Origin of the sequence: Actinoplanes sp. NPDC051513, assembly GCF_044454685.1 — a bacterium.
Lineage (GTDB): Bacteria > Actinomycetota > Actinomycetes > Mycobacteriales > Micromonosporaceae > Actinoplanes.
In genome coordinates this window covers 113,553-169,869 of sequence record NZ_JBITDW010000012.1, presented here as the reverse complement: position 1 = coordinate 169,869, position 56,317 = coordinate 113,553, and the positions used below count along the sequence as shown (strand labels likewise).

General features: G+C 70.6%; 52 protein-coding genes and 1 pseudogene (2 of these 53 only partly in view). 27 read left to right on the top strand and 26 right to left on the bottom strand.

Going from position 1 to position 56,317, the window contains the following annotated elements:
* From pgl to tkt, 5 genes are all read right to left on the bottom strand, one after another.
* Positions 1–605, bottom strand: the 5' portion of a protein-coding gene (pgl, locus tag ACIA5D_RS32415) for a 6-phosphogluconolactonase (protein ID WP_396034156.1). The gene continues 109 nt to the left of window position 1, outside the view; only the first 605 of its 714 coding nucleotides appear in the window; its start codon is at positions 603–605; the stop codon falls past the left edge of the window.
* 64 nt (positions 606–669) lie between these two features.
* Positions 670–1,683, bottom strand: a complete 1,014-nt coding sequence (locus ACIA5D_RS32410; protein ID WP_396034155.1) for a glucose-6-phosphate dehydrogenase assembly protein OpcA — start codon at positions 1,681–1,683, stop codon at positions 670–672.
* Entirely contained in the window at positions 1,680–3,197 is a 1,518-nt protein-coding gene (zwf, locus tag ACIA5D_RS32405; RefSeq protein ID WP_396034154.1) for a glucose-6-phosphate dehydrogenase, read from the bottom strand. Before zwf ends, ACIA5D_RS32410 begins: the two co-directional genes overlap by 4 nt.
* A gap of 83 nt (positions 3,198–3,280) precedes the next feature.
* Entirely contained in the window at positions 3,281–4,393 is a 1,113-nt protein-coding gene (gene tal, locus ACIA5D_RS32400; RefSeq protein ID WP_396034153.1) for a transaldolase, read from the bottom strand.
* A gap of 14 nt (positions 4,394–4,407) precedes the next feature.
* Positions 4,408–6,537: a transketolase gene (gene tkt, locus ACIA5D_RS32395; RefSeq protein ID WP_396034152.1), complete on the bottom strand. Its 2,130-nt coding sequence runs from the start codon at positions 6,535–6,537 to the stop codon at positions 4,408–4,410.
* A gap of 259 nt (positions 6,538–6,796) precedes the next feature.
* Between tkt and ACIA5D_RS32390 the strand changes: the two genes are divergently transcribed.
* From ACIA5D_RS32390 to ACIA5D_RS32380, 3 genes are all read left to right on the top strand, one after another.
* Positions 6,797–7,768 (top strand): heme o synthase, encoded by a 972-nt coding sequence (locus tag ACIA5D_RS32390; RefSeq protein WP_396034198.1) that lies wholly within the window; start codon positions 6,797–6,799, stop codon positions 7,766–7,768.
* Positions 7,769–7,950: 182 nt separating this feature from the next.
* Positions 7,951–8,244 (top strand): hypothetical protein, encoded by a 294-nt coding sequence (locus ACIA5D_RS32385; protein ID WP_396034151.1) that lies wholly within the window; start codon positions 7,951–7,953, stop codon positions 8,242–8,244.
* A complete protein-coding gene (locus ACIA5D_RS32380; protein ID WP_396034150.1) occupies positions 8,208–9,155 on the top strand; it encodes a RimK family alpha-L-glutamate ligase in 948 nt (315 codons plus the stop codon). The genes ACIA5D_RS32385 and ACIA5D_RS32380 overlap by 37 nt, the downstream gene beginning before the upstream one ends.
* A gap of 1,531 nt (positions 9,156–10,686) precedes the next feature.
* Here the strand turns inward: ACIA5D_RS32380 and ACIA5D_RS32375 are convergent.
* Positions 10,687–11,607 (bottom strand): annotated as a pseudogene (locus ACIA5D_RS32375) (heme A synthase); the annotation flags it as partial.
* Between the two features lie 107 nt (positions 11,608–11,714).
* Here ACIA5D_RS32375 and ACIA5D_RS32370 point away from each other — a divergent pair.
* From ACIA5D_RS32370 to ACIA5D_RS32330, 9 genes are all read left to right on the top strand, one after another.
* On the top strand, positions 11,715–12,470 hold the full coding sequence (locus ACIA5D_RS32370; RefSeq protein WP_396034149.1) for a helix-turn-helix transcriptional regulator: 756 nt from the start codon (positions 11,715–11,717) through the stop codon (positions 12,468–12,470).
* Entirely contained in the window at positions 12,467–13,888 is a 1,422-nt protein-coding gene (gene sufB / locus ACIA5D_RS32365; protein ID WP_396034148.1) for a Fe-S cluster assembly protein SufB, read from the top strand. The genes ACIA5D_RS32370 and sufB overlap by 4 nt, the downstream gene beginning before the upstream one ends.
* A gap of 3 nt (positions 13,889–13,891) precedes the next feature.
* Positions 13,892–15,034: a Fe-S cluster assembly protein SufD gene (gene sufD / locus ACIA5D_RS32360; protein ID WP_396034147.1), complete on the top strand. Its 1,143-nt coding sequence runs from the start codon at positions 13,892–13,894 to the stop codon at positions 15,032–15,034.
* Positions 15,031–15,363: a non-heme iron oxygenase ferredoxin subunit gene (locus tag ACIA5D_RS32355; RefSeq protein WP_396034146.1), complete on the top strand. Its 333-nt coding sequence runs from the start codon at positions 15,031–15,033 to the stop codon at positions 15,361–15,363. Before sufD ends, ACIA5D_RS32355 begins: the two co-directional genes overlap by 4 nt.
* Positions 15,360–16,121, top strand: coding sequence for a Fe-S cluster assembly ATPase SufC (gene sufC, locus ACIA5D_RS32350; RefSeq protein WP_396034145.1), 762 nt, complete (start codon positions 15,360–15,362; stop codon positions 16,119–16,121). The genes ACIA5D_RS32355 and sufC overlap by 4 nt, the downstream gene beginning before the upstream one ends.
* A 16-nt stretch (positions 16,122–16,137) precedes the next feature.
* On the top strand, positions 16,138–17,367 hold the full coding sequence (locus ACIA5D_RS32345; protein WP_396034144.1) for a cysteine desulfurase: 1,230 nt from the start codon (positions 16,138–16,140) through the stop codon (positions 17,365–17,367).
* Positions 17,367–17,822 carry a Fe-S cluster assembly sulfur transfer protein SufU gene (sufU, locus tag ACIA5D_RS32340; protein WP_396034143.1) on the top strand — a complete coding sequence of 152 codons (456 nt, stop codon included), beginning with the start codon at positions 17,367–17,369 and terminating at the stop codon, positions 17,820–17,822. Before ACIA5D_RS32345 ends, sufU begins: the two co-directional genes overlap by 1 nt.
* Before the next feature lie 65 nt (positions 17,823–17,887).
* On the top strand, positions 17,888–18,379 hold the full coding sequence (locus tag ACIA5D_RS32335) for a metal-sulfur cluster assembly factor (RefSeq protein ID WP_396034197.1): 492 nt from the start codon (positions 17,888–17,890) through the stop codon (positions 18,377–18,379).
* A gap of 36 nt (positions 18,380–18,415) precedes the next feature.
* A complete protein-coding gene (locus tag ACIA5D_RS32330; protein WP_396034142.1) occupies positions 18,416–19,171 on the top strand; it encodes a maleylpyruvate isomerase family mycothiol-dependent enzyme in 756 nt (251 codons plus the stop codon).
* Positions 19,172–19,311: 140 nt separating this feature from the next.
* Here ACIA5D_RS32330 and ACIA5D_RS32325 read toward each other — a convergent pair whose 3' ends face one another.
* Together ACIA5D_RS32325 and ACIA5D_RS32320 are read right to left on the bottom strand one after the other, a co-directional pair.
* The gene (locus ACIA5D_RS32325; RefSeq protein ID WP_396034141.1) at positions 19,312–20,007 is read right to left on the bottom strand and encodes a histidine phosphatase family protein; all 696 of its coding nucleotides are present in this window, start codon (positions 20,005–20,007) and stop codon (positions 19,312–19,314) included.
* 230 nt (positions 20,008–20,237) lie between these two features.
* Complete coding sequence (locus tag ACIA5D_RS32320; protein ID WP_396034140.1) at positions 20,238–20,441, bottom strand: hypothetical protein; 204 nt, start codon at positions 20,439–20,441, stop codon at positions 20,238–20,240.
* A gap of 86 nt (positions 20,442–20,527) precedes the next feature.
* Between ACIA5D_RS32320 and ACIA5D_RS32315 the strand changes: the two genes are divergently transcribed.
* Positions 20,528–23,968: an NACHT domain-containing protein gene (locus ACIA5D_RS32315; RefSeq protein WP_396034139.1), complete on the top strand. Its 3,441-nt coding sequence runs from the start codon at positions 20,528–20,530 to the stop codon at positions 23,966–23,968.
* A gap of 260 nt (positions 23,969–24,228) precedes the next feature.
* The gene (locus ACIA5D_RS32310; RefSeq protein WP_396034196.1) at positions 24,229–24,771 is read left to right on the top strand and encodes a LysE family transporter; all 543 of its coding nucleotides are present in this window, start codon (positions 24,229–24,231) and stop codon (positions 24,769–24,771) included.
* On the opposite strand, the gene ACIA5D_RS32305 is transcribed toward ACIA5D_RS32310, so the two are convergent.
* Positions 24,768–25,454, bottom strand: coding sequence for a DNA alkylation repair protein (locus ACIA5D_RS32305; RefSeq protein ID WP_396034138.1), 687 nt, complete (start codon positions 25,452–25,454; stop codon positions 24,768–24,770). The genes ACIA5D_RS32310 and ACIA5D_RS32305 overlap by 4 nt on opposite strands.
* Before the next feature lie 23 nt (positions 25,455–25,477).
* Between ACIA5D_RS32305 and ACIA5D_RS32300 the strand changes: the two genes are divergently transcribed.
* Positions 25,478–26,110 (top strand): acVLRF1 family peptidyl-tRNA hydrolase, encoded by a 633-nt coding sequence (locus tag ACIA5D_RS32300; RefSeq protein WP_396034137.1) that lies wholly within the window; start codon positions 25,478–25,480, stop codon positions 26,108–26,110.
* Positions 26,111–26,161: 51 nt separating this feature from the next.
* Here ACIA5D_RS32300 and ACIA5D_RS32295 read toward each other — a convergent pair whose 3' ends face one another.
* Positions 26,162–27,097, bottom strand: a complete 936-nt coding sequence (locus ACIA5D_RS32295) for a neutral zinc metallopeptidase (protein WP_396034136.1) — start codon at positions 27,095–27,097, stop codon at positions 26,162–26,164.
* Between the two features lie 197 nt (positions 27,098–27,294).
* On the opposite strand from ACIA5D_RS32295, the gene ACIA5D_RS32290 reads away from it, so the two are divergent.
* The 4 genes from ACIA5D_RS32290 (at position 27,295) to ACIA5D_RS32275 (ending at position 32,432) form a co-directional block, all read left to right on the top strand.
* Positions 27,295–28,899 (top strand): ABC-F family ATP-binding cassette domain-containing protein, encoded by a 1,605-nt coding sequence (locus ACIA5D_RS32290; RefSeq protein WP_396034135.1) that lies wholly within the window; start codon positions 27,295–27,297, stop codon positions 28,897–28,899.
* Positions 28,900–29,364: 465 nt separating this feature from the next.
* Positions 29,365–29,592 carry a helix-turn-helix domain-containing protein gene (locus tag ACIA5D_RS32285; protein WP_014441759.1) on the top strand — a complete coding sequence of 76 codons (228 nt, stop codon included), beginning with the start codon at positions 29,365–29,367 and terminating at the stop codon, positions 29,590–29,592.
* Positions 29,589–30,389: an enoyl-CoA hydratase/isomerase family protein gene (locus ACIA5D_RS32280; RefSeq protein WP_396034134.1), complete on the top strand. Its 801-nt coding sequence runs from the start codon at positions 29,589–29,591 to the stop codon at positions 30,387–30,389. The genes ACIA5D_RS32285 and ACIA5D_RS32280 overlap by 4 nt, the downstream gene beginning before the upstream one ends.
* A 90-nt stretch (positions 30,390–30,479) precedes the next feature.
* Positions 30,480–32,432, top strand: coding sequence for an ABC transporter ATP-binding protein (locus ACIA5D_RS32275; protein ID WP_396034133.1), 1,953 nt, complete (start codon positions 30,480–30,482; stop codon positions 32,430–32,432).
* A gap of 6 nt (positions 32,433–32,438) precedes the next feature.
* On the opposite strand, the gene ACIA5D_RS32270 is transcribed toward ACIA5D_RS32275, so the two are convergent.
* From ACIA5D_RS32270 to ACIA5D_RS32255, 4 genes are all read right to left on the bottom strand, one after another.
* Entirely contained in the window at positions 32,439–32,996 is a 558-nt protein-coding gene (locus ACIA5D_RS32270) for a TIGR03086 family metal-binding protein (protein WP_396034132.1), read from the bottom strand.
* A gap of 6 nt (positions 32,997–33,002) precedes the next feature.
* Positions 33,003–33,608 (bottom strand): G/U mismatch-specific DNA glycosylase, encoded by a 606-nt coding sequence (gene mug, locus ACIA5D_RS32265; RefSeq protein ID WP_396034131.1) that lies wholly within the window; start codon positions 33,606–33,608, stop codon positions 33,003–33,005.
* Positions 33,598–34,353, bottom strand: coding sequence for an SDR family oxidoreductase (locus ACIA5D_RS32260; protein WP_396034130.1), 756 nt, complete (start codon positions 34,351–34,353; stop codon positions 33,598–33,600). The genes mug and ACIA5D_RS32260 overlap by 11 nt, the downstream gene beginning before the upstream one ends.
* Before the next feature lie 70 nt (positions 34,354–34,423).
* Entirely contained in the window at positions 34,424–35,170 is a 747-nt protein-coding gene (locus ACIA5D_RS32255; protein WP_396034129.1) for a helix-turn-helix domain-containing protein, read from the bottom strand.
* Between the two features lie 117 nt (positions 35,171–35,287).
* Between ACIA5D_RS32255 and ACIA5D_RS32250 the strand changes: the two genes are divergently transcribed.
* Positions 35,288–35,653 carry a nuclear transport factor 2 family protein gene (locus ACIA5D_RS32250; protein ID WP_396034128.1) on the top strand — a complete coding sequence of 122 codons (366 nt, stop codon included), beginning with the start codon at positions 35,288–35,290 and terminating at the stop codon, positions 35,651–35,653.
* Here ACIA5D_RS32250 and ACIA5D_RS32245 read toward each other — a convergent pair whose 3' ends face one another.
* From ACIA5D_RS32245 to ACIA5D_RS32230, 4 genes are read right to left on the bottom strand one after another with little or no spacing between them, the layout of a single operon-like run.
* Entirely contained in the window at positions 35,654–36,145 is a 492-nt protein-coding gene (locus ACIA5D_RS32245) for a hypothetical protein (RefSeq protein ID WP_396034127.1), read from the bottom strand.
* Positions 36,142–36,978 carry a DUF692 domain-containing protein gene (locus tag ACIA5D_RS32240; protein ID WP_396034126.1) on the bottom strand — a complete coding sequence of 279 codons (837 nt, stop codon included), beginning with the start codon at positions 36,976–36,978 and terminating at the stop codon, positions 36,142–36,144. The genes ACIA5D_RS32245 and ACIA5D_RS32240 overlap by 4 nt, the downstream gene beginning before the upstream one ends.
* The gene (locus ACIA5D_RS32235) at positions 36,971–37,879 is read right to left on the bottom strand and encodes a TIGR04222 domain-containing membrane protein (RefSeq protein ID WP_396034125.1); all 909 of its coding nucleotides are present in this window, start codon (positions 37,877–37,879) and stop codon (positions 36,971–36,973) included. The genes ACIA5D_RS32240 and ACIA5D_RS32235 overlap by 8 nt, the downstream gene beginning before the upstream one ends.
* Before the next feature lie 22 nt (positions 37,880–37,901).
* Positions 37,902–38,480: a TetR/AcrR family transcriptional regulator gene (locus tag ACIA5D_RS32230; RefSeq protein ID WP_396034124.1), complete on the bottom strand. Its 579-nt coding sequence runs from the start codon at positions 38,478–38,480 to the stop codon at positions 37,902–37,904.
* A gap of 165 nt (positions 38,481–38,645) precedes the next feature.
* Between ACIA5D_RS32230 and ACIA5D_RS32225 the strand changes: the two genes are divergently transcribed.
* Both ACIA5D_RS32225 and ACIA5D_RS32220 read left to right on the top strand, forming a co-directional pair.
* A complete protein-coding gene (locus ACIA5D_RS32225; protein ID WP_396034123.1) occupies positions 38,646–39,293 on the top strand; it encodes an HAD family hydrolase in 648 nt (215 codons plus the stop codon).
* 139 nt (positions 39,294–39,432) lie between these two features.
* Positions 39,433–40,350 carry a serine protein kinase RIO gene (locus ACIA5D_RS32220; protein ID WP_396034122.1) on the top strand — a complete coding sequence of 306 codons (918 nt, stop codon included), beginning with the start codon at positions 39,433–39,435 and terminating at the stop codon, positions 40,348–40,350.
* Positions 40,351–40,413: 63 nt separating this feature from the next.
* Here the strand turns inward: ACIA5D_RS32220 and ACIA5D_RS32215 are convergent, their stop codons facing one another.
* Entirely contained in the window at positions 40,414–40,659 is a 246-nt protein-coding gene (locus ACIA5D_RS32215; RefSeq protein WP_396034121.1) for a DUF2630 family protein, read from the bottom strand.
* A 207-nt stretch (positions 40,660–40,866) separates the two neighbouring features.
* Between ACIA5D_RS32215 and ACIA5D_RS32210 the strand changes: the two genes are divergently transcribed.
* Positions 40,867–41,274: a phosphotransferase gene (locus tag ACIA5D_RS32210; protein WP_396034120.1), complete on the top strand. Its 408-nt coding sequence runs from the start codon at positions 40,867–40,869 to the stop codon at positions 41,272–41,274.
* Here the strand turns inward: ACIA5D_RS32210 and ACIA5D_RS32205 are convergent.
* The 4 genes from ACIA5D_RS32205 to ACIA5D_RS32190 form a co-directional block, all read right to left on the bottom strand.
* Positions 41,256–42,593 carry a DHA2 family efflux MFS transporter permease subunit gene (locus tag ACIA5D_RS32205; protein WP_396034119.1) on the bottom strand — a complete coding sequence of 446 codons (1,338 nt, stop codon included), beginning with the start codon at positions 42,591–42,593 and terminating at the stop codon, positions 41,256–41,258. The two genes, ACIA5D_RS32210 and ACIA5D_RS32205, sit on opposite strands and share 19 nt — an antisense overlap.
* Before the next feature lie 7 nt (positions 42,594–42,600).
* Positions 42,601–43,134 carry a PadR family transcriptional regulator gene (locus ACIA5D_RS32200; RefSeq protein WP_396034118.1) on the bottom strand — a complete coding sequence of 178 codons (534 nt, stop codon included), beginning with the start codon at positions 43,132–43,134 and terminating at the stop codon, positions 42,601–42,603.
* Positions 43,135–43,210: 76 nt separating this feature from the next.
* Complete coding sequence (gene acnA, locus ACIA5D_RS32195) at positions 43,211–45,982, bottom strand: aconitate hydratase AcnA (RefSeq protein ID WP_396034117.1); 2,772 nt, start codon at positions 45,980–45,982, stop codon at positions 43,211–43,213.
* A gap of 144 nt (positions 45,983–46,126) precedes the next feature.
* Positions 46,127–47,914 carry a glycosyltransferase family 4 protein gene (locus ACIA5D_RS32190; protein ID WP_396034115.1) on the bottom strand — a complete coding sequence of 596 codons (1,788 nt, stop codon included), beginning with the start codon at positions 47,912–47,914 and terminating at the stop codon, positions 46,127–46,129.
* A gap of 37 nt (positions 47,915–47,951) precedes the next feature.
* Between ACIA5D_RS32190 and ACIA5D_RS32185 the strand changes: the two genes are divergently transcribed.
* The 3 genes from ACIA5D_RS32185 to ACIA5D_RS32175 all read left to right on the top strand — a co-directional run bounded on the left by ACIA5D_RS32185 (position 47,952) and on the right by ACIA5D_RS32175 (position 52,252).
* Positions 47,952–48,341 carry a hypothetical protein gene (locus tag ACIA5D_RS32185; RefSeq protein ID WP_396034114.1) on the top strand — a complete coding sequence of 130 codons (390 nt, stop codon included), beginning with the start codon at positions 47,952–47,954 and terminating at the stop codon, positions 48,339–48,341.
* Between the two features lie 31 nt (positions 48,342–48,372).
* Positions 48,373–51,627, top strand: coding sequence for a pullulanase-type alpha-1,6-glucosidase (gene pulA / locus ACIA5D_RS32180; RefSeq protein ID WP_396034113.1), 3,255 nt, complete (start codon positions 48,373–48,375; stop codon positions 51,625–51,627).
* A gap of 97 nt (positions 51,628–51,724) precedes the next feature.
* On the top strand, positions 51,725–52,252 hold the full coding sequence (locus tag ACIA5D_RS32175; protein WP_396034112.1) for a DUF6174 domain-containing protein: 528 nt from the start codon (positions 51,725–51,727) through the stop codon (positions 52,250–52,252).
* A gap of 10 nt (positions 52,253–52,262) precedes the next feature.
* Here the strand turns inward: ACIA5D_RS32175 and ACIA5D_RS32170 are convergent, their stop codons facing one another.
* Positions 52,263–53,732, bottom strand: coding sequence for an aminopeptidase P family protein (locus ACIA5D_RS32170; protein ID WP_396034111.1), 1,470 nt, complete (start codon positions 53,730–53,732; stop codon positions 52,263–52,265).
* A 752-nt stretch (positions 53,733–54,484) separates the two neighbouring features.
* Entirely contained in the window at positions 54,485–55,141 is a 657-nt protein-coding gene (locus tag ACIA5D_RS32165) for a superoxide dismutase (RefSeq protein WP_396034110.1), read from the bottom strand.
* 74 nt (positions 55,142–55,215) lie between these two features.
* Here ACIA5D_RS32165 and ACIA5D_RS32160 point away from each other — a divergent pair, with 74 nt between their 5' ends.
* Positions 55,216–56,154 carry a carbohydrate kinase gene (locus ACIA5D_RS32160; protein WP_396034109.1) on the top strand — a complete coding sequence of 313 codons (939 nt, stop codon included), beginning with the start codon at positions 55,216–55,218 and terminating at the stop codon, positions 56,152–56,154.
* On the opposite strand, the gene ACIA5D_RS32155 is transcribed toward ACIA5D_RS32160, so the two are convergent.
* Positions 56,151–56,317: the final stretch of a thioesterase family protein gene (locus tag ACIA5D_RS32155; protein WP_396034108.1), read on the bottom strand. The gene runs 238 nt beyond the window's last position; the window shows 167 of its 405 coding nt (coding positions 239–405); its start codon lies beyond the right edge, outside the window; it ends in the stop codon at positions 56,151–56,153. The genes ACIA5D_RS32160 and ACIA5D_RS32155 overlap by 4 nt on opposite strands.

The window sequence follows — 56,317 nt, the reverse complement described above, 5'->3', positions numbered from 1 at the left end:
GCGTCCGTCTTGTCCGGGCCGGCGGCGATCAGCCACACCTCGTCGGCCTCCTGGATGGTCGGCATGGTCAGCGTGATGCGGGTGGGCGGCGGCTTCGGGCTGTTGTGCACCGCGGCCGCCGTGCCCGTCTCGTTCAGTGCCGGGTGCTCGGGGAAGAGCGAGGCCACGTGCCCGTCCTCGCCGACGCCCAGCATGAGCACGTCGAAGGGCAGCCGCACCTCGGCGGCGTAGCGGGCGGCGGCCGCCTCGGCGTTGTCGCCGTCGGGGCCGTCCGAGGCGGGCATGGGGTGCACCCGCGCCGGATCGAGCGGCAGCGCGTCCAGCAGGGCCTCGCGCGCCTGGGTCTCGTTGCGGTCCGGGTCGCCGGTCGGCAGGAACCGCTCGTCGCCCCACCACAGGTCCACACGCGACCAGTCGATCGCCTTCGCGGCCGGCAGGTCCTGGACCGTGCGCAGGACCTTGGCGGCGATCCGGCCGCCGGTCAGCACGACGCTCGCCGTGCCGCGCTCGGCCTGCGCGTCCACAATCTTGGCGACCAGGCGGGACGCGACGGTGGCGGCGAGGATCTCCGCGTCGGGGACCACCACGACCAGGGTCTTGCTCACTTGCGCCTCCTAAGGCGGAAGGGCCGCCCACCGTGCGGCGGGCGGCCCTGCTGATTTGTCGGAGCTAGGCGGCGGAACCACCGGGGCCGGCCATGGCGCCGGCCTCGTCGGCGCGGGCGGCCAGGGCCGGGTCCTTCCAGACGTGCACCCGCATCGGGGCACGGTGGTCGAGGCCGGTGACGCCTGCCATCGCGCCCAGGGCCTCGGAGTAGATCTGGTCGGCGTCGAGCCGGCGCAGTTCCTCGGCGAGCTCGTCGCCGACCGGCCGTTTCGGCAGCGGCATGTAGCGGTCCTCCTGGCCGGTGCGGCTGAACAGCGCCGTGTTCTCCTCGCGGGTGACCCGGACGCAGTCGCCGTTGGCGCACTGCAGCTCGACCGAGTGCATCCGCGGGGAGCGGTCGGTGGCCTCCATGACCGGGACGATGCCCAGGCGGGACTGGAGCCAGCCCTTCATCAGCGCGGCGGTCGGGTCTTTCTCGGGCGCCACGATCGTGGCGCCGACGACCCGCTCGTCGGTGGTGTCGAAGGCTCCGGCGACCAGGGTGCGCCAGAGCGTGATTCTGGTCCAGGTGAGGTCGGTGTCGCCGGGGGCGTAGTCGACCGCCCGCTGCTTCAGCGCCGCCACCGGGTCGGGGGCCTGCGCGCTGTCGGTGATCCGCCGGTCGGCGACGACGCCCAGGAAGTCGTTGGCGATCGAGGTCGGCGGCTCTTCGTGCCACCAGGTGACCACCGGTACGTCCGGGGCGAGCAGCGGCATGACGACCGACTCGGCGTGCAGGGCGAGACGCCCGTACATGCGCATGACGACCGCCTCGGCCGGGCCCAGGCGCCCGCCCACGACGATCTCGGCGTCCAGCCGGCTGCGACCCTCCATGTCGGAGCGGACCACGATGAGCAGACGGCACGGGTGCGCCGCCGCCGCGATCGTGGCGGCCGCCTCGGCCTCGCGGACCTTCTTCTCCTCCACGACGGCGACCAGGGTCAGGGCGAGGCCGGAAGCCACGCCGCCGGCGCTGCGCCGTTCGGCGGCGAGGGCCTTGACGACCTCGTTGCCGGTGGTGTCCCACAGACCGATCATGCTCGCCTCCAAGCACGGCCCTCGCGGGCCAGCATCTCGTCCGAGGCGCGCGGGCCCCACTCGCCGGAGCGGTACGGCTCGGGTTTGACACCCTTCCAGGCCGCCTCGAGCGGGTCGATGACCCGCCAGGACTGCTCGACCTCGGCCGCGTCCGGGAACAGGGTGCGGTCGCCGACCAGCACGTCGAGCACGAGCCGCTCGTACGCCTCGGGGCTGGACTCGGTGAACGCCTCGCCGTACTGGAAGTCCATCGCGATGTCGCGGACCTCCATCGTGGTGCCCGGCACCTTGGAGCCGAACTTCAGCACCACGCCCTCGTCGGGCTGCACCCGGATGACCAGCTGGTTGTTGCCGAGCATCTCGACGTCGGCCGGGTCGAACGGCAGGTGCGGCGCGCGCTTGAACAGGATCGCGATCTCGGTGACCCGGCGCGGCATCCGCTTGCCGACGCGTACGAAGAACGGCACCTCGGCCCAGCGCCGGTTCTGGATGCCCAGGCGGACCGCGACGTATGTCTCCGTCGTGGAGTCGGAGGGGATGTCTTTCTCCTCGAGGTAGCCCACGGCGCGCTCGCCGGCGACCCAGCCGGGCAGATACTGCCCGCGGACCGAGCCCCTGGAGATGTCGTTGGGCAGGCTGATCGCCTTGAGGACCTTGAGCTTCTCGGCCCGCACCTCCTGCGGGTCGAAGCTCGTGGGCTCTTCCATGCCGACCAGCGCGAGCAGCTGGAGCAGGTGGTTCTGCAGCACGTCGCGGGCGGCGCCGGAGGCGTCGTAGAACGCGGCGCGGGTGCCGATGCCGACGTCCTCGGCCATGGTGATCTGCACGCTGTCGACGTACTTCGAGTTCCACACCGGCTCGAACAGGCTGTTCGCGAAGCGGAGGGCCAGGATGTTCTGGACCGTCTCCTTGCCGAGGTAGTGGTCGATGCGGTAGACGTCCTGCGGCGTGAAGACCTCGTCGACCAGCTGGTTCAGCGCGATCGCGGTCTGCAGGTCGTTGCCGAACGGCTTCTCGACGACCACCCGCCGCCAGCCGCCGGACTTGGCGTTGTCGGCCATGCCGGTGCGGGCCAGCTGGTTGAGCACCAGCGGGAACGCGGCGGGCGGGATGGAGAAGTAGAACGCGGCGTTGCCGGGGATGCCGTTGCGCTCGCGCAGGTCGTCGAGCGTGGCGGCCAGGTGGTCGAACGCGGAGTCGTCGTCGAACGAGCCGGGCACGAACTGGAACTGGCTGGCCAGACGCTGCCAGACGTCCTCGCGCCACGGGGTCCGGGCGCCCTTCTTCGCCGCCTCGAGGGCCAGCGACTCGAAGTCGCCGTCGCCCCAGTCGCGGCGGGCGAAGCCCAGAACCACGAAACCGGGCGGCAGCAGACCGCGGTTGGCCAGGTCGTAGACGGCCGGGATGAGCTTCTTTCGGGACAGGTCACCGGTGACTCCGAAGATCACCAGAGCGCAGGGCTCCGGGATGCGCGGGAGCCTGCGGTCCTGTGCGGTACGCAGCGGATTGCCCACGTGGTCCATCCTGCCAGTTCTCGGTGTCGTGCAGGTGAGGTACGCAGGGGCCCGCTCTGATTGAGCGGGCCGCTGCGAGAGGGTCAGACGCCGGTGCCGGCCTGGAGCGACTTGTGGACGCTCTCGAGCAGTTCCTTCCAGCTGACCTCGAACTTGTCGACGCCCTCGTCCTCGAGGACCTTGACGACGTCGTCGAAGTCGATGCCGACGGCCTTGAGGTCGGCCATCACCTGGTGGGCCTGCGCGTACGAGCCGGTCACCGTGTCGCCACGGATCTCGCCGTGGTCGGCGAACGCGTGGATCACCGACTCGGGCATGGTGTTGACCACGCCGGGGGCGATGAGCTCCTCGACGTAGATCGTGTCCTTGTAGTCGGGGTTCTTCGTCGAGGTGGACGCCCACAGCGGCCGCTGCGGGTGCGCGCCGGCCGCGGCAAGGGCCTTCCACCGGTCGGTGCCGAAGACCTCCTCGTACGCCTCGTACGCCAGCTGCGCGTTGGCGATCGCGGCCTTGCCCATCAGGGTCTTGGCCTCGTCGCTGCCGATCTTCTCGAGGCGCTTGTCCACCTCGGTGTCGACGCGGGAGACGAAGAACGACGCCACCGAGCCGATCTTGGTGATGTCGTGGCCGTTCGCCTTGGCCTGCTCGACGCCGGCCAGGAACGCCTCCATGACCGCGCGGTAGCGCTCGAGCGAGAAGATCAGCGTCACGTTCACGCTGATGCCCTCGGCCAGGGTCGCGGTGATCGCCGGCAGGCCCTCCAGGGTCGCCGGGATCTTGATGTAGAGGTTCTCCCGGCCGACGAGCCACCAGAGCGTCTTCGCCTCGGCGACGCTGCTCTCGGTCTCGTGCGCCTTACGCGGGTCGACCTCGATGGACACCCGGCCGTCCACGCCGTTCGACGCGTCGTAGGCGGGGCGCTCGACGTCGCACGCGCCGCGGACGTCCTGGGCGGTCATCAGGCGTACTGCCTCTTCGACCGTGACCCGCATGACGGAGAGGTCTTTGACCTGGGCGTCGTACGCGTCGGCGTCGGAGAGCGCCTTCTGGAAGATGCTGGGGTTCGTGGTCACACCGACCACGTGCTGCTCGTTGAGCATCTTCTTCAGCGAGCCGCTGGTCAGGCGGACACGGGAGAGATCGTCGAGCCAGACCGCCACACCCTGGGCGGAGAGCTCGGCAAGCCGATCAGTCATTCTCCTACACTCCCTCAGTTACCGGTCTTGTGACCGGTGATCTCGCCGACCTTTGCGAGGGCGGCGTTGGCCTTTGCCACCACGTTGTCCGCGGTGAACCCGAACTGCTCGAAGAGGATCTTGGCAGGCGCGCTGGCGCCGTAGTGCTCGATGCTGACCGGCTCGCCCGCATCTCCAAGAATGCGATCCCAGCTCATCCGGATGCCAGCCTCGACGGTTACACGTGCCTTGACCCCCCGCGGGATCACTTCTTCCTGGTACGCGGTGCTCTGCTGGTAGAACCATTCCTGGCACGGCATCGATACCACCCGGGTCGGGGTGCCCGCCGCCTCGAGGCGCTCCTGCGCGGTGAGGCAGTACTGCACCTCGGAGCCGGTGCCGATGAGGATCACCTGCGGCTCGCCGTCGGAGGCGTCGGACAGCACGTAGCCACCCTTGAGGACACCCTCGGCCGACGCGTACTTCGACCGGTCGATCGTCGGCAGCGCCTGGCGGCTCAGCGCGAGCGCCGTGGGGGAGTCGGTGTGCTCGAGGGCGCCCCGCCAGGCCCACGCGGTCTCGTTGGCGTCCGCCGGGCGGACCACGTTGAGGCCGACGATGGCGCGCAGCGCGGAGAGGGTCTCGATCGGCTGGTGCGTCGGGCCGTCCTCGCCGAGGCCGATGGAGTCGTGCGTCCACACGTAGATCACCGGCAGCTTCATCAGCGCGGAGAGCCGGACGGCGCCGCGCATGTAGTCGCTGAAGATCAGGAACGTGCCGCCGTACGGGCGGGTGAGGCCGTCGGCCGTGATGCCGTTGAGGATCGAGCCCATGCCGTGCTCACGGATGCCGAAGTGCAGCGTGCGGCCGTACTCGTTGCCCGGGAACTCCTTGGTGGCGTACTCGGCCGGGATGAAGGACGGCTCGCCCTTCATCGTGGTGTTGTTGCTCTCGGCGAGGTCGGCCGAGCCGCCCCACAGTTCGGGCAGCACCGGCGCGAGCGCGTTGAGCACCTGCTGGGAGGCCGCGCGGGTGGCGATGCCCTTGGCGTCGGCCGGGAACTCGGGCAGCGACTTCTCCCACCCCTCGGGGAGCTTGCGCCCGGCGAGCCGGTCCCACAGCTCCTTGCGCTCGTCGTTGGCCTTCGCCCAGGCGCCGAACGACTTCTCCCACTCGGCGTGCGCGGCGCGGCCCCGCTCGGCGGCCTTCCTGGCGTGCTCGAGCACGGCCGGTTCGACGGCGAACGTCTCGTTCGGGTCGAAGCCGAGGATCTCCTTGGTGGCCTTGACCTCGGACTCGCCCAGGGCGGAACCGTGGATCTTGCCGGTGTTCTGCTTGTTCGGCGCGGGCCAGCCGATGATCGTCTTGAGCACGATGAACGACGGCTTGTCGGTGACCTTCTTGGCCTCCTGGATCGCCTTCCAGAGCGCCTCGACGTCTTCGTGGTAGTCGCCCTTGGCCGGGTCGCCCTTGCGCCACGAAACGGTCTGCACGTGCCAGCCGTACGCCTCGTACCGCTTGCCGGCGTCCTCCGACTTGGCGATGCGGGTGTCGTCCTCGATGGAGATCTCGTTGTCGTCGTAGATCAGCGTGAGGTTGCCGAGCTTCTGCACCGCGGCGATCGCGCTGGACTCGTGGCTGACGCCCTCCTCGATGTCTCCGTCGGAGCACATCGCATAAACGTTGTGGTCGAACGGAGAGTCACCGGGGGCGCCCTCGGGGTCGAACAGGCCGCGCTCGCGCCGGGCGGCCATCGCCATGCCCACCGCGTTGCCGATGCCCTGGCCGAGCGGGCCGGTCGTGACCTCGACGCCGGAGGTGTGTCCGAACTCGGGGTGGCCGGGGGTCAGCGAGTCCCACTGGCGCAGCGCCTTCAGGTCGTCCAGGGAGAGGCTGTAGCCGGAGAGGTAGAGCTGAATGTAGAGGGTGAGGCTGGAGTGCCCACAGGAGAGCACGAAGCGGTCGCGCCCGGCCCAGTGCGGATCGGTCGGGTCGTGCCGCATGATGCGGTTGAACAGCAGATAAGCGGCGGGCGCGAGGCTCATGGCCGTTCCGGGGTGGCCGTTGCCGGCCTTCTCGACGGCGTCCATGGCCAGCACCCGGACGGTGTCCACCGCTTTGCGGTCGAGGTCGGACCAATTGAGAGCAGGATCTGTGGCAGCCACGTCGGTTGTGCTCCTCGGGGCATGGATTAGGAACCCTTTTGAGGTTGACCCTATCCACTTGCCGTAAACCCGCGCCCTGGGAACGGCTCAGGCCCATACGCTGAGAGCGGACAGGCCACGTGTGACGGCGTGCACCCGCGCTGGGTCGCCGGAGCAGCGCATTCGGCTGAGCGTAGGCTGTCCGAGCGTGCCGCCGGCTGGCGCCGGCAACGGTCGTGATGTGGCTAAAGCCGATGCCGGAAGGTGGCTGTCCGTGAGCATGATCACCGAGCGTCCCGTCCCCGGACGGGCGCCGGGCGTCCCTTCGCGCGCTGACCGGCCGGTCGACGCAGAAGTGCGCCGCCAATCTGGGGTGGCAAAACAGCCGATGGCTGTGGTGCGCGCGTACCTCGCGCTGACCAAGCCGCAGATCGTCGAACTGCTCCTGGTGACCACTGTTCCGGCCCTCATGCTCGCCGCCGGCGGGTGGCCCGACCTGCGCACTCTCGCCGCCGTGCTGATCGGCGGGGCGCTCGCGGGCGGCGCGGCGAGCGCGCTCAACTGCTACATCGACCGCGACATCGACGAGCTGATGCGGCGCACCAAGCGGCGCCCGCTCCCGACACACAGCGTGACCCCGCGGTCGGTGCTGATCTTCGGTCTGACGCTCGCCGTGATCTCGGTGGCGCTGATGGCGATCTTCACCAACTGGCTCGCCACCGCGCTCACCGCGGGCGCGATCTTCTACTACGACGTCGTCTACACGCTGTGGCTCAAGCGGCGCACCCCGGCCAACACGTTCTGGGGCGGCGTCTGCGGAGCGGCCCCGGTGATCATCGGCTGGGCCGCGGTGACCGGCTCGGTGTCCGCGCTCGGATGGGCGCTTTTCGCAGTTGTTTTCTTTTGGCAGATGCCGCATTTCTACGCGCTCGCCATCAAGTACAAGGACGACTACGCCCGCGCCGGCGTCCCGATGCTCCCCGTGGTGCGCTCCGCGGCCCGGGTCAATGGCGAGATCGCCCTCTACACGGTCCTCACCGTGGTCGCCTCCCTCGTGGCCTGGCCGCTCGGTCTGGGCCCGATCTACGGCGTCACCGCCATCATCACAGGCGCTTTGTTCCTCGGCGAGGCGTTCCTGCTGGTCCAGCGGACGCGCAAGGGCGAGCCGGCCAAGCCGATGCGCCTGTTCCACTGGAGCATCACGTACCTCACGATCTTGTTCATCGCCGTCGCGGTAGATGCGCTCGTCTGACCGGTCTGCCCCGATTCCCGGTTACGGGTGGTCACCCCGTAGATGGAAATCTGTGGATGGGGCAATTCGGGCGAAATTGGCTGATACCAATGAGTCTGTGAGGTAAACCCGCAGGTAATTGGCGTCACAAAATGGCACTGACGGTGCTTGCTCCGGCGTCTTATCTGCCTAGGCTGCCCGTCATGGCTCAAGGTTCCGATACGACACTGACTGCGGGGATCAAATCCTTCGCCGCCGGCCACGGTGGTGCCAAGGCGGTCATCGAGTACGTCGGCAAGCGTGGCGCCCGCATCGTCCTCGTCGGCCAGGACGGCGAGTGGTCCGACGAATTCGCCGACGACACCAACGTCGCCCGCAAGGCGTGCGAGAGCGCCGGCGTCGAGGTGGAGAACGAGTGGGAGCGCGAGCTCCTCGAGCAGATGCGACCCAGCAACGACCTGTGGCGCTCCATGTCGCGCCGGAGCATGGCCCGCTGATCTTGTCCACGTCCACCACTACCCACGCGACCCGGGAGCAGGCCTCCCGGGTCGCCCTCGTTACCTGCGACCTCTTCCCGGACCTCTGGGACGACGACTTCCCCTTGCGCGACGCGCTGCGCGCCCGGTCCATCGAGGTCGACGCCGTCCGCTGGGACGACCCGGACGCCGACTGGGACGTCTACGACCTGGCGATCCTCCGCTCGCCCTGGGACTACGTCCCGCGCCGCGACGCGTTCCTGGCCTGGGCCCGGCGCGTACCGAGGCTGCTCAATCCGGCCGACGTCCTGGTGTGGAACACCGACAAGCGCTACCTGCACGATCTGGCGTCCACAGGGGTCCCGGTGACCCCGACGACCTATGTGGCCCCGGGCGGCACATGGACCCCATCGGCATCCGGCGATTGGGTCGTCAAGCCCACGATCAGCGCGGGCAGCCAGGACACCGGCCGCTACACCCTGCCCGCGCAGTCCTCTCTGGCCACGGCGCACGTCGAGCGGCTCCTCGAGGCCGGGCGCACCGCGATGATCCAGCCGTACCTGAGCGCAGTGGACACCGCCGGCGAGACGGCGTTGATGTTCTTCCCCGACGCCACCGGCCGCCTGATGTTCAGCCACGCGGTGCGCAAGGGTCCGATGCTCACCGGCCCCGACGAGGGCGAGATCGACCCCGGCAGCGAGGAGATCACCGCCCGGCAGCCCTCCGCGGCCGAGCTGGCCACCGCCGAGAAGGTGCTGGCCGCGATCCCCTTCGACCAGGGGAGCCTGCTCTACGCGCGGGTCGACCTGATCCCCGGCCCCGACGGCGACCCCATGCTGCTCGAGCTGGAGCTCACCGAGCCGTCGCTGTTCCTCCGCACGGCCCCGAAAGCGGCGGAACGCTTGGCCGACGCCGTGGTCGCCCTTCTTTAAAGACCTGCACGCGTACGGGGACCGCGCCGCGCCCCGCCGTTGCGCCGCGCCCCGCCGTTGGGCCTCGCCCCGCGCGTCCCGTCCGTTCCCCGTCGGGCACGGTTCGGCGCCACGAGACGCGCTGACCTGCGGTTCCCCGCGCGCCCCCTGTGGATGAACGGCGTGTCGTCCACAGGCCACAAATCTCTGCTTCATTGATCGCCCCCACCCGGCACGCTTTCCCGCATGCAGCACAGCAGCCTCTCCTTGAGACCGAAGCACCCACCCGCCTCCTTGAGACCGAAGCTCCCACCCGCCCTGCGGCGCCCAAGATTCCCGCACGTCTCCGGCGGTCGGTCCCCGACCGCCCGGCGGGCCCTCGACTGACCCGCCGGGGCCGGGCCGGCGCGGCCGCGAACGAGGCGTGCGCTTCCCACGCTTCGAGTCCGCGCCTCCGCGCGCATCAACCGCCATGGCACCGCGCCAGGTGCGTTCGGACTCCGCCGGCCCGGCCACCAACTTCAGGAATCCCGCGCGCCGTCTCCGGCCACGGCGGTTCCAGAACGGAGGTGAGCCTCAAGGAGAGACCTCGATGACGAGCGTGGCGGCCGCCCACTGTCTCCCTGTGCGGCCGCCGTCCACCGGCACCGCCTCTGCGCTTCCGGGCGGTGCCGGTGGACCCCACCCCATGGGCGCTCGGCCAAACTCGCTCGGTGGGGGCCTTCGGTCATGCCCGCTCGGTGGCGGCGCCTGCTCGGCGGCGCCCGCTCAGCGGTGTGTGCCCTCGTGGTGCCGGCCCAGTGGCGCGAGCCCTGCGATGGCCGCCCGGTGGTGTGTGCTCTGGCGGTGCGTTCCCCGGTGGTGCTCACGTGGCGGTGGTGCTCACGTGGCGGTGGGGGCTCACGTGGCGGTGGGGGCTCACGTGGCGGTGGGGGCTCACGTGGCGGTGGGGGCTCACGTGGCGGTGGTGCCCATGCGGCGGCGGTTGCCCACGCGGCGGTGCCCACGCGGCGGTGCCGGCTCGCTGGGTGGCACGCCCGCCCGGCGATTCCCCCGCGCCCGGCGCTCGTTTGCTTCGTGGGCTGCCCCGCGCCTGCGCTCAGTTGGGCTCTGGGCGAGCGGTCACGATCTGAGCGGCGGGCAGGTGCCGTACCGGATATTTCCACTTATAAGACACGACGAGCGGTGCGCTGAGACGGCGAGTTGATGAATTGCTGTTCGCAGCGCACGGCAAGCCGCCTAGATCTACGCGCAATGGGCCCGCAACAGGTAGGACGCGGACTTGAGCGCGCCGGGCTCAGTGCGACGTGGGCACGGGAGCGTCGGCCGGCGGCGTCGGCTCTGCGGCCGCGGGTGAGCCGGCAGTCCTGGGTGAGTCGGCGGCCGTAAGCGGGTCGGCGGCCATGGGTGAGTCGGCGGCCGTGAGGGGGTCGGCGGCCATGGGTGAGTCGGCGGCCGTGAGGGGGTCGGCGGCCGTGAGGGGGTCGGCGGCCGTGAGGGGGTCGGCGGCCGTGAGCGGGTCGGCGTTCGTGGGTGAGTCGGCGGTCGTGGGTGAGTCGGCCGGGGTGGGTGAGTCGCTGTGGGCGGCGGACGCCAGGACGACGGGGCGTTCGCGGATTGCCAGCAGGACGGCGACCGTGCCGGTCCAGACCAGGCTGGCGCCGAGCATGTGGGCGGCGACCAGGGCCACGGGGAGGTGGGTGAAGTACTGCACGAAGCCGATCAGGCCCTGGGACAGCTCGATGATCAGCAGGGTGAATGCGGCGCGGGCGGCCCGGGGAGCGTGCACGGCGCGGAACGCGAACCACAGGGCCGCGGTGAGGCCCACCAGCAGGAACACCAGGTCGGCGTGGGCCTGGGCGACGGCGCCGGAGTCCAGGCCGTTGCGCTTGGCGCCGTTGTCGCCGGAGTGTGGGCCGCTGCCGGTGACGACCACGCCCAGGACGATGACGGCTGCGCTGGCAACGGTCATCACGGAGGTGAGGTGGCGGAGGGGGGCGGGGACGAGGAAGACGGGAGCGCCATCGCCCTCCTCGGTGGAGCGCCACAACGCGTACGCGGCGGCGATCAATGCCATCGACAGGAGGAAGTGAAGCCCGACCACCCACGGGTTGAGGTTGGTGAGCACCGTGATGCCGCCGACCACGCCCTGCCCGGGGATGCCCAGCAGCACCAGCAGGCTCAGCCGCACCTGACGGCGCCGGCGCGGTTTCTGCAGCCATGCCGCGATGAAGCAGCCGAGCGCGACCACGAACAGCGCGACGCCGAGCAGCCGGTTGCCGAATTCGATGACGCCGTGCACGCCCATCGCCGACGTCGTCGTGTAGGACGCGTCGGTGCACTTGGGCCAGGTGGGGCAGCCGAGACCCGAATCGGTCAGTCGAACCGCCGCACCGGTGACGACCAGCGCGATGTTCGCGATCAGGGACGCCAGGGCCATCGGGCGCAGCGCGGGAAGCTTCACCTCTGGCATCGTACGCAGGGCGTCCGGCGTATTTTTAACCACTCCGGCAGCCCGGTGGCCGGGATCACCGCGGAGCCGGTTTGCAGGCTCCGGCGGAATTACGTAACGTTAGCGTAGTGAAAAACGAGGTGCTGATCCGGAGCGGTGCGGTGGCGCAGGCCAGCGCGTCGGACGGGCGCACCCGTGACCGGGTCGCCCAATTGTTGCTCGAGCGTGGCGCGGCCACGGCCGCCGAGCTCGGCGCCGAGCTGGGGCTGAGCCCCGCGGCGATCCGCAAGCATCTCGACGCGATGCTTGCCGACCGGCTGGTCGAGACCCGTGAGGTCCGTCACCAGGGCCGGCGTGGGCGGGGCCGGCCGGCGAAGGCGTTCGCGCTCACCGCGGCCGCCCGTGAAGACCTCAACCCGCACCACTACGACGGCATCGCCACCGCCGCCCTGCGCTGGATTGCGCAGCGCAGCGGGCCGGCGGCGGTCAGCGAGTTCGCCGCGTCCCAGGTCGCCGCCCTCGAGGAGCGGTGCCGGCAGGCGATGCGCGAGGCCGGCGACGATCCGATCAAGAGGGCGGAGGCGCTCGCCGAGGCGCTGACGGCCGAGGGCTACGCTGCCAGCGCGACGACGATCGCGTCCGGCGGGCAGCTGTGCCAGCACTCCTGCCCGGTGGCCCACGTGGCTGCCGAGTTTCCCCAGCTGTGCGACGCCGAGACCGAGGTCATCTCCCGGCTCATCGGCACCCACGTGCAGCGTCTCGCCACCATCGCGCACGGCGACGGGGTGTGTACCACGCACATCCCCGCCCCGGCGCGCGAAAGAGCCACACGCGAAAAAGCCACACCTGTAACGCAAGCAACCACGGTTAGGACAGATACATGACTGACCAGATCGTCACTCAGGAAGAGCACCTCGCCGCCCTGGGCAAGTACGAGTACGGCTGGGCCGACGCCGACGTCGCGGGTTCCGCGGCGCAGCGCGGGCTGTCCGAGGCTGTGGTGCGCAACATCTCCGCGCTGAAGAGCGAGCCGCAGTGGATGCTCGACCTTCGGCTCAAGGGCCTGCGGTTGTTCGGCCGCAAGCCGATGCCGTCGTGGGGCGCCGACCTCACCGGGATCGACTTCCAGAACATCAAGTACTTCGTGCGCTCGACCGAGAAGCAGGCGGCGAGCTGGGACGACCTGCCCGACGACATCAAGAACACGTACGACAAGCTGGGCATCCCCGAGGCCGAGAAGCAGCGCCTCGTCTCCGGCGTCGCGGCTCAGTACGAGTCCGAGGTGGTCTACCACAAGATCCGTGAGGACCTCGAGGAGCAGGGCGTCATCTTCCTCGACACCGACACGGCGCTCAGGGAGCACCCGGAGATCTTCCAGGAGTACTTCGGCACCGTCATCCCGGTGGGCGACAACAAGTTCGCCGCGCTGAACACGTCGGTCTGGTCCGGTGGCTCCTTCATCTACGTGCCGAAGAACGTCAAGGTGGACATCCCGCTGCAGGCGTACTTCCGCATCAACACCGAGAACATGGGCCAGTTCGAGCGGACCCTGATCATCGTCGACGAGGGCGCGTACGTGCACTACGTCGAGGGCTGCACCGCGCCGATCTACTCGTCCGACTCGCTGCACTCCGCGGTCGTCGAGATCATCGTGAAGAAGAACGCCCGCTGCCGGTACACGACCATCCAGAACTGGTCGAACAACGTCTACAACCTGGTCACCAAGCGCGCCACCTGCGAAGAGGGCGCGACCATGGAGTGGATCGACGGCAACATCGGCTCCAAGGTGACGATGAAGTATCCGGCGGTCTACATGACCGGCCCGCACGCCAAGGGCGAGGTCCTGAGCGTCGCGATGGCCGGCGAGGGCCAGCACCAGGACGCCGGCGCGAAGATGGTGCACCTGGCGCCGTACACGTCCTCCACCATCATCTCGAAGTCGATCGCCCGGGGCGGTGGCCGTACCTCGTACCGCGGCCTCGTGCAGGTCATGGAGGGCTCGTCGCACTCCAAGAGCACGGTCAAGTGCGACGCACTTCTTGTCGACACCATCTCCCGCTCCGACACCTACCCTTACGTCGACATCCGCGAGGACGACGTGTCGATGGGGCACGAGGCGACGGTTTCCAAGGTGAGCGAGGACCAGCTCTTCTACCTGATGAGCCGGGGTCTCACCGAGGACGAGGCGATGGCCATGATCGTGCGTGGCTTCATCGAGCCCATCGCCAAGGAGCTCCCGATGGAGTACGCCCTCGAACTCAACCGTCTCATTGAGCTCCAGATGGAAGGCGCTGTCGGTTAAACCATGACCACGGAAACTTTTGCCCCGCCCAGCACCAAGTCGCAGGTGCTGCGCTCCTTCGACGTCGCGGACTTCCCGGCCCTGAACGGGCTGGAGGAGGAGTGGCGGTTCACCCCGCTCAAGCGGCTCGGCGCGCTGGTCACCGCCTCGAAGCTGGACGGTGTCGCGCCGGCGGTCGAGCACGGTGAGCTGCCGGTCGGCGTGTCGGTCAAGCACGTCGACGTCAAGCAGGCCGACCAGGCCGAGGCGGTGCTGACGCCGTTCGACCGGATCTCCGCGCTGGCCTACGGCTCGGCCGACGGCGTCACGCTGATCGAGGTGGCGCCCGAGACCGAGCCTGGCGAGGCGGTCGTCGTGCGTGTGGTGGGCAAGGGCGGCGATGCCGCCGCGGCCAGGACCGTGGTCAAGGTGGGTGCGTTCGCCAAGGTCACCGTCGTTCTGGAGCAGACGGGTACGGCCACGCTCGCCGACAACATCGAGGTCGTGATCGGAGACAGCGCTCAGCTGACCTTCGTGACGGTGGCCGAGTGGGACGCGGGTGCGGTGCAGGCGCAGCACGTGAAGTTCCGGGTCGGCAAGGACGCCCGGGCGCAGCACGTGCAGGTGGCGCTCGGCGGCGACCTGGTCCGCCAGTTCACGTCCGTGGAGTACGCGGGCCGCGGCGGCGACGCCGAGCTCTGGGGCCTCTACTTCGCCGACGCGGGCCAGCACTTCGAGCACCGCCAGCTGGTCGACCACACCGTTCCGGACTGCCGTAGCTACGTGGGCTACCGCGGGGCGCTGCAGGGCGCCTCGGCGAAGACCGTCTGGGTGGGCGACGTGCTGATCCGGGCCACGGCGACCGGCACCGACACGTACGAGATCAACCGCAACCTGATCCTGACCGACGGCGCGATCGCTCACTCCGTACCCAACTTGGAGATCGAGACCGGCGAGATTGCCGGCGCCGGGCATGCGAGCGCGACCGGCCGCTTCGACGACGAGCAGCTGTTCTACCTGATGGCCCGCGGCATCCCCGAGGGTGAGGCGCGCAAGCTGGTGGTTCGCGGCTTCTTCGCCGAGCTGATCAACAAGATCCCGGTCGAGGAGCTGCGCACGCGGCTCGGTGACGCGATCGAGGCGAGGTTGACCGAGGCGGGCGCGTGAGTTTCGAGCTGGTCGGCGCGGTCGCCGACGTCGCCAAGGGCTCGGCGATCTCGGTGGAGATCTCCGGCGTCGACGTCGCGGTGGTGCACGCCGATGACGACAACATCTATGCCGTACGCGATGAGTGCTCGCACGCCTCGGTCGCCCTCTCCGAGGGTGAGGTGGACGGTTGCACGCTCGAATGCTGGCTGCACGGTTCCCGGTTCGACCTGCGTACCGGCGCGCCCACCGGCCTGCCCGCCACCGAGCCGGTGGCCGTTTTCCCCGTCGAGATCCGCGACGGCGACATCTACGTTTCGACCGAGCCGAGTAATGGAGTAATGCCGTGAGCACCCTGGAGATCCGCGACCTCAAGGTGTCGGTGAAGCTGCCCGAGGGCGAGCTCAAGCCGATCCTGTCCGGGGTCGACCTCACCGTGAAGGCCGGCGAGACCCACGCGATCATGGGTCCGAACGGCTCGGGCAAGTCGACGCTGGCCTACTCGATCGCGGGCCACCCGAAATACCAGATCACCGGCGGCTCGGTCACGCTGGACGGCGAGGACGTGCTGGCCATGACCGTGGACGAGCGTGCCCGCGCGGGCCTGTTCCTGGCCATGCAGTACCCGGTCGAGGTGCCCGGCGTGTCGGTGGCGAACTTCCTGCGTACCGCGAAGACCGCGATCGATGGCGAGGCGCCGAAGCTGCGTACGTGGGCCGGCGAGCTGCGCGGCGCGATGGAGAAGCTGCAGATCGACCCGGCGTTCGCCCAGCGCAACGTCAACGAGGGCTTCTCCGGCGGTGAGAAGAAGCGGCACGAGATCATGCAGCTCGAGCTGCTCAAGCCGAAGATGGCGATCCTCGACGAGACCGACTCGGGCCTCGACATCGACGCGCTGCGGATCGTCAGCGAGGGCGTCAACCGGGTGCGTGAGACCGGCGAGACCGGCCTGCTGCTGATCACCCACTACACCCGGATCCTGCGCTACATCAAGCCGGACTTCGTGCACGTCTTCGTCGCCGGCAAGATCGTCCAGGAGGGTGGGCCGGAGCTGGCCGAGCAGCTGGAAGCCGAGGGCTACGAGCGCTACGTGGCCGCCCAGGTCTGAGTCGGGGAGCGGAACAATGACGTTCGACGTGGGCCGGGTGCGAGCCGACTTCCCGATCTTCGAGCGGGAGGTCAACGGCCACCCCCTGGTCTATCTGGACAGCGCTAACACCTCGCAGAAGCCTCGCCAGGTGCTCGATGCCATGCGCGTGCACAACGAGCGGCACAACGGCAACGTGTCCCGCTCGGTGCACACGCTCGGCACCGAGGCGACGACGGCGTACGAGGACGCCCGCGCCAAGATCGCGGCGTTTGTGAACGCCGGCACGCCCGACGAGATCGTCTTCACGAAGAACTCGACCGAGGCGCTCAACCTGATCGCCCACTCGGCCGGGCAGATGCTGGCGCTCGAACCGGGCGACGAGATCGTGATCTCCGAGATGGAGCATCACTCCAACATCGTCCCGTGGCAGCTGCTCTGCGAGCGGACCGGCGCCACGCTGCGCTGGTTCGGCATCACCGACGACGGCCGCCTCGACGAGTCTTCGTTGACCGATCTCGTCAACGAGCGCACGAAGCTGGTCTCGGTTGTGCACATGTCCAACACGCTCGGCACGATCAACGACGTCTCGCGGATCGTGGCGCGGGCTCGTGAGGTCGGCGCGCTGGTGGCCCTCGACTGCTCGCAGTCGGTGCCGCACCTGCCGGTCGACGTGCGCGGGCTCGGGGTCGACTTCATTGCGTTCACCGGGCACAAGATGCTCGGGCCGACCGGCATCGGCGTGCTCTGGGGGCGGTTCGAGCTGCTCGCGAAGATGCCGCCGTTCCTCGGTGGCGGCTCGATGATTGAGACCGTGACGATGGCGGGGACGACCTATGCCGCCCCGCCGGCGCGGTTCGAGGCGGGCACGCCGCCGATTGCCGAGGCGATCGGGCTCGGCGCGGCCGTGGACTACCTGACCGGGCTGGGCATGGAGGCGATCCACCAGCACGAGCAGGACATCACGGCGTACGCGCTGAAGACCTTGAACGATGTGCCCGGAGTTCGCATTTTCGGGCCCGCGACGCCCGAAGGGCGAGGCGGCACGGTCTCCTTCGCGGTGGAGGGAGTGCACCCGCACGACGTCGGGCAGATCTTGGACGCGCTCGGTGTTGAGGTACGCGTGGGACATCATTGTGCGAAGCCGACGTGCGCCCGTTTCGGCGTGCCGGCCATGACGCGGGCGTCGTTCTACCTGTACACGAGCACCGATGAGATCGACGCGCTGGCGCGGGGCCTCGACCAGGTGCGGAAGGTGTTCGGCTGATGATGCTCGACACCCTGTACCAGGAGATCATTCTCGATCACTACAAGCATCCGCACGGGCGCGGGCTGCGCGACCCCTTCGACGGGGAAGCCCATCACGTGAACCCGACGTGCGGCGACGAGATCACCGTACGGGTCGCCTCGGATTTCTCTGATATTTCGTACGACGGGCTGGGCTGTTCCATCTCGCAGGCCTCCGCGTCGGTTCTGCACGAGCTGCTCGTGGGGCATTCGGCCGCCGAGATCGCCGCGGTTCACGAGGCGTTCGTCGAGCTGATGCAGGGTCGTGGGCAGGTCGAGCCGGACGAGGACGTGCTCGGGGACGCGGTGGCGTTCGCCGGGGTGGCGAAGTTCCCGGCCCGGGTGAAGTGCGCGCTGCTGCCCTGGATGGCTTTCAAGGACGCGGCGGCGCGTGCCGGCGTGGACGTGGGCGTGAGCCCGGAGGTGAAGGCATGACTGACAATTCCGTTGCTGACCAGTCCGTTGCTGACGAGTCCCTGACCGACCAGACTCCGTCCTGGCTGGCCGAGGAGCGTGCCGCGGCCGCCGCTGCCGGCTCGGCTACCGAGGCGCCTGCGGTCGACCTCAACGCCGCCGCGCCTGCTGAGGCTGCCGCGTCTGCTGAGCCCGCCGCGCCTGCTGAGCCCGCCGCGTCTGCTGAGTCTGCCGCGCCCGCCGCTTCGGTGGCGAAGGCGTCGATCGCGGACGTCGAGGAGGCGATGAAGGACGTCGTCGACCCCGAGCTCGGGATCAACGTGGTGGACCTCGGGCTGGTCTACGGCACGTTCGTGGACGACGACAACGTGGTCACGCTGGACATGACGCTGACCTCGGCGGCCTGCCCGCTCACCGACGTGATCGAGGAGCAGACCCGGTCGGCGCTCACCACCGGCCCGGGCGGTGGCCTGGTCAACGACTTCCGGATCAACTGGGTGTGGCTGCCGCCGTGGGGCCCCGACAAGATCACCGAGGACGGCCGCGAGCAGTTGCGGGCGCTGGGCTTCAACGTCTGAGCCGTTTCTGTCGTACCCCGCTGATAGAACCGGGGGATGACCGAGACGCCTCCCTTCGATGACCTTCTGACCCTGATCGACGACCGGTCCGCGGCGTTGCGCTCCGCCGCCGCGGCCGCGTCGTCGCTCGAGGTTCGCGTGCCCGGCTGCCCCGACTGGACGCTCGACGACCTCATCTACCACCTCGGCTCGGTCCAGCGTTTCTGGGCCGTCACCACGAGGCTGGCCGACACATCCGGCCCACCCACGACCGAGCAGCGCGGCGACATCGACCCCCAGGGCGACCTGCTCGAGTGGTCGGCCGCGTCGACCGCCCTGCTGCTGGGCGCGCTGCGTGCCGCCGGCCCCGACAGCCCCGCGTGGACGTGGTGGGAACCCTCCGGCGCCCCCATGACGGCCGGCGCGGTGGCCCGCCACCAGGTGCAGGAGGCGGCCGTCCACGCGTACGACGCGCAGGAATCCGCCGGCAAACCCGACCCGCTCCCCGCCGCGGTGGCGGTCGACGGCGTCGCCGAGTTCCTCAGCGTCGGCATGTCCTGTCTCGGCCCGTGGCCCCACCGCCCCGCGCGAGTCGCCTTCACCGCTACCGAGGGTCCGACCTGGCTGGTCGACCTGTCTCCCGCGGGCGTCGATTTCGATCCGGCCGCGAGCGGCGACCCGGTGACGACCGTCCACGGCTCCGCCAGCGACCTGGTCCTCGCCCTCTACCAGCGCATCCCCGCCGACACCCTCCGCATCGACGGCGACCGTTCGGTATTCACCGACCTGCTGAGGTGGTCACCCACGGAGTAAGCCGCCCGCTCCCGCCCTGGAGGCCGCGCCGCCCGCGCCATCTGGCTGGGCCGCGCCGCCGCGCCCATCTGGCTGGGTGTGCCGTCGCGGGGTGCGTTGCGGTCGGTTGGGCCCCGCCGGTGGGTTGGCACCTGTGTGGATCAGACGCTGGGGAGGTGTTCCACGGAGTTGTAGCGGACCAGTTCCAGGCGGTTCTCGCGGGCGAGGAACTGGGAGACGGAGGCATTGCGGACGGTGCCCTCGGCGCGTTCCATGGCCACCACCTCGTCCCAACCCAGCTGCTGGATGACGGCGCGCATCATCAGGACCACGGCGTCGTGGGCGACCACCGCCACGCGGTCGCCGGCGTGGTCGCGGTTCAGGTCGGTGAGGAACGAGGCCAGGCGGGCCTCCACGTCGGCGAAGGACTCGCCGCCTGGCGGGGTGTAGCGGTATTCGCCGGCCTCGGAGCGGCGGGCGGCCTCGCCGGGGAAGCGCTCGGCCACCGCGGCGCGGGTCATCATCTCGAGGTCGCCCATCAGGCGGTCGACCAGGCGGTCGTCGGTCTTGGATGACGGGAGGTCGAGGCCCGACGACTCGGCGGCGATGCGCCACGTCTCGCGGGCCCGCAGGTAGGGCGAGGTGATGACGACCTGCGGCACCTGCTCGGACGGCAGGGCCGCGAGCCAGCCGCCGACCGCGGCGGCCTGTGCCTCGCCGATCTCGGTGAGCGGGACCTCGGCGTCGCGGCCGCTCACCTCCGCATCGAGGAGACCTTTCGCGTCCGCGGCCGGGAAGGCCACATTCGACAGGCTCTGCCCGTGCCGCACCAGGATCAGCTCAGCTACCACCCGCACGCCCCCACCGTATCCGGCCTGACGACCTTCTGGGTGGGCGGTTCCCGCCATCCCGCTGGGCGCCACACGGCGTTGATGAATTCCCGCGCCGAGCGCGCGGCAAGACATCAAGTTCGGCGGCGCCCGGCGGCCGGCGGGCGGCGGGCGGTGGGCGGTGGGCGGCGGGCGGCCAGCGGCGAGGGGGCCGGGCGGCGAGGGGCCGGGCGTCGAGCGGCGAGGGGTCGGGCGGGTCAGCCGGGGGCGGTGGCGGCGGCGTGGAGGGTGGACTGGTGGGGGCCGTCGTGCGGGGACAGGGGGAGCGTCAGGACGAAGATGGAGCCCCGGTGGGGTGCGGGGCCGAGGGCGCGCTTGCACACAACGGCCCCGTCGCCGTCGGGTGCGGTCTGGCGGGAGACCTGTGTCCGCTCGCTGCGGTACAGCAACTCCTGACCCACAAACCGGATACTGCCACTTATACGAGGATCATTCCATTTATGCCCGACATCGGTAAATATGAATGCGGGATGCGACAATCGGTGTCGTGGCTAGGACGATCAGTTACGCGGACGCGGTACGCATCCTCGGCGGTGGACCGGAATCGGCCGTCTACCAGCGCGTCAACACAATGACCGGCGGATTGCTCGCGGGCGCCGCCGTGGCCGCGCCGCAGCTGCTCGCGCTGCTCGACCTGCGCGCCGAGCTGGCCCGCGTCTCCGGCGAGCTGGTCAACACCACGGCCCGCGCGATGGTCGGCTCGGGCCGCCGCGACCGCACCGACCGGCTCGCCGCCGCGCATACCATCATCGTGATCGCCGCGTACTTCGACGCGATCGCCGACGTCGACCTGTCCTGGGCCCGGCTCACCCGGCACGATCAGCTGCGCCTCGCCGGCCAGGGCGCCGACGGCGCGCGCGACCTCACCTCGGCGGCGCTGCGGGCCGGGGTGCCGATGCCCGAGCCGCACATCCCGAACGAGCGGTTCCTCGCCGCCCTCGAGGGTTTCTACGACCGGCTCACCGCCGACCTGGGCCGCTTCCTCGCCGGCCTGGCCCCGTTCGACGAGCTCAGCGAGGGCGAGCGGAACATCCTGCTGGGCGACATCCACGCCGGCGGGCGGCGGGCGCGGCAGCGGTACGACGAGATGCTGCTCAACCTCATGGCCGACTGCCCCGACATGGCCCTGTGGATCGACCACCGGCACCGCAAGGCGATCGAGGGCCGGCTCGACGCCCTCGAGCCGTCGCTGCGCGAGCTGGAACGGCTCCTGCGCGAGGCCGCCGCCGAGAACGAGGCCGAGGGCGTGGCCAAGGCCCTCCAGCGGGCCCACGCCGCCATGCTCGAGCACCGCATCGTCGAGTCGATCGACCTGCCGGACGGGCTCGACGTGCCCACTCTGGACCGCGGCTACATCCCGCCCGCGTTCCAGGTCGCCGAGCGCACGGACGCCTCCCCGGTGGACGAGGCCTTCTGGCAGAACGCCGGCGTGCGCCACGACATCGACCGCTTCCTGGCCGGGTACCTCGGCACGCCGCGCGCCCTTCGCGCCCCGATGCTGGTGCTCGGCCAGCCCGGCGCCGGCAAGTCCGTGCTCACCCGCATCCTCGCGGCCCGGCTCTCCACCACCCGGTTCCTGCCGATCAGGGTGCCGCTGCGCGACGTCGACAGCGCCCTGCCATTGCAGCAGCAGATCGAGCAGGCGGTGCTCGCCGCCACCACCGAGGAGACGACGTGGCCGGCGCTGGCGCGCTCGATCGACGCCGTACCCGTGATCGTCTTCGATGGTTTCGACGAGCTGCTGCAGGCCACCGGGGTCAGCCAGAACGACTTCCTGCAGCGGGCGGCCGAGTTCCAGCAGCGCGAGCGCGAGCAGGGCCGGGCCGCCGCCGTGATCGTGACCAGCCGTACCAGCGTCGCCAACCGCGCCACTCTGCCGCCCGAGACGATGCTGCTGCGTCTGCAGCCCTTCGACGAGCCGCGGATCCGGGGCTGGGTGGACGCGTGGAACGAGGCGAACACCATCCACCTGGCCGCCGACGATGTGCTCGCGCATCGCGACCTCGCGTCCCAGCCGCTGCTGCTGCTGATGCTCGCCCTCTACGACAGCGACGGCAAGGCCCTGCGCCACGGCCCGGCCGGCCCGCTCACCACCGGCGAGCTCTACGAGCAGCTGCTGGTCGGATTCGCCCGCCGTGAGGTCGGCAAGGCCTTCGCCAACCTCTCGCCCGGGGCCCTCGACGCGCTCGCCGAGCAGGAGCTGACCCGGCTCGCCGTGGTCGCGTTCGCGATGCTCAACCGTTCGGCGCAGTGGGTCACCGAGGACGCGGTGGGTGAAGATCTGCGGGCCACGCTGGGTGACCCCGCTCCCGGCCGCACACCGACGGTGAGCGCCGACGCGCTCACCGAATCCGAGCTGATCTTCGGGCGCTTCTTCTTCGTGCATCGGGCTCAGGCCGTCCGGGGCGGGGCGACCCGGCGGGCGTACGAGTTCCTGCACTCCACCTTCGGCGAGTACCTGGTTGCCCGCTTCACCTGGCAGCTGCTCGCGGAGGCGGTCGCGCGCGACGCCGTGACCATGGCGGTGCGGCCGATGACCGGCAACGACCTGATGACGGATCTGCTGTCGGTCGCGCCGCTCACCGCCCGGGCGCCGATCGTGCAGTTCCTCGCCGGGCGCGCGGCCACGATGGCGCCCGAGGAGCGGGAACGCTGGACCGACGTGCTGATCCGGATGTTCCGGCAGTGCGAGCGCAGCGGGGACTGGCCCGCCTCCGGGTACCGTCCCGCCCCCGGCAAGACGGTGGCCGCCCGCTTCGCCGCGTACACGGCGAATCTCATGCTTCTCGCGGTCGTCACGTCGGGCGGATTGCGCTTCGGGGAGCTCGCGGAGCCCGCCCACTACGAGCCGTTCCGGCAGTGGCACGACCACGCGTTGCTCTGGCACGCCCAGCTCGACAACGAGGGCTGGGGCACGCTGGTCGGTTCGCTCGCGGTCGACCGGTGTACGGGTCCGGGCGGGCGCGACGTGCGGATCACGCTCGACGACGGCACGTTCACGGCGCCGCGGGTCGACCCGCACTGGCTGTTCCGGCGCGCGGAGTCGGAGCGCGGAAGCGCCACGATCACCGACAGCTACGAGATGGAGGCGCGACGCCGGCGGGTGTTCTTCCAGGGCTGCATGAACAACGAGCTGGTCTGGCACACCGTGGAGCCGCTGCTCGACTCCCGCCTCGGTCCGACCACGCTGATGTTCGCCTCGTGGTGGCGGGACAACTGCCCGTCCGCGGCGCAGGCGCTGATGGCGGTCTGGCTGCTGCCGGTCTCGGGGACCGACCCCGCCGAGACCTACCGGCGCTGCGTGCGGATCGCCGCGGAATTCCCCGGCTGGGAGCCGGAAATGCAGATCGCGTACGCCGACACGCTGTTGCGCACCCTCGCCGGCCACCACGACTGCCCCACCGAGACCGCGGTCGACGTGCTCGGCGGGTTGATCGCGGCCTCGCCCGACGAATGGCTGCGCACGGCGACGGCGGTGCTCGACCGGGCCGAGCGCGACGACGCGAACGCCGCGTGGCTCGCCGAGAGCCTCCTCGGGGTGGTCACCGACGGCTGGGCGTCGCTGACCGACCGGCCCGGCGCGATCATCGCGGCCGCGCGCGCCGTGGCCCTGCTCGAGCGCCGCCGGCGGACGCCCGACGTCCTCGGCAAGCTGGACCGGAGCAAGTCCGTCGCCGGCGCCGACGAGATGCGCGGCGAGCTGGAGACGTTCCGGGTGCGGCTCGCGAGCCTCCGCGCCACCAACGAGCGGTGGCTCGCCGACCTCAACGCGCTCTTCGACGAGTACAGCTGGCTGGCGGCCGGGTCGGGGCAGCTGCATGCCTCGCTGGTGGCGCTGGCCCGGATGCCCGACATGGTGGGGGACATCGAGACCGTGCTGGCCTACGTCGACCAGCGGATCGGCAATTGGCTGGTGGGCAACCCGTAGGCCCGCGCCGGGCAAGGCGCGAGCGTCGTCGCCTGCCTCCACCGCCTGCCTCCGCCGGGGGGTGAAAATCGGTGGCGCCGTCCGGGCGCGCGCCGCCATCCTGGTCGCATGACCACGCTGCTGAAGCATCCGCTCGTCTCTGTCGCCGCGGCCGATCGGGCCGCCCGACAGCAGACGCCCGTCCTCGAAGGGTCGGTCCGCCAGCAGCTGTCGTGAGCGCGCCGTTGCTGGCCGGCGTGATCGCCGGCTACGGCGTCGCCATGCCCGTGGGCGCCATCGGCGTCCTGATCGCCGGTCTCAGCGCCCGCACCTCGCTACGGGTCGGCGCGGCCGCCGGCATGGGCGCGGCGACCGCCGACGGCATCTACGCGCTGATCGCGGTCGTCGGCGGCGCGGCCGTCGCGGGCTTGATCGCGCCGATTGCGACGCCGCTGCGCTGGGCGGCGGCCGCCGTGCTGCTCGGCCTGGCCGTGCTGACCGCGCGGACCGCCTTCCGCAAGCCGGGCGAGGCCCGTTCGGAGAAGCCGGCCACGCCATTGCGCGCCTACACCGGGATCCTGGCCCTGACCCTGCTCAACCCGGCCACCGTCGTCTACTTCGCGGCGTTGGTGCTCGGGCGCTCGGGGGAGGGCGGTGGCGCCTGGTTCGTGATCGGCGCCTTCCTGGCCTCGGCGAGCTGGCAGCTGCTGATCGCGGGCGGCGGCTCCCTGATCGGCCGCCTCCTCACCGGCGAACGGGGCCGCATGATCACCGCCTTGGTCTCGGCCGCGGTGATCGCGATCCTCGCCATCCACCTCCTTTAGAGATGCTTCATCGCTTCTCTCCTCGACAGCCCGGACAGGGTTGGTGTCGTCTCCACGAACGCCCGCACCGCCGAAGCGTCGGTGCGGGCGTAGTGGCGCAGGGCCCAGCCGATGGCCTTGCGGACGAAGAAATCGCGGTGGCCCGCCTGGCGAGCGCAGTACTCGAAGAGCCGCTCGGTGTCGGTGGCCTCGCCATAGTGCAGCTGGAACAGCAGGGCCGTGCGGACCAGCCACATGTTCTCGTCGGCCGACCACGCGTCCATCGTGCCGACCAGCGCGGGATGGGCTCGCACGAGATCGCCGGTGACCCGGGTGGCGAGCGGATCGACCGTGTCCCACCAGGACTTCGTCGTGATCAGCGTGCGCAGGACCGGGACGAAACCGGGATCGGCCGCCGACACGAATTTTCGCAGGTAGTCGCAGGCCGCGTACTGGAACTCGCGCTCGTCGCGTTCCCAGCAGCCGAGCGTCACGGCGCGCAGGTCGTCGGCCGTGGGGCGGGGGAGCCCGGCGAACGCCGAGCGCTCGACGGCGCGCACCGCGGGGGCCGCCAGGCCGAAATACTCGAACTGGTCGCGCATGTAGGCGGCCATCGCCGCCGCGCGCTCGGGGTCGCGCCGCACGGAGAAGTCGGCGTCGAGCCGGCCGAGGAGGGTGCCTGCCAGGTCGGTCACGGCCAGCATCCTGCCACCGTAGTCTGACAAGAATGGGCGAGCGGACGGCGGCGGGCGGCGGAAAGTGGGTCGATGTCGCTCCCGAACGGCTGCCACGATGGCTCGAGAACTTCGTGACCCGGCACGGGGCGTACGCGGAACAGGGTTTGACCTTGATCGCGGAGGACGGCGCCTCGGCGGAATGGCGCACGCCTCCCGGCGCGCCGGCGGTGGAGACCATGGCCGAGCTGATCCGTGAGGCTCAGGCGTCGCGGCGGGTGGGGCTGCTGCTCGCGCGCAAGGGGGCGGTCGCGGTGGGCATCGCCGACGGGCCCGAGCTGCTCGCGTCCAAGGTGGATACCCACTACGTCCAGGGGCGCACGGCGGCGGGGGGCTGGTCGCAGCAGCGCTTCGCGCGCCGGCGCGACAATCAGGCAAAAGCGGCGGCTGCCGATGGCGCCGGCATCGTGGGGCGCATTCTTCTTCCGCGCGTACGGGAAATGGCCGTGCTCGTCACCGGCGGTGACCGTTCCGCCGTCGACGCGGTTCTCGCGGCACCCACCCTGGCCCCGCTCGCCCGCCTGCGCGCCGAGCGATTCCTGGACGTGCCCGAGCCCCGGCACGCGGTGCTGGTGTCCGCGGTCGCCGGGGCCCGGGCCGTGTCCGTGCTGGTGAAGGAGCCTTAGGGTCTGGGTCGACGTGGGAGACGGGCTGCGGCCCCCACATCGACCCAGACCCTAGTCTCCCTGCTGCACCGCGCCCGAGGCGAAGGTGTCGCAGGCCTTGGCCGGGTCGCCCGAGTCGAAGCCGCTCTTGAACCACTTCTGCCGGTCGGCCGAGGTGCCGTGGGTGAACTCCGCCGGGTTGATCGTCTGGCCGCCGCGCTGTTGCAGCGTGTCGTCGCCGATCTGCTTGGCGGTGTCCAGGCCCTCCTGGATGTCCTGGTCGGTGATGCTCTTGAAGATCGGCTGGCCGTTGGCCGACTTCGTCTCGGTCGCGTGGTTCGCCCAGACCCCGGCGTAGCAGTCGGCCTGCAGCTCCAGCTTCACCGAGAGCAGGTTCTGCTCGGCCTTCGACGACGTCTGCTGCTGGGCCCGGCGCATCTTGGCCTCGGTGCCGACCAGGTCCTGGATGTGGTGGCCGTACTCGTGGGCGAGCACGTAGGGCTGGGCGAACTCGCCCGGCGCGCCCAACTGCTTGCCGAGCAGCTGGTAGAAGGTGAGGTCGATGTACACCCGGTCGTCGGCGGGGCAGTAGAACGGGCCGACCCCGGAGTCGGCGGCGCCGCAGCCGGTGCTGACCCGGTTGGCGAACAGGACCGTCTTGGCCGGCTGGTACTGCTTGCCGAAGTACTGGGGCTCGGCCTCCTTCCAGAAGGCCTGGATCGAGTTGATGTAGAGAACGTTGCGGCAGTCCAGCTTCGTCTTCGCGGTCTTCTGGTCGGCGCACTCCTGCTGGAGGTTGGTGTTGTCGCCCGAGTTGCCGCTGCTGCCGCCGAGCTGGTTCACGCCGAAGTAGCCGCCGACCACGAGCAGGACGACGGTGATGATGAGGCCGACCAGACCGCCTCCGCCGATCGGGATGGGCAGGCCGCCGAAGCCGCCGCCCCCACCCGACCCACGCTGGTCCTCGACCTGGCTGGTGTCGATGTCAGCGTTCTCGTTGAGTTCCATCTCATCCTCACTGACGCGGGGTTGCGCCACGGATACCCGTTGATCTTGGTCGGTAATCGGGTGGGAGGTGCTGCTGCACGCCCGGTAGTATGGCGGAGTGCTGCTCTGCGAAGGCTGACCTGCCCCGCGCCGACCACTAGCTGGCCGGCGCTTTCGTGTGCCCGGAGTCAGCCTTCCTCTCGAGAGCGAGTTTCGAAATGATCACCGCCACCGGACTGGAACTTCGTGCCGGCGCCCGGATCCTGCTGTCCCCGACCACGCTGCGGGTGCAGCCCGGCGACCGGATCGGCCTGGTCGGCCGTAACGGCGCCGGCAAGACCACCACGCTGAAGGTGCTGGCCGGCGAGGGCAGCCCGTACACGGGCGCCATCGACCGCACCAGCGAGGTGGGCTACCTCCCGCAGGACCCGCGTACGGGCGATCTGAACGTCACCGGCCGCGACCGGGTGCTCTCCGCCCGCGGGCTCGACGCGATCCTCGCCGAGATGCAGAAGCTCGAGGTCGAGCTCGAGGAGAGCGCCGACGACAAGCTCGTCCGCCGCTACGGCCACCTCGAGGACCAGTTCTCGGCCCTGGGCGGGTACGCCGCCGAGGCCGAGGCCGCCCGCATCTGCGCCAACCTGGGCCTGCCCGACCGGGCTCTCGCCCAGACCATCGGCACCCTCTCCGGCGGCCAGCGCCGCCGCATCGAGCTCGCCCGCATCCTGTTCGCCGACTCGGGGCAGAACGGCAAGGGCATCCTGCTGCTCGACGAGCCCACCAACCACCTCGATCAAGACTCGATCGCCTGGCTGCGCGGCTACATGGCGCAGCACAAGGGCGGCCTCGTGGTGATCAGCCACGACGTCGAGCTGCTCGAGGCCGCGGTCAACAAGGTGTGGTACCTCGACGCCAACCGCTCGGTGGTCGACATCTACAACGTCGGCTGGAAGAAGTACCTCGAGCAGCGCGAGACCGACGAGCGCCGGCGCCGCCGCGAGCGGGCCAACGCCGAGAAGAAGGCCGGCGCCCTGATGGCCCAGGCCGACAAGATGCGCGCGAAGGCGACCAAGACCGTGGCGGCGCAGAACATGGCGCGCCGGGCCGAGAAGCTGCTCGGCGGCCTGGAGGAGACCCGCGTCTCCGACAAGGTGGCCAAGGTGCGCTTCCCCAACCCGGCCCCGTGCGGCAAGACACCGCTCACCGCGTCGGGGCTGTCGAAGTCGTACGGAAGCCTGGAGATCTTCACGGACGTCGACGTCGCGGTCGACCGTGGCTCCCGGGTCGCGATCCTCGGCCTCAACGGCGCCGGCAAGACGACCCTGCTGCGCATCCTCGGCGGCCTGCTCACGCCCGACACCGGTGAGGTGCGGCCGGGCCACGGCCTGCGGCTGGGCTACTACGCCCAGGAGCACGAGACGCTCGACGTCGACCGCACGATCCTCGAGCACATGCGCAGCGCGGCCGCCGACCAGACCGACACCGACCTGCGCAAGATTCTCGGTGCGTTCCTGTTCTCGGGCGACGACGTGGACAAGCCGGCCGGCGTGCTCTCCGGCGGCGAGAAGACCCGGCTGGCCCTGGCCACGCTGGTCTGCTCGGGCGCCAACGTGCTGCTGCTCGACGAGCCCACCAACAACCTCGACCCGATCAGCCGCGAGCAGGTGCTGGACGCGATCGCCAACTACCCGGGCGCGATCGTGCTGGTCACCCACGACGCGGGCGCCGTGCAGGCGCTCAAGCCCGACCGTGCGATCCTGCTGCCGGACGGCGACGAGGACGCGTGGAGCGACGACCTGCTGGAGCTCGTCGAGTTGGCATGAGCCGGTTCGTCCCGGATTCGTAGGGCTGAATCGAGTCAGCTGATGCCCGAACGATCGTCAGTTGTCAACTGGTGCCCACACAGACAGTGCGACGTTCGGGCGTTTGCGGGCAGCCCGGACACGGGTCCGGGCGCGGCAAAGTTGGCACACTCGCGATCACGGCGGTGCGTGTTCGTCACATCGACGGTGCGTCATGTCCCGTCACTGTGGGTCCTCGATCGAGTGTTTCCGCAGGTGATCGATGGTCTTGGGCGTGGGGGTCCCGCTACCTACCAGGTGGTCGGAAAATCGGCGGCCCTAACGTCTGTTAAGTGTCTGACATTGATGCGGGTGGTCAGCGTCAAGTTCCTGACAGTGCTAAATGGGCACGTTGGCTAAGCCAGGATACCTAGCGCATGATCGTTGGAGGCGGTCTAATAGGTGGGACCGTATCGAACCGCACAGTCTGGGACGTGAGGATTCAACATGGCAGCCACCGGCACAGCCACCAGCACTGAGAAGGGTCGCCGAATCGTCGGCAGCGAGCGCCAGTCACTGGCGAAGGATCTGGTCAAGCGTTACACCTCCGGCGAGAGCATTCGCGCGCTCGCGGCTTCGACCGGACGTTCCTATGGATTCGTGCACCGCGTGCTCACCGAGTCGGGCGTGCAGCTCCGCCAGCGCGGCGGCGCTCGCCGGCGCAAGAAGGCGTGACGCCGGACAACGTCGAGCCCGGTAGTGCCGTTCCTGCCGACGAGGCGGGCGTTCGCTACGACCTGGACGGGCCGGTCGCAACGGTGACGTTGTGCCGGCCCGAGGTGCTCAATGCGCAGACTCCTGCGATGTGGGCCGAGCTCGCGAACATTTCACGGAAATTACCTGGCGACGTGCGAGTCGTCATTGTGCGTGGTGCGGGACGCGCGTTTTCCGCGGGCCTGGATCTGTCGGTCGCGCGCTCCGACGGGGATTCTTCTCTGGCCACTCTCGCACACTTGTCGCCGTCGGAGTGCGCGGATCGCATTGCGGGCTTCCAGTCCGCGTTCAGCTGGTTGCGTAACCCGTCGATCGTGACGATCGCCGCGGTACAGGGACATGCCATCGGCGCCGGATTCCAGCTAGCTCTGAACTGCGACATGCGCGTTCTCGCGGACGATGCGCGGTTCTCGATGGCGGAGGTGACGCTCGGCCTCGTGCCCGATCTGGGCGGCACGAAGCGGCTGGCCGAGCTGGTCGGTCCCTCTCGCGCGCTGGAGATCTGCGTCACGGGGCGTCGCATCGCGGCCGACGAGGCCGACCGGATCGGACTGGCTACCGCGGTGGTACCCGCCGCCGAGTTGGAAGGCGCCGTTTCCGATCTTTCCGCGGCCATTCTGAATGCTCCCGACGGGGCGGTTCCCGAGATCAAGGGCTTGTTCAGCGGGATCGGTCAGCGATCTTATGCCGAGCAGGATCGCGCCGAGCGTGAGGCGCAGACCCGCCGTATTCGCGATCTCCTCGGCGCCGGCGAGTAAGCCGGGAGTAAATCAAGGCCGTCCCGAGTTGTCGTACCCGCCGGGCAGACTGTCACCTGCCCGCCGAACGACAGCCCGGGAGGTGAACCGATGGGCCCCTCACCAGCCATGTCGAGCTGGAGCATGTTGCGCTCGATCCAGAATTCCGATCGGGTCACCCAGCACCGCCTCACCCGCGGCACGACCCGCAGGATCCTGCGCTTTGCCCGTCCCTATCGCCGCGACATCGTGGTCTTCCTCGTGACCGTCGTCTTCGACGCCCTCATCGGCGTGGCCACCCCGCTGCTCGCCGGCCACGTGGTCAACGCGATCACCGGCGGGCGCGACGACGCGGCCGGCGTGGTCATCCGCCTGGCCCTGGCCATCGGGGCGCTCGCGGTCGTCGACGCGCTGCTGTCGCTCGCCCAGAGGTGGTACTCGGCTCGCATCGGCGAGGGCATCATCCTCGACCTGCGCACCCGGGTGTACGACCACGTCCAGCGCATGCCGCTGCAGTTCTTCACCCGTACCCAGACGGGCGCCCTGGTCAGCCGGCTCAACAACGACGTGATGGGCGCGCAGCGCGCCTTCACCTCGACGCTCTCCGGCGTGGTCAGCAACGTCATCCAGCTCGTGCTCACGGCCGCGGTCATGTTCAGCCTGTCCTGGCAGATCACGGCACTGTCGCTCGCGTTGCTGCCGGTCTTCATCATCCCGGCCCGCCGGGTCGGCAAGAAGCTCGCCGAGATCACCCGCGAGTCGTACAACCTCGACGCCAAGATGAACGCGACGATGACCGAGCGGTTCAACGTCTCGGGCGCCCTGCTGGTCAAGCTGTTCGGCCGCCCCGACGACGAGGCCGCGCATTTCGCCTCGCGCGCCGAGCGGGTGCGCGACATCGGGGTGCAGCAGGCGATGTTCTCGCGCACGTTCTTCGTGGCAATGCTGCTGGTCGCGTCGCTGGCCCAGGCTCTGACCTACGGGCTCGGCGGCTGGCTCGCGGTCACCGGCTCGGTCACGGCCGGCACGGTGGTCACGCTCGCGCTGCTGCTGACCCGTCTCTACGGCCCGCTGACCGCGCTGAGCAACGTGCGGGTCGACGTGATGAGCGCGCTGGTCTCCTTCGACCGGGTCTTCGAGGTGCTCGACCTCGCGCCCGGCATCTCCGAGAAGCCCGGCGCGGTCGGCATCCCGGCCGGCGCGGGCCGGGTCGAGTTCCGCGACGTGCACTTCCGCTACCCGAGCGCGAGCGAGGTGTCGCTGGCGACCCTGGAAGACGTCGCCACCCTCGACCGCACCGAGTCCGAGCCGGTGCTCAAGGGCGTCGACTTCACCGTCGAGCCGGGGCAGATGGTCGCGCTGGTCGGGCCGTCGGGCGCCGGCAAGTCGACGACGTCGATGCTGGTCTCCCGGGTCTACGACGTCACCGAGGGCGCGGTGCTGGTGGGCGGGGTCGACGTGCGCGACGCCACGCTGGGGTCGCTGCGCGACGCCATCGGCGTCGTCACCCAAGATTCCCACCTGTTCCACGAGACCATCGCCGAAAATCTGCGGTACGCGAAGCCCGGCGCCACCGAGGACGAGATGTGGGCGGCGCTGGCCGGGGCGCAGGTCGCCGACCTGGTGCACGCCCTGCCGGACGGCCTCGACACGGTGGTGGGGGAGCGCGGCTATCGCTTCTCCGGCGGCGAGAAGCAGCGGATAGCGATCGCGCGGCTGCTGCTCAAGCACCCGTCGATCGTCATCATGGACGAGGCCACCGCTCACCTCGACAGCGAGTCGGAGGCGGCCGTCCAGCGCGCGCTGTCGGCGGCGCTTCAGGGGCGGACGGCGCTGGTGATCGCCCACCGGCTCTCGACGGTGCGCGACGCCGACCAGATCCTCGTGCTCGACCACGGCCGCATCGTCGAGCGGGGCCGGCACGAGGAGCTGGTGGCGGCCGGTGGGCTGTACGCGGAGCTGTACCGCACGCAGTTCGCGGTGGCGGCCTCGCCGGAGGCGCCACCCTACGAGGAGAGCGACATCGAGGTGGTCACCGTGCCGGCGGGCTCGATCGAGCCCTGACCTGCGTCAGCCGGCTTTGCGGCCGGTGTGGGCGAGCAGGCGGACGAAGTCGTCGGCGTCCGGCGGGAAGTCGGTCATCTCGGCGAAGACGCCCATCTCGCGGCCGCTCGGGGCCATCTGCTCGGTGAACGGGCCGATCGCGGCGACGACCTCGGGGGCCGGTGTGAAGTCCTGCCCGGTGCCCTGGGCGAGGTCCCAGCCGTGCACGGTCAGGTCGACCAGCGCCAGGTTGGCGACGAGCTCCTGCGACATGCCCATGGCGGGGTTGTCGCCCTCGACGGCGGCCGGGTCGGACCAGGCCTCGACGACCTTGCGGGTCTCCTGTGCGAACCGGGAGCGCCAGTCGCCGTCGATGAAATCGGGCGCGGCCGCCCAGTCGACGGGCTGCTTCGCGGCGAGCGCCTGGAAGTTCACCACACCCTGGAAGAGGTGGTTCACCAGGTCGCGCACCTGGTACTCGGTGCACGGGGTGGGGTTGAGGAGCTGGTCGTCCTCGATGCCGTCAACCACCGCAACGGTCCGCTCGGCGGCGGTAGCCAGCAACTCGCTGATCCTGGTCGTCATGACCCATCACGGTAGCGGAGCACGATCCAGGACATCGACAGCGGCCAGCAGGCGGGCGAACTCGACCGCCAGGTCGTCGAGCTGGAAGTGCGCGTTGAGGCCGCTCGGGTTGGGCAGCACCCATACCGGCACGCCGCCGATCGTCTCGTCCTGCGCGCCGATCGCGGCTGTGCGGCGGCCGAAGGCGGTGCGGTAGGCGGTCACGCCGAGGACGGCCAGGTACCGGGGGCGGTGGCGGGCGGCCAGCGCGGCCAGGATCTCGCCGCCCTCGACCAGCTCGGCCGGGGACAGCTCGTCGGCCCGCGCGGTCGCCCGCGCCACCACGTTGGTGATGCCCAGGCCCATGGCGGGCAGGCCGGACTGCTCGGACGGGTGCAGCAGTCGCGGGGTGAAGCCGGAGCGGTGCAGCGCCGGCCAGAAGCGGTTGCCGGGACGGGCGAAATGGTGGCCGGTCGCGGCCGAGTAGAGGCTGGGGTTGATCCCGGAGAACAGCACCCGCAGGCCGGGGCCGACGAGGTCGGGAATGGTGCGGCCCACGGCGGCCGCGACCTCGGCCGCGGCCGGCCGGCGAAACTCGTCGGCGGGGGCTGCCGGCCGCCGGTCAGAGGGCACGCAGGGAACCCCCGTCCACGGGGATGACCAGGCCGGTCAGGTAGCCGGCGGCGGGCGAGAGCACGAACGCCGCCACCTTGCCGAACTCCTCCGGCTCCCCGATGCGGCGCAGCGGGATCGCCTCGGCGGTGTGTGCCGCGGCCGCCTCGGCGTCGCCGGTCGCCGCGAACAGCTCCCGGTTGCGGTCGGTCAGGATCCGGCCGGGCATCAGCCCGAAGACCCGGATGCCCCTCGGCCCGTACTCGTCGGCCATGTCCTTCGCGGCCATCGCCAGGCCCGGCCGCAGCCCGTTCGACAGGCCCAGGTTGGTCAGCGGCGTCTTCGCCGACGTGGACAGCACGATCCCGATCGCGCCACCGTCGGTCAGCGCCCCCGCGAAGACCCGCATGGCCCGCAGCGACCCGAGGAAGACGGTCTCGAACGCCGACCGCCACTGGTCGTCGGTCACCCCGGCCGCTGTGCCCATCGCCGGGCCGCCGACCGAGACGAATGCGCCGTCGAGGCGCCCGAAGCGGGCGTTCGCCTCGCGGACCAGCAGATCGGGGGTCTCGGGATCGGTCAGGTCGGCGGCCACGCCGTACGCGTGGGGGCCGAGCGATGCCGCGGCCTCGGCGACGTTGGCGCCCGAGCGCGAGGAGAGCACCACCTCCGCCCCGTCCGCGACCAGCGCCCGCGCGGTGGCGAAGCCCAGCCCGCGTGAACCCCCGGTGATGATGTACACGCGACCGTCGAGACCGAGATCCATACTTCCGATCCTGCCACTCGGCGCCGGCCCACTCAGCGGCGGCGCAGACACTCAGCGGCGGCGCAGACACTCAGCGGCGGCGCAGAGCGGACGCGGTGGCGGCGTCGGCGGGCAGGAACGACTCGATGGCGAGCTCGGCCAGCGTGACGTCGAGCGGCGTGCCGAGCACCGACGTGATGCTGAAGAACGAGAGGTCGTCGACGCGCAGCGGCACGACCAGCCCGCCGGGCCGCTCGGCCACGAGCCCGCCGGGATACGCCGTGAGCTCCGCGTGCAGCGCGCGCAACACCGGGTCGGCCGTGTGCGCGGCCTGCTGGTCGAGGCGGTGCAGCACGTGGGTGCGCCACTCGGCGAGGTTGCGGATGCGTGGCGCCATCCCGTCCGGGTGCAGCGACAGCCGCAGCACGTTGACCGGCGGCTCGAGCAGCTCGGCCGCGCAGCCCTCGACGAGCATCGACACCGGGGCGTTCGCGTCGATCATCGTCCAGTGCCGGTCGATCAGCACCGCGGGGTACGGCGAGTGGCCCTCGAGGACGTCGCGCAGCGAGGACAGCACCTCGGCGAGCGCGGCGCCGCCCAGCGACGACTCCGCCCAGGCCGGCGCGAACCCGCCGGCCAGCAGCAGCTCGTTCTGCCCGCGCAGCGGCACGTCCAGCCGCGAGGCGAGCCGCAGGATCATGTCGCGGGTGGGCTGCGCCCGGCCGGTCTCCACGAACGACAGATGCCGCGCCGACACCCCCGTCCGCGACGACAGCTCGAGCTGGCTCAACCGTCGCCGCGTCCGCCACGACCGCAGCAGCACCCCCACGTCGCTCATGGCCGGAGCGTAGGCGCCGCGCGGGAACGGCCGCCATTACCTCCGGCGTAATCGACGGCACTACCGCCGCCGGGCGACGGTGGTCCCCGTCAGACAGCGACGACGGAAGGAAAGACGATGAGCGACTTCGAGAACGTGGTGGAGCGGTACCTGGCCGTGTGGAACGAGACCGACGCGGCCGCCCGGCGCAAGCGGATCGACGACCTGTTCGCCGACGACGTCCGCTACGTCGACCCGCTCGCCTCGGTGAGCGGCCGGGACGCCCTGGACGGTCTGATCGGCGCCGTGCAGCAGCAGTTCCCGGGCCTGACGTTCAGCCCGGGCGGCGCCGTCGATGCGCACCACGACCAGGCCCGCTTCACCTGGAACCTCGGCGCGGTGCCGGGCGAGCCCGTGGTGGTCGGCTTCGACGTGGCCGAGCTCGGCGAGGACGGCCGCATCCGGCGGGTGCTCGGCTTCCTCGACAAGGTCCCGGCCGCCTGATCACGAGGGACGGCGGATCACCCGTACGCGGCCCGCGAATTGCGCCACGACGGCGCCGGCGGCGGACCGCAGGGCCGGACCACGACGCGGCCGTGGCGCGGAAGCGCCGTCATAGATCCACCGGGCCTCGCGCTCGGCCAGCTCCTCGCCCGCCGTCGCCGGCAGGGCATCGCGGGAGAGCAGGTCGCGCGCGAGGTCCCAGCCGTCCCGCAACGAACCCTGCGTCGGGCGAGCCGCCGCCCATTCGGCAAACGCAAGTTTCCATCGGTTCCCGAAACTTGCGGCCAGCATCGGCCATTGCCGTGCGACCTCACCGGCGCGCTTGCGCAACAGCGCGACTCGCGCCGCGTCGACCTTGAAAAGATCAAATCCAGGGGGTACGGGTTTGCCCGAGGTCAACGCGGCGACGAGCCCGGCTTGGCGGGTGGCCAGGCTCTCCGGTGCGCCGCCGGGCTGTCGCGGGTGGTCACCCTTGCCGTGCGGCCCGGTCATGCGACCGGCGGCCGGGTGATGGCGGGATAGCCCGAGGCTGCCGCGATCGCGTCCAGCTCGCCGCGAAGCTCGTCGGCCGGCGGATAGTCGCCGTCCCGCTCCAGCATCAGCGCCGGCGGCCGGTGGCGGGCGCACAACTCGGCCACGAGGTCGAGCACCGCCTGCGGCACGGCGTCGGTGTGCGTGTCGTGGTAGAGCCCCTGGTGCTCGGCGCCGCCCGCCACGTGCACGTAGGCCACCCGGTCGAGCGGCAGCTTGTCGAGCAGATCGAGCGGGTCCTCGCCGCGATTGCGGGCGTTCGCGTACACGTTGGCAATGTCGAGCAGCAGAAGCGCGTCCGTCCGGTCGAGGATCTCGGTGAGAAAGTCGGCCTCCGACATCTCGTTGTCGGGCCAGTCGAAGAGCGCGGCGATCGGCTCGAGCGCCAGCGGGACCGACAGCTCCTTCCGGGTACGGGCGACGTTGGCGACCACCGCCTCGATCGCCTCCCACGAGCGCGGGATCGGCAGCAGGTGGCCGGCCTCGACGCCGGCCGCCCGCACGAACGCGATGTGCTCACTGACCAGCGGCGCGCCCAGCCGCTCGGCGACCGCGGCCAGGTGGGTGACCCGCTGCGGCTCGACCGGCTCGGCGCCGCCAAGCGACAGCCGTACCCCGTGCGGCACGACCGCCACGCCCCGGTCGAGCAGCTGCGGCAGGCCCTCGGGCAGCTCGCCGTGCGGGTGGACGGACTCGGCGACGACCTCGGCGAAGCGCAGGCTGGGCAGGCCCGCGACGAAACCGGAGATCTCAGGGCGCCAGCCGATGCCCACCCCGTACGCGTCGTCAGCCACCGCAACCACCGCCCCCGCCGCAGCCGCCCCCGCCGCCACCGCACGAGCTCCCACCGCTGCAGGAGCTGCTGCTCCCGCAGCTGCCGCCCGTGCCGGACGACCCGCTGGAGAGGCCACCCGCGGCGATCCGCTGGATCTCGGCATCGGCCGCGAAAGCCGGATCCATGGCGAACAGCGATGCGGTACCGAACAACGCCACGCCCATCGCCGCCCCCGCCGCGCCGTAGGTCGCGTACGCCGGGGACTGTTGCGGCGCCAGATAGCCGTGCTGCACGCGCAGCTGCCGCAGGCCGTTGAGCGCCGTGGTGGTGGCGACCCGCTTGGCGCGGGCCAGGATGAAGGTCATGAAGATCGCGGCGCCCACCGCGGGGAACAGGAACAGCACCGGCTTGTCGTTCGCTATGCCGGCGAAGAGCCGGAAGATGCCGATCAGGGTGAGCGCGCCGGCCGCCCAGGCCCACATGCGGGCCTGCTTGATCGTGTCGTGGGAGACCGCGAGGCCGCGGCGCTCGAGGCCGGCCCGCAGGTCGTCGAGGGCCGAGCGGACCCACTGGTCCTCGAGCAGGTAGCGGGTGCGCACCTGGTTGCCGGCGGCGTGGTGGATGGCGGAGTCGAGCGGGGTGACGCCGGCCGGGACGGACCCGGTCTGGACGAGCGTTTTCCCGGCGCCGGTGCCGAGGACGCCGGCCGCGCGCAGGCCGCCGATCGAGGAGTAGACGGCGAGCCGGTCGCCGCCGTTGAGGTAGGCGATCTGCTGCGGGCCGAGGTCGTCGACCCGGGCGTTGCGGTCGCCCCGGAAGAGGGCCTTGCGGTTGACCGCGGCGATGACCGCGACCACGATCAGCGCGATGATGTACCCGATGAGAAAGGTCGGGCCAGGAATCCCCCAGGTGTCCTCCATGGCCTCATTGTGCAGACGCTGTCTAGCGCCGTCTCACCGCTTCTTCCACCAGGTCAAGGACCCGGCTCAGCTCGCCCGGCGGACGGCCGGTCGCGAGGTGGAGGACGAGACCGTCGTAGGCGAGCTCGAGGAACTGGGTGAGGACCTCGACGGGCACGTCGCCACGCAGCACGCCGGCCTCGCGCTGGCGCTGGAGGCGGTCGCGGGTGGCGTCGGCGATGGCGGCCGAGCGCTCGGCCCAGCGCTTGGCGAACGCCGGGTCGGTGCGCAGCCGGCGGGAGACCTCGAGCTGGGTGCCGAGCCAGCCGGCGGTGTCGCCCTCGCTGCCGCCGGCGCGTTCCAGCAGGTCGCGCATCACCTGGACGAGGCCGTTGCGGGCGACGGTCTCGACCATGGCGGCCGCGTCGTCCTCGGCCACGGCGAGGAACAACGATTCCTTGTCGCGAAAATGGTGGAAAATCGCGCCACGGGACAGGCCGGTGGCATCCTCCAGGCGGCGGACCGTGGCACCCTCGTAGCCGAACCGCGCGAAGCAGTCGCGCGCCGCCGCGAGGATCTCATGGCGTCGCGCCTCGAGCTGGTCCTGGCTTACTCTGGGCACGCCATGGATCGTGTCACGCAGGCGGTTTGTTCTGCAATCCGTACGTACGTCTTGTCAACGGTCGTCGGCGCCATGACCGGATGATGCAAATTTCGCCATCCGGCCCGGAAGTTGTTAACAGTCCTGGACTGTTCGCTTACGCCCTAGCTCACGTAAAGTGCGCGGGTGCCTCTTGTCCTGATAGCTCTCGACGACACCCTGCTCGATCGCAGCGGTGCTTTCAGGCTGTGGGCGAAGGGATTCCTCGACGAGATCGGGGCGCCACAGGACGATCTCGACTGGTTACTCTCCGTTGACGCGGACGGTCTCTATCCGCGGTGGGATCTCGCCGATCTCATCCGCGACCGCTATCAGCTCAACGTCCCCTCGATCGATCTGCTCGAGGAGCTGCACGAGGGGCCGCTGGCGTTCGAGAAGCTCGACCCGCTGGTCGGCTGCGCGCTCCAGATCGCCGGCGACGCGGGGCTGGTGCCGGTGGTGGTCACCAACGGGCAGACCGAGGCTCAGGACAGCCGGATCCGCCGTACCGGCCTCGACCGCTATGTCGCCGACTGGGTGATCTCGGAGCAGGCCGGGGTGAGCAAGCCCAACCCGCGGATCTTCGCGCTCGCCGCGCAGCGGGTGCGGATGCGGCTCGGCGGGGCCTGGGTGGTCGGCGACAGCCCGGAGGCCGACATCGGCGGGGCGGCGGCGATGGGGCTGCCCAGCGTCTGGCTGCACCGCGGGCGCGAGTGGGTAGACAACCGGTTCGCGCCGACCCGCGTGGTGGGCAACGTGATCCAGGGCTTGTCCGCGATCATGGCCGCGCAATAAATCAGTTGCGGGTACTTCCGGGGCTCGGGCAAGCTGTGCCCGTTCCTACGAGAAAGAGGGGGGTGGACCACATGGCCGTCTTTGTGATGCCTGCTGTCCAGATCTTCTTCCTTCCTTCTTTCTCCGAGGAGACCCTCCAGTGCGAGAGCACGACTCTTCCGGCCCCGCGACCATGCGCAAGGGCCGCCGCAAGTTCGACGACGACGAGCCAGACTTCCTGAAGCGCGGGCGCCTTGAGCCCCGCCTCGCCGAAGAGCCCGACCTGCCCGATACGGGCGACAACTGGTCCACGTGGGACGGCGCCCTGCACGGCCCCGACCCACGACCCGACTGGGTCCGCACCGAACACGCCGCGGTCGACGACGAGCTCGGCATGCTCAAGACCGGCAAGGAAGCCGACGTCTTCCTGGTCCGCCGGCACATCCCCGACACCGACAAGGTCAGCATGCTGGCCGCCAAGCGCTACCGCGACGGCGACCATCGGCTGTTCCACCGCGACGCCGGCTATCTCGAAGGCCGGCGGGTCCGCCGCTCCCGCGAGATGCGGGCCATGAACAACCGCACCTCGTTCGGCAAGGAGATGATCGCCGGGCAGTGGGCGGCCGCCGAGTTCGACGCGCTCGGCCGGCTGTGGCAGATCGGGCAGGCCAGTGGCCTGGTCCGGGTGCCCTACCCGGTGCAGCTGCTCGGCACCGAGCTGATGATGGAGTTCATCGGCGACTGGGAGACCGGCGAGGCGGCTCCCCGGCTCGCCCAGATGCGGGCCGAGCCCGGCGAACTGGCCGACCTGTGGCGGCAGATGACCGACGCGCTGTCGGTGCTGGCGCGGGCGCAGGTGGCGCACGGCGACCTGTCGCCGTACAACACGATGGTGCACAACGGCACGCTCGTGCTCATCGACCTGCCGCAGATCGTCGACGTGGTCGCCAACCCGCAGGGCGCCGACTTCATCGCCCGCGACGTGCGCAACGTGGCCGCCTGGTTCACCCAGCGCGGCCTGCGGGTCGACGCCGACGACCTGCTGGACCGCCTGCTGCACGAGGCGGGCCTGCGATGACCCGGCGCACGCGCCCCGGCCCGCGACCACCGTCCACGCGGCGGCCGCGGCCGGGCCGCATCATCACTGCAGGTAGCCCTCGACCTCGTTGACGCTGTGGGCCTGCTCGCCGTTCGGGTCGTTGCCCACCTCGCGGGCGGCCCGGCGCCGGCGCAACAGGTCCCAGCACTGGTCCAGGGCATCCTCCAGCTCCTTGAGCCGGGCGTGCTCCTCGCTGGAGGAGATCTCGCCCTTGCCGAGCTGCTGGCGCAGCTTGTGCTCCTCATCGACCAGACCGTGGATCCGGTCCAGCACATTCTTGTCATCCATTCCCGAAGCCTATTCACTCACCGCGGGTTCTCTCATCGGCCTCCCATCGTGTCGTGGTGTGACGGTCGTCCGGGCAGCGGGCGCTGATCGGGGTGAAACCTGCGGCTGCCGCGGCACGGCGGGGCCATCGGCAGGCCGAGAAGGAGATCCGCTGGCTGCCCCCGGCTCGCCCCGCATCTGCCGCTCGGCGTTCCGGCGCCGGTTGCGGTGGGGCGGCCCGATCTGGGCTTTCCGTGGCCGTGGGCGGTGTCCCGGTGGCTGGTGTGGGAGGCGGCGCTGGCCGCGCCGGGCTGGGACCGGCCGCCGGTCTGGTTCCACGGCGACTTCCACACCGGCAACCTGCTGACGGTGGACGGTCGGCTCAGCGCGGTCATCGACTTCGGCGGCCTCGGCGTCGGCGACCCGGCGCGGGACATGAGGATCGCGTTCACGCTGATGTCGGCCGGCCCGCGGGGGGTGTTCCGGGAGGCGCTCGAGGTGGACGACGCGACGTGGGCGCGGGGTCGCGGGTGGGCGCTGACGGCGGGACTGAACGCGTACTGCTCCTACGCCGCCACCGACGAGCGGGTGGCCGTCCAGACCACGCGGCAGATCACTCAGGCGCTGACCGGCTGAGCCGCGACGCGGCCGGGCAGCCGCAGCGAGACAAGGGCCGCGCCGGCCGCGGCCACGGTCAGGATCAGGCCGATCTCGTGGAAGGCCGGGACCGCGCCGACGTGAGCGGCGCGGGTGGCTAGGAGCGAGCCGAGGACGCCGACGCCGAGCGAGCCGCCCAGGCGCTGAGCGATGTTGAAGAGCGTGTTGCCGTCGGCCAGTTGGGCGTCGGTCAGCGGGTCGAGCATCACCGACAGGAGCGGAGTGATGCCGAAGCCGATCGCCGCCGCGCGGCCCGAGAGGATCAGAGCCGTCGCCCACAGCGGGGTCGCGGCGGTCAGCAGCAGCAGGCCGGCACTCGCCAGGGCCAGCGTCGCGAAGCCCGTGGTCACCAGGGCGCGCGCGCCGTGTCGTGCGGCCAGGCGCTGACCGGCAGCGATGCCCACGCCGGTGATCAGGCCCTGGGGGAGAAGCGCCGCGCCGGTGGCGAAGGCGGAGTGGTGCTGGACCGACTGGGTGAAGACCGGGAGCAGGAAGACCGCGGCGAAGGCCACGACCGACGACGTCACGCTGAGGGCCAACGCGAGGGCCGAGCGGCCGTGCCGGAGCAGGGTGAGGTCGACGGCGGGGCTCGGCGTGTGCCGGGCCCACCGGGCGTACAGGAAAAGCAGCGTGCCGCCGCCGCCCAGGGTGACCAGGGACAGGGGTTCGGTCCAGCCGTGGGTGGCGCCGAAGAGGACGCTCACCAGGCCGGCGCCGAGCAGGAGCAGGCCGAGCGGGTCGAGGCGGGTGTGGCCCTCGGCCGGGGGAGCCACCTCGGGTGGGAGGCGGCGGACGCCGAGCAGGGCCACGGCGCCGACGGGAAGGTTGATCAGGAAGATCCAGCGCCAGCCGTCGGCGGCGATGAGGAGGCCGCCCAGCGACGGGCCGATCGCCGGGGCCAGGAAGAACAGCAGGCCGGCCGCGACCGGGATGCGGCGTTCGCGACCCTGGCGGCCGAGCAGGACGCTCATGGCCAGGGGAACCAGCGGCGCGCCGGTGAAGCCCTGCACCGCCCGAGCGGCGATCAGCGCGCCGATGCCGGGAGCGGCGGCGCAGGCGGCCGAGGCGAGCAGGAACGCGGCGAGCGCGGCGGCGTAAACGCGCATCGTGCCGAAGCGGCGGGCCAGGTAGGACGTGGTGGTCAGGCCGGCCGCGAGGGCCAGCAGGTAGCCGCTCACCACCCATTGCGCGGTGGCCAGGCCGGCGTGCAGCTCGCTCGCGATGTCGGGGACTGCGACGTTGACGATCGACGAGTCCACCATGGTCAGCAGCGGACCGGCCAGGAGGCCCAGCTGCATGAGCGGGCTAAGTCTCATCGGCCTGCGCGGTGAGGCGGTCGATCCAGGCCAGCTCGCGGTCGATGCGGTCGGCCAGCTCGGCCACGACCAGGCCGCCCCAGCGGTGGTTGCGGGGGCTGGCGGCGGTGCGCTCGGCAAGGTCGCGCAGGTGCTGGCGTTGGCCGCGCAGGGCCTCGGCGCGGGCGGCGAGCACCCCGCGCCGTTCGGACGGGGTGAGCTGTTCGAACTGGCCGACGCGGGTGAGGAATTCCGGCTCGTCGGCGGCCAGCGACGGTGGCAGGTCGGCGAGCATGTCGTGCAGCAGCTCGCGACCCAGGTCGGTGAGCTCGTAGACGTGCTTGGGCGGGCGGCCCTCCTGGGGCTCGGCGGTCTTGGTGACGGCGCCGGACTCCTCGAAGCGGCGGAGCGCCGGATACAGCGTGTTGTTGTGCAACGCGTACGCGGTGGTCGCGGCGACCTTGCGCTTGAGCTCGTAGCCATGGACCTGGCCGCGCTGGAGGTGGCTGAGGATCACGATGTCCAGGTACATGTCGTCCAGCATGACATAGGTCGAACTGGACGAGCAACGGAACAAAAAGGACCCCGCCCGTCGCGACGACGAGCGGGGCCCGGAAGCGTCAGCTGTGCAGCATCTTCCGCAGCACGAACTGGAGGATGCCGCCGTGGCGGTAGTAGTCGGCCTCGCCGGGGGTGTCGATGCGGACGTCGGCCTCGAACTCGACGCCGGTGTCGGTGCGAACCGTGACGGTGCGCGGGATCTCGCCGTCGTTGAGCGCGGTGACGCCCGTGATGGTGAAGGTCTCGGTACCGGTCAGGCCCAGCGATTCGGCATTGGTCTTGGGCGGGAACTGCAGCGGCAGCACGCCCATGCCGATGAGGTTGGAGCGGTGGATGCGCTCGTAGCTCTCGGCGATGACCGCGCGCACGCCCAGCAGCATCGTGCCCTTGGCCGCCCAGTCACGCGACGAGCCCGAGCCGTACTCCTTGCCGGCCAGGATGACCAGCGGGACGCCCGCCTCCTGGTAGGCCACCGAAGCGTCGTAGATCGTGGTCTGGTCGCCGGTCAGGTGGTTGACCGTGAAGCCGCCCTCGACGCCGGGAACCAGCTGGTTGCGCAGCCGGATGTTGGCGAACGTGCCGCGGATCATGACCTCGTGGTTGCCGCGGCGGGAGCCGTAGCTGTTGAACTCGTGACGCGGGACGCCGTGCTCGGCCAGGTACTTGCCGGCGGGGGAGTCCCCCTTGATCGAGCTGGCCGGCGAGATGTGGTCGGTGGTGACCGAGTCGCCGAGCTTCGCGAGCACCCGGGCGCCCGAGATGTCGTTCACCGGGGACGGCTCGGCGGCCATGCCCTCGAAGTACGGGGGCTTCCGCACGTACGTGGAGTCGTCCGCCCACTCGAAGGTCTGGCCCTCGGGGGTCGGCAGGGACTGCCACCGCTCGTCGCCGGCGAAGACGTCCGAGTAGGCCTCGCTGAAGCCGGACGCGCCGATCGCGTGCGCGATGACGTCGTCGATCTCCTTGGCGCTCGGCCAGATGTCGTTGAGGTAGACCGGCTGGCCGTCGCTCCCGGTGCCGAGCGGCTCCGAGGTGATGTCCAGGTCCATCGTGCCGGCCAGCGCGTACGCCACCACCAGCGGCGGCGAGGCCAGGTAGTTCATCTTGACGTCCGGGTTGATCCGGCCCTCGAAGTTACGGTTGCCGGAGAGCACGCTGACCGCGGTCAGGTCTTCCTCGTTGACGGCCGCGGAGATCGCCTCGGGCAGCGGCCCGGAGTTGCCGATGCAGGTCGTGCAGCCGTAGCCGACCAGGTTGAAGCCCAGCTTGTCGAGGTACGGCGTGAGGCCGGCCCGGTCGTAGTAGTCCATGACGACCTTGGAACCGGGGGCGAGGGTCGTCTTGACCCACGGCTTGCGGGTCAGGCCGCGGTCGACCGCGTTCTTCGCCAGCAGCGCAGCGCCGATCATGACCTGCGGGTTCGAGGTGTTGGTGCAGGAGGTGATCGCGGCGATCACGACCGCACCGTGGTCGAGCTCGAACTCGGTGCCGTCCTCGCCGACCACCCGGGTGGGCTTGGACGGGCGGCCGTTGGCGCCCTTGGCCGCGCTGAAGATGTGCGGCTTGTCGGCCGGGTCGTTGACGTTGTTGGCCGGCGAGTCGCTGGCCGGGAACGACTCGGCGCTGGCCTCGTCGGCGTGGCCCTCGTCCTGCACGTAGTTGCTGAGGGCGTCGCGGAACATTGGCTTCGCGCTCTTCAGCGGGACGCGGTCCTGCGGGCGCTTCGGGCCGGCCAGCGACGGGACGATCGTCGAGAGGTCGAGCTCGAGCTTCTCGGAGTAGGCGGGCTCGGCGTTCGGGTCGAGCCAGAGGCCCTGCCGCTTCGCGTACGCCTCGACCAGCGCGACCTGCTGCTCGCTGCGGCCGGTCAGCTTGAGGTACTTGATGGTCTCGTCGTCGATCGGGAAGATCGCGACGGTCGAGCCGTACTCGGGCGACATGTTGCCGATGGTGGCCCGGTTGGCCAGCGGCACGGCGCTCACGCCGGGGCCGTAGAACTCGACGAACTTCGACACCACGCCGTGCTCGCGGAGCATCTCGGTGATCGTGAGGACGAGGTCGGTCGCGGTGGTGCCGGCCGGCATCGAGCCTGCGAGCTTGAAGCCGACGACCCGCGGGATCAGCATGCTGACCGGCTGGCCGAGCATCGCGGCCTCGGCCTCGATGCCGCCGACGCCCCAGCCCAGCACGCCCAGGCCGTTGACCATCGTGGTGTGCGAGTCGGTGCCGACGACCGTGTCGGGGTACGCCTGCCCGTTGCGCTCCATGATGGTGCGCGCCAGGTATTCGATGTTGACCTGGTGCACGATGCCGGTGCCGGGCGGGACGACCTTGAACTCGTTGAACGCGGTCTGGCCCCAGCGCAGGAACTGGTAGCGCTCGCGGTTGCGCTGGTACTCCAGTTCGACGTTGCGGGCGAAGGCGTCCTCCCGGCCGAACAGGTCGGCGATGACCGAGTGGTCGATGACCAGCTCGGCCGGGGCGAGGGGGTTGACCTTGGTGGCGTCGCCGCCCAGGTCTTTCACGGCCTCGCGCATGGTGGCCAGGTCGACCACGCAGGGCACGCCGGTGAAATCTTGCATGAGGACCCGGGCCGGGGTGAACTGGATCTCGACGCTCGGGTCGGCGGTCTGGTCCCACCCGCCGAGGGCCCGGATGTGGTCGGCGGTGATGTTGGCGCCGTCCTCCGTCCGGAGCAGGTTCTCCAGGAGGATCTTCAAGGAGTAGGGCAGGCGGTCGTGCCCCTCGACCTTGTCGATCGTGAAAATCTCGTAGCTCGCGTCTGCGACGCGCAGCTCGCTCTTCGCACCAAAGGTGTCGAGGCTGGCCACGTCATCTCCTTCACACCCAGCGACTGGAAGTCGAAGTCAGTCTTTCGCACCCGCTAGGGCGCCTTCGGAGTTAGGTGAACCTAACTCTCGGTTCACGTCTCACTTAAACCGTACGTCCGTCTTGTAAGCCCGCGCAAGGCGGGGTCAGCTTGTGGCGCGGACCGCGAATTCGTTGCTCTCCGTATACGACGGATGCAGCGTGACGTCGCCGGTCGTGGCCGGCGGGAGCACGAACGCGGTCCGCTTGTCGACGATGTCGTCCCGGAATCTTCCCAGGATCACGGGGTCGGCGGTGGCGGCATGACGCAGCCGGAAGGTCCACACGCCCGGCGGGAGGGCCGGGATCGTGACGCGGAAGATGGCGCCGTCGGCGATCACCGGGAGTTCCCGGGTGGTGGCGCCGTCGGTGGCCTCCAGGACCGGCGCGTCGCAGTGGGCGCCGTAGAGCCGGCCGGTCAGGTGAATGCCGTCCGTGTCGGCGTCGACGTCGCCGACCTCGGCGTACACCGGCTGGTCCCAGACGCGGACCGCGAGGATGCCGTCGTCGTCGCGGAAGGGGAGTTGGATCCGGGCGCCGATCGGGCCGTCGACCAGGTGGCGGGTATCGCGCAGGCCGGCCAGGATCGGGGTGCCGTCGACCCTGCGCACCCTTTTGTCGGGAAAAATCGAGACATCGTCTGGCAGGGGCGCGAGGCCGTCCCAGTCCAGCGTCGGCAGGGCGACCGACGACGCGGGGCCGAGCACCGTCACCGGCTCGCGTCGCCGTGCGGGCAGCAGCCGGCGCTTCCGTGCGGCGAGCTCGGTGAACAGCTGCTCATACTGTTCCGCAACGATGGAGGGGTCGTAGCGGGCGGAATTGGCCAGGGCGGCCGCGCCCATCCGCCGCCGCAGGTCCTCGTCGTTGATCAGGCGGAGCAGCGCCTCGCCCATCGCGTCCGCGTCCCCCACCGGCGTGAGCAGGCCGTCCTCCCCGTTCCGGAGGATCTCACCGGGCCCGTGCGGCGCGTCGGTGCTCACCACCGGCACCCCGCACCGCATCGCCTCCACCAGCGTCATCCCGAACGGCTCCCGGTCGGACGCCACCGCGGCGATCGAACCCTTTGCCCATTCCGGCTCGATCGGCGCGACCTGCCCCATCATCCGCACGTGGTTGTGCAGCCCGAGCTCGAGCACCAGCGCGCGCAGCGCCGGTGACTCCTTGCCGGCGCCGTAGATCCGCAACTGCCAGTCCGGCCGCTCGGCGACGACCTTCGCGAAGGCGCGGAGCAGCAGGTCGTAACGCTTGCTGGGGACCAGTCGGCCGGCCGCGACGACGAGCTTCGCTCGTCCATCGGAGGGGGGCACGGCCGGCGCGGGGATACCGTTCGGGATGAACGCCAATCGGGTACGCCACAAGCGCACGTTCTCGCGGTAGTCGTCGGCGTCGCGCTGGGACACGGTGACGAAGGCGTCGAGCCCACGCAGGTAACGGGGCATCACCTTGCGAAGCGCGGCGCGGTGCTGACCCCGTACCAAATGCTCCTGCCCGATTTTGATCTTTTGCCGCGGGCCGAAGGAGGCCAGGTACGCGATCAGGCCCGGACGGGTCGCGATGATCGCGTCGGCGGCGGAACCGCGCAGGTAGCGGCGGTAGCGATCCTCGATGTACTGGTCGTAGTCGGCCGAGCGGAAGTCCGATTTCGGGTAGATCTTCGGCGGCTCCCCTCGGCCGGGCGCGTCGCCGGCGTGATCGGGGTGCCCGGGCCGGGCGTCGACCAGCGACATCAGCCGGATTGCCGGATCGACCGGGAGTTTCGGCACGTCGCGGTGGCGAATGGTGCTCAGGACCTCGACCTCGTGACCGCGTGCCGCCAGAGCGGCGCCCAGATTGAACGTCGTCTTGATGGTTCCGCCGATGCCAAAGGCGTCGTTGATCAGGAAAAGCACCTTCATGTTTGTGTCCGTGTCCCCCATGGGTAAACGGCCTGCCGTGCAGGCCCCTACCGACCTCGCGTTGCTGACAGACTTCTTCGACCGCTACGGCGTCGCCCTCACGACGGGTGACATCGCGGCGGTGGCCGGCTGCTATGCGCTGCCCGGCATGGTCGTCGCGGACTCCTACAGCTTCACCTTCACCTCACCCGCCGCGGTGGCCCTCTCCTTCCTCGGCGCCGCTCCCGCCTACCGTGACCAGCGGATCGTCGCCGCCAACGCCGAGTTTCTCGACGTGCGGCAGCTCTCCGAGGCGCTGACCCTGGTCGCCGTGGAATGGGAGTACCTGGACAGCGACGGCCAGGCGCTCACCGGCGAGCGCTTCCACTACCTGCTCCGTACGGACTCGAGCGGCCCTCGGATCACCACTGTCGTCGCGACCCACTGAAACTGTCGTACGCCGGTGCAAGGATGATCCGGTGACCACGATCGAGATCGTTCCCACTGCGACCACCGCCCGAAGCCGGCCGCAGTGGCTCGTCGTGCACTATGCGCGGCCCGACGGTGAGTATGCGCCGTGGTGGCTGCACGCGTGGGGCGACCTCGCGCCCGGTCAGAGCGACGGCTATCCGGGTGGCGCCCCTTTTGTCGGTGAGGACTCCTACGGGCGGTTCGCCTGGGTTCGCCTGGCTTCCGACGCGCGTGATGTCGGATTTGTCCTGGTGGATCATGCCGGGATCAAGGATGTCGATGAGGATCGTCATGTTGATCCGTCGGTTGCCTCCGAGATTTGGCTGCGTCCGGGTGACCCCGCGATCTATACGTCCCCACCCTCCGATTTGTCCGATTCTGATGCCGATGTGGTGGTGATCCACTACCGCCGGCCGGGCGGCGACTACGCCGGGTGGGGATTGCATGCCTGGGAGGGGACACCGCGTAAGCCCTCGTGGGATCGCCCGATATCTCCGGATTCATACGACGCCTTCGGCGCCGTTTTTCGCGTCCCGATCCGGCCCGACGCCGCCGGCCTGCGCTTCGTGTTCCACCGCGGCGACACCAAAGACCTCCCCGATGACCAGCGGCTCGATCTCACCGTGTCCCGCATGGTGTGGCTGCTCGCCGAGACGGTCGCGCCGCTGCTGCCCGACGTGGGCACGCTCGGTCCCGAGCTCGACCCGGCCCGCTCGCTCGCCGTATTCCTCGACCGCACCACGGTCGCGCTGCCCGAGCGTTTCACCGAGCGCGCCGTCACGTTCACGCTGGTCGCCTCGGCCGGCGGCACGGTGCGGCGGGAAGGCGACGAGATCGCCGGCGAGTTCACCACGCTGCCGCTCACCCCGCGCCCCGGCGGCCTCTTCCAGGCCCAGAGCCGCCGCTTTCCCCACCTGCGGGCCTACCGCGCGTTCTCGGTGCGCGAGCTGGGCGACGCGGCCCTGGGCTATCTGCTGCGCGGCCAACTGCTCGCGGTCGGCCGCGACGCCGGGGGCCGGGTCACCGCGCTGACCGCCGTCCAACTGCCCGGCGTGCTCGACGACCTCTACGCCGACGCCGCTGACACCGAGCTCGGCCTGGCCATGATCGACGACCGGCCGCAGCTGTCGGTCTGGGCGCCCACCGCGCGCACGGTCTCGCTCGAGCTGTTCCGCACCCCCGCCGACGAGCCCCGGGTGCTGCCGATGGACCGCGACGCGCTCACCGGCGTGTGGACCATCGCCGGCAAGCGCAAATGGCTGGGCCGCTACTACCGCTACCGCGTCGAGGTCTGGCACCAGGCCGCCCAGAGCATCGTCACCACCAGCGTGACCGACCCGTATTCGCTGGCCCTGGCCCCCGACTCCACCCACAGCCTGCTGGTCGACCTCGACGACCCGGCGCTCATGCCGCCCGGCTGGGAATCCCTCACGACGCCGCCCGCGGTCGCGCCCGCCCGCATGCAGATCGCCGAGGTGTCGATCCGCGAGTTCTCCATCTTCGACGGCTCGCTGCCGCCGCCCGAGCGGGGAACGTACGCGGCCTTCGCCCGGCCCGACGCGGCGTGCATGCGTCACCTGCGGTCGCTCGCCGACGCGGGCCTGACCCACCTGCACCTGCTGCCGGCGTTCGACTTCGCCACCGTCCCCGACCGGCGGGCCGACCAGAAAGAACCCGCCTGCGATCTGGCCTCCTTCCCACCCGACTCGGCCGAACAGCAGGCCGCGGTGATGGCGGTCGCCGACGAAGACGGGTTCAACTGGGGCTACGACCCGTGGCACTACACGACCCCCGAGGGCAGCTTCGCCGTCGATCCGTCCGGCGCGTCGCGGGTGCTCGAGTTCCGCACGATGGTGGCCGCGCTCCACGAGGCCGGCCTGCGCGTGGTCATGGACGTCGTCTACAACCACGCCATGGAAGACGGCCTGCACAAGTTCGCCGTCCTCGACCGGGTCGTCCCCGGCTACTACCACCGCCTGCTGCCCGACGGCTCGACGGCCGAGTCGACCTGCTGCCCCAACACCGCCACCGAGCACACGATGATGGGCCGCCTCGTCGTCGACTCGATCCTCACCTGGGCCCGCGTCTACAAGGTCGACGGCTTCCGGTTCGACCTGATGGGCCACCACCCGCGGGCCAACATCCTCGAGGTGCGGGTCGCCCTCGACCACCTTCCCGGCGGCAAAGACATCTACCTGTACGGCGAGGGCTGGAACTTCGGCGAGGTGGCGTACGACGCGCGCTTCGCCCAGGCCACCCAGGTCAACATGGCCGGCACCGGCATCGGCACGTTCAACGACCGGCTGCGCGACGCGGTCCGCGGCGAGGGCTCGTTCGGCGACGACCCGTCGGCGCAGGGCTTCGCGAGCGGGCTCGGGTCGCGCACCCCGCTCTGGCTGCACGACCGCATCAAGGTGGGGCTGGCGGGCGGGCTCTCGACGTACCGGTTCGTCACCCACACCGGCGGCGAGCAGAGCGGCGCCCAGATCGACTACAACGGCTCACCCAGCGGCTACTCGCTCGCGCCCGGCGAGACGGTCAATTACGTCGACGCCCACGACAACGAGATCCTGTACGACGCGCTCGCCTTCAAGCTGCCCCGCGACATCGCGCCGATCGATCGGGCTCGCATGCAGATCCTCGCCCTGTCGCTGGTCGTCCTCGGCCAGGGCGTCGGCTTCGTGGCGCTGGGCAGCGAGCGGCTGCGGTCGAAGTCGCTCGACCGCAACTCGTTCAACTCGGGGGACTGGTTCAACCAGATCCGCTGGAAGCCCGGCCAGGGCAACGGCTTCGGAATAGGCCTGCCGCCGGCCCACGACAACGAAGACAAGTGGCCGTGGGCGGCGCCGCTGCTCGCCGACCCGTCGCTGGTGCCGTCGCCCGAGCTGATCGCGATGACGGCGGAACGCTACCGCGAGCTGCTGCGCGTGCGGCGCTCGACGCCGGTCTTCGGCCTCCCGACGGGCGAGGAGGTGCAGCGGCGCCTGACGTTCCCGCTCGGCGGACCGGGCGAGGCGCCGGGCGTGATCGTGATGTGCCTCGACGGGACGGGCCTCGACCCCCGCTGGCGGCGCGTGGTGGTCGTCTTCAACGCGACCGAGGAGCCGGCGGTCCAGACGGTGCCCGACCTGGCCGAGTTCGCCCTGCACACCCACCCCGACCTGACCGCCTCGGCCGACCCGCTGCTGCGCACGGCCACCGCCTCGGAAGGGGTGCTGTCGGTGCCGGCCCGCTCGGTGGCCGTCTTCGTCGCCGACCTCTGACCGCTCGGCGTGCATGCCTGCGCTACATTGCGCCGCGCGGAAGACTCTTCGCGTTTCGGCATGGGCGTCGCGTTCGGCGGCGGGCTTGGTGGAGGCAATGGTGCGACTCGGCGGTCTGGCTCTGGGCGTCGGCGGCATGGCGCTCGTGGCGTTCGTCGCCGGGTGCTCGTCGCATTCCGACAGCCCCACCTGGAACGGCGCGTCCGCGTCCGCCTCGGCCCCCGCGGCCACGGTCGCCGGGTCGGCGCCGCCGTTCACCGAGCCGGCGTCGTACACGTACACCCTGACCCGCGGCTGCGACGACGCATCGCCGCTGGGCCGCTACAAGGTGACCGTCCAGGCCGGCGCCGTGACCAAGGCGGAGCGCACCGGCGCCTCGGTCCGGCCGTCCGCAAGCTCCGACGTGGACCTCGGCCCGGTGACCGGCCAGGACGGCGAGGAGATCGACGTGCCGACCCTGGCCGAGCTGCGCGACATGGCCGAGACGGCCAACGAGGACGGCGGCGAGGTGACCACCACCTACGACGGTAAGGACGGCCACCCCGTCAAGGTCGTCATCAACGTCAGCGACGAGGGCCCCACCGGCGCCGAGTGCTGGACCGTCGCCGACTACACCCCCGCCTGAGCCCCGAGCCTCAAGACGGCAGGCGCGGACCCGCCTCCCGCTGCGACGCCATCCACGCCTCGACCTCGGCCGACGAACGCGGCAGCCCCGCCGACAGGTTGCGGCAGCCGTCGGCCGTGACCAGCACGTCGTCCTCGATCCGCACGCCGACGCCGCGCAGCTCGGCCGGCACCAGGTCGTCCTCGGGCTGGAAGTACAGACCCGGCTCGACCGTCAGCACATAGCCCTCGGCCAGCTCGCCGTCGCGGTAGTTCTGGTTGCGCGCGTTCGAGCAGTCGTGCACGTCGATGCCGAGCATGTGCCCGAACCCGTGCAGCGTCCACCGCCGGTACACCGTGCTCTTCTCGTCCATCGCCTCGTCGACGTTCACCGGCAGCAGCCCGAGGTCGTGCAGCCCTTCGGTCAGCACCCGCATGCACGTCTTGTGCACCTCGCGGAACTTGACCCCCGGCTTGATCGCACCCATGCCCGCCTGCTGCGACGCGTACACGATGTCGTAGACCTGCTTCTGCAGCGGCGTGAACGTCCCGCTCACCGGCACCGTCCGCGTCACGTCGGCGGTGTAGAAGTTGTCGCCCTCCACACCCATGTCCATGAGAAGCAGCTCGCCCGGCTTCGTGACCCCGGTGTTCCGCACCCAGTGCAGGATCGTCGCGTGCGCCCCCGCGCCCACGATCGAGCCGTACCCGACGTCGTTGCCGTCGTGCCGGGCCCGCAGCCCGAACACGCCCTCGAGCAGCCGCTCCTTGACCCCGCGGTCGGCCGGCAGCACCCGTGCCACGTCTTCGAACCCGCGCACGGTCGCGTCGATCGCCGCCTGCAGCTGGGCGATCTCCCACTCGTCCTTGACCAGCTTCAGCTCGGACAGCGCCCAGGCCAGCTCGCGGTCGCGCGGCTTCTCCCGGTCGGGCTCGTACTGCAGCACTGCCCGGTCCACGTTCGCGTCGAACCCGCGCAGCACCCGCGTCCGCCCCGGCGCCGACCCGGCGAGCACCGGCCCCAGCTCACCCAGCGGCGCCGTCTGCAGCCCGAGCTCGGTCGCCTTCTCGCCCAGCGTGTGCGTCCGCCCGATCCACAGCTCCCCGTTGCGGCTGCGGAAGAACGCGTCCGTGTCCTTCGAGTTCCGCTGCCGCGTATACAGCGTCGTGTCGTGCCCCGACCCGGTCGGCCGCAGCACCAGCACGCTGTCGGGGTCGCGGTCGCCCGTCAGATAGACGAAGTCGCTCCCCGGCCGGAACGCGTAATCCGTGTCGTTGGCACGAACCTTCTCGTTCCCACTGGGAATGATCAGCGTCTCACCCGGGAACGCCTCCGAGAGCGCCGCACGCCGCTTCTCGTAGTTGGGCGCCTCCGGCAGCGCCGCGACCTCGAGCGGATCCTCCCGCCACCCACTACGCATGAACTGCAGAAACGCCTCCGGGAAGTCGGGGTCGTGCGACTCCGTCTTCGGCGCAGCCTGCTTCTGTCCCTGCTCAGCCATGGGTTGCCTCCCGCTCGTCGATCCGCCCCCGACGTTACCGCCATTCCTCCCAAGACAGCAGACCGCCATCCCCCCATGATCATTTTCACCGCCGCGTGCCAATCAAAATCAACACCCATCTATCCGTACGCTTTAGGTCCGCCCCGCCAAATCCGCCCCGAACCCCGCCTGCGGCGGCTGCCGCAACGCGACCTAGCCGCCCGGTAACGGCCATAGCGCGCGTTTCGCCCGAAGCGTCTGGTAGCGCCGGAAACACCCGACGCGCCCCTCGCCGTCCGCCGCGCGGATGGCGGAGCGGCCGCAAGGCCGAGCGCGCGGCTTCAGTGGTGATGACTTGCTGTTCGGTGCGTGCGGCACTTCATCGAGGTCGGGCTGGTCATCAAGGTCGGGCTGGGCTGCCGGGGTGGGCTTCGGCGGTGATGACTTGCCGTTCGGGGTGCGCGGCAAGTCATCAGGATCGTGGTTGAGGGTGCGGAGCGGGCGCGGCGGGCGCGCGGGCGTGTGGGAGCGCAAGCGGGTGGGCGCGAGCCGGTGGGCGCGCGAGCTGGTGGGCGCGGAGCGGACGTGAGCGGGTGGTGAGCGCGCGAGCGAGTGGGCGCGGAGGCGGGTGGGCGCGCGTGCGGTGGGCGCGCGTGCGGTGGGCGCGCGGGCGGTGGGCGCGCGGGCGGTGGGGCCGTGGGTTGCGGGCGCGCGGGCGGCGGCCGGTGTGCGTGGAGCCGGTGGGCGTGGAGAGGTGAACGCATGGGTGGTGGCTAGGCGGGTGGGAGGGTCAGGCAGGCCTCTCGGGCGCCTGCCTTGCCGGCCTCGCCGGAGGCCGTCATGGTGTGGGTCTCGTGCAGGACCAGGGAGCGCGGCGGCGACTGCGGGTCGAAGTTCCAGCCGTGGGAGACGGATGACGACGCGTCGCCGGCTGCCGAGGCGGTGAAGTCGAGCCAGATCTCGTTCTGGGCGTTGGCGTAGATCGGGTTCGCCGACGGGGACGTGGGGGTCGCGGCGGGGTCCTTGTGGTTCTGGTAGTGGGGGCCGGCCTCCTCGGGGACGGCGGTGCAGGGCTTGGTGTGCAGGTGCGCGCCGTACATGCGGTGAGGGATCAGGCCGCCGGCCGTCAGGCGTACCTCGGAGCCGTACCCGGTCTTGGTGATGGTGAGCTCGGCAGCCGCTCCTGGCGGGACCACCGCGGGGTTGTAGGTGACGGCCGTGGAACCCGGACGGTAGGGGAGGAACGTGCCGGAAGCGGTCAGATAGGGCGCAACGGGAAGCGTGGAAGCCGCGGCGGGGCCGGCGGACTGGTAGATGGTCCAGGCCGAGACGCCGGTGGTGGCGGAGGCGAGCGGGCGGATGTCAATGGGGTTGGCGCAGGCCGTCAGCAGGGTCAGAGGTACAGCCAGCGACAGGGTTCGGATCAACATGGTGAAATCATGCCAAATCAGGACCTGTTGCAGGGGCACTGGCGTGGAACGGCCGGGGGCGGAAGGCTGATGCCATGGGTTACGCGGTGGTGCTCGGGGAAGCTCTGATCGACCTGCTCGAGGCGCATGCCGACGGGGAGCTGATCTATCGGCAGGCGATCGGGGGCGCGCCGCTCAACGTGGCGGTGGCGGCGACGCGGCTGGGCGGCGAGGTGCAGTATGTGGGGTCGCTCAGCAACGACGTCCTCGGCGATCGGCTGGCGGCCTTCCTGCGCGAGGCCCGGGTGGGGCTGGGCGGGGTCAAGCGGGTTCCGGTCTCGACGACGCTGGCGGTGACGACGTTCGTGGGGGCGGAGCCGACCTTCACGTTCTACGGCGAGCCGCCCTCGTACGCGTTGCTCGAGCCTGAAGATCTTGACCAGAAGGCCGTAATGGATGCCGATGTGCTCTACGCGGGGTCGATCTGCCTGCTGCGGGAGCCGTTCCGGTCGGCGGCGCGGGAAGCGTGGCAGACCTCGGGGCCGATCAAGGTGTTCGACCCCAATGTGCGGCCGACGCTGCTGCCGGACGCGAAGTCCATCTCGAACCTGCGTGACCTGGTGGAGGAGTTCTTCGCCACGGCCGATCTGGTCAAGCTGAGCTCGGCCGACGCGGCGGTGCTCTACGACGGGGCCGAGCCGGCGGCCGCGGCCGAGCAGATCCGCGAGCTCGGCGCCAAGGCGGTCGTGGTGACCTGCGGCTCCAAGGGCGCCTACATCGCCACCAAGGACGGCGCCGAGATGCTGCCGGCGCCGGCCGTGGCCGCGATCGACGCGACCGGCGCCGGCGACTCCGTGATGGGGGCGCTGGTGCGCAGGCTGCTGGCCGACGGACTCCCGGCCGACCTGGCCGGCTGGCACCGCAACGTGCGGTTCGCGCTGGCGGTCGCGGGCCTGGTCTGCGAGCGCCAGGGCGGCGCCACCGCGATGCCGACGAACGACGAGCTGGTGGCCCGCTGGGGAGCGCTGATCTAGGCCTCTCCCAGAGAACCCAGGGCTTTCTGGATGAAGCGCTGACGGTCGAGGATCACCCGCTCGACGCGGACCTCGGCCACCAGCGTTTCACCGTCCCGGACGACGACCTCGAACAGCAGCTTGCGGCCGTCCACTTTGGCGAGCGTGGCCAGCGCGGTGACGT

What these genes read in the sequence shown, in the direction of transcription:
- ACIA5D_RS32235 (WP_396034125.1), bottom strand. Translation starts at nt 37,879, where the DNA reads ATGGAGGACACCTGGGGGATTCCTGGCCCGACCTTTCTCATCGGGTAC.
- ACIA5D_RS32290 (WP_396034135.1), top strand. Translation starts at nt 27,295, where the DNA reads ATGATCACCGCCACCGGACTGGAACTTCGTGCCGGCGCCCGGATCCTG.
- ACIA5D_RS32255 (WP_396034129.1), bottom strand. Translation starts at nt 35,170, where the DNA reads ATGAGCGACGTGGGGGTGCTGCTGCGGTCGTGGCGGACGCGGCGACGG.
- ACIA5D_RS32295 (WP_396034136.1), bottom strand. Translation starts at nt 27,097, where the DNA reads ATGGAACTCAACGAGAACGCTGACATCGACACCAGCCAGGTCGAGGAC.
- tal (WP_396034153.1), bottom strand. Translation starts at nt 4,393, where the DNA reads ATGACTGATCGGCTTGCCGAGCTCTCCGCCCAGGGTGTGGCGGTCTGG.
- ACIA5D_RS32270 (WP_396034132.1), bottom strand. Translation starts at nt 32,996, where the DNA reads ATGACGACCAGGATCAGCGAGTTGCTGGCTACCGCCGCCGAGCGGACC.
- sufD (WP_396034147.1), top strand. Translation starts at nt 13,892, where the DNA reads ATGACCACGGAAACTTTTGCCCCGCCCAGCACCAAGTCGCAGGTGCTG.
- ACIA5D_RS32330 (WP_396034142.1), top strand. Translation starts at nt 18,416, where the DNA reads ATGACCGAGACGCCTCCCTTCGATGACCTTCTGACCCTGATCGACGAC.
- ACIA5D_RS32410 (WP_396034155.1), bottom strand. Translation starts at nt 1,683, where the DNA reads ATGATCGGTCTGTGGGACACCACCGGCAACGAGGTCGTCAAGGCCCTC.
- ACIA5D_RS32175 (WP_396034112.1), top strand. Translation starts at nt 51,725, where the DNA reads ATGGTGCGACTCGGCGGTCTGGCTCTGGGCGTCGGCGGCATGGCGCTC.
- ACIA5D_RS32205 (WP_396034119.1), bottom strand. Translation starts at nt 42,593, where the DNA reads ATGCAGCTGGGCCTCCTGGCCGGTCCGCTGCTGACCATGGTGGACTCG.
- ACIA5D_RS32190 (WP_396034115.1), bottom strand. Translation starts at nt 47,914, where the DNA reads ATGAAGGTGCTTTTCCTGATCAACGACGCCTTTGGCATCGGCGGAACC.
- ACIA5D_RS32215 (WP_396034121.1), bottom strand. Translation starts at nt 40,659, where the DNA reads ATGGATGACAAGAATGTGCTGGACCGGATCCACGGTCTGGTCGATGAG.
- ACIA5D_RS32385 (WP_396034151.1), top strand. Translation starts at nt 7,951, where the DNA reads ATGGCTCAAGGTTCCGATACGACACTGACTGCGGGGATCAAATCCTTC.
- ACIA5D_RS32170 (WP_396034111.1), bottom strand. Translation starts at nt 53,732, where the DNA reads ATGGCTGAGCAGGGACAGAAGCAGGCTGCGCCGAAGACGGAGTCGCAC.
- ACIA5D_RS32345 (WP_396034144.1), top strand. Translation starts at nt 16,138, where the DNA reads ATGACGTTCGACGTGGGCCGGGTGCGAGCCGACTTCCCGATCTTCGAG.
- ACIA5D_RS32300 (WP_396034137.1), top strand. Translation starts at nt 25,478, where the DNA reads ATGGGCGAGCGGACGGCGGCGGGCGGCGGAAAGTGGGTCGATGTCGCT.
- ACIA5D_RS32260 (WP_396034130.1), bottom strand. Translation starts at nt 34,353, where the DNA reads ATGGATCTCGGTCTCGACGGTCGCGTGTACATCATCACCGGGGGTTCA.
- ACIA5D_RS32200 (WP_396034118.1), bottom strand. Translation starts at nt 43,134, where the DNA reads ATGCTGGACGACATGTACCTGGACATCGTGATCCTCAGCCACCTCCAG.
- ACIA5D_RS32305 (WP_396034138.1), bottom strand. Translation starts at nt 25,454, where the DNA reads ATGCTGGCCGTGACCGACCTGGCAGGCACCCTCCTCGGCCGGCTCGAC.
- ACIA5D_RS32285 (WP_014441759.1), top strand. Translation starts at nt 29,365, where the DNA reads ATGGCAGCCACCGGCACAGCCACCAGCACTGAGAAGGGTCGCCGAATC.
- ACIA5D_RS32165 (WP_396034110.1), bottom strand. Translation starts at nt 55,141, where the DNA reads ATGTTGATCCGAACCCTGTCGCTGGCTGTACCTCTGACCCTGCTGACG.
- ACIA5D_RS32310 (WP_396034196.1), top strand. Translation starts at nt 24,229, where the DNA reads ATGCCCGTGGGCGCCATCGGCGTCCTGATCGCCGGTCTCAGCGCCCGC.
- ACIA5D_RS32250 (WP_396034128.1), top strand. Translation starts at nt 35,288, where the DNA reads ATGAGCGACTTCGAGAACGTGGTGGAGCGGTACCTGGCCGTGTGGAAC.
- ACIA5D_RS32245 (WP_396034127.1), bottom strand. Translation starts at nt 36,145, where the DNA reads ATGACCGGGCCGCACGGCAAGGGTGACCACCCGCGACAGCCCGGCGGC.
- ACIA5D_RS32160 (WP_396034109.1), top strand. Translation starts at nt 55,216, where the DNA reads ATGGGTTACGCGGTGGTGCTCGGGGAAGCTCTGATCGACCTGCTCGAG.
- ACIA5D_RS32275 (WP_396034133.1), top strand. Translation starts at nt 30,480, where the DNA reads ATGGGCCCCTCACCAGCCATGTCGAGCTGGAGCATGTTGCGCTCGATC.
- ACIA5D_RS32390 (WP_396034198.1), top strand. Translation starts at nt 6,797, where the DNA reads ATGATCACCGAGCGTCCCGTCCCCGGACGGGCGCCGGGCGTCCCTTCG.
- sufB (WP_396034148.1), top strand. Translation starts at nt 12,467, where the DNA reads ATGACTGACCAGATCGTCACTCAGGAAGAGCACCTCGCCGCCCTGGGC.
- sufU (WP_396034143.1), top strand. Translation starts at nt 17,367, where the DNA reads ATGATGCTCGACACCCTGTACCAGGAGATCATTCTCGATCACTACAAG.